Here is a 57671-nt window from a genome sequence, read left to right on the forward strand (position 1 = left end):
ATCCGCGCAATAACCCAAACAACCATTCCGAGGGCGTTATGAACCATCCCAACTTCACCGATCCCCGCCTCGACCCGTCCCGCACGATCCGCGCGCCGCGCGGCAGCGAGAAGGTCTGCAAGACCTGGCTGGCCGAAGCCGCCTACCGCATGATCCAGAATAATCTGGACCCCGAAGTAGCCGAGCATCCGCACGCGCTCGTCGTGTACGGCGGCATTGGCCGCGCTGCGCGCAACTGGGAATGCTATGACCAGATCCTCGCGTCGCTGAAGGATCTGAACGAAGACGAAACGCTGCTGATCCAGTCGGGCAAGCCGGTGGGCGTGTTCCGCACCCACGCCGACGCCCCGCGCGTGCTGCTCGCGAACTCGAACCTCGTGCCGCACTGGGCCACGTGGGAGCACTTCCACGAACTCGACCGCAAGGGCCTCATGATGTACGGCCAGATGACGGCGGGCAGCTGGATCTACATCGGCTCGCAGGGCATTGTTCAGGGCACCTACGAAACGTTCTTCTCGGTCGCGAACCAGCACTTCAAGGGCGACCCGAAGGGCCGCTGGATTCTCACGGGCGGTCTCGGCGGCATGGGCGGCGCGCAGCCGCTCGCGGCGACGATGGCGGGCTTCTCGATGATCGCGGTGGAATGCGACGAGACGCGCATCGACTTCCGCCTGAAGACGCGCTACGTGGACCGCAAGGCGAAGACGCTCGACGAGGCGCTGGCCATCGTCGAGGAAGCGAAGCAGACGGGCAAGCCGGTTTCGGTGGGCCTGCTCGGCAACGCGGCCGACGTGTTCGCCGAATGCGTCGCGCGCGGCATCACGCCGGACTGCGTGACGGACCAGACGAGCGCGCACGATCCGATCAACGGTTACCTGCCGCAGGGCTGGACCGTGGAGCAGTGGCGCGAGGCGCAGAAGGTGGCGCCGGAAAGCATCGTGAAGGTGGCCAAGCAGTCGATGGCGCACCAGGTGAAGGCGATGCTCACGCTGCAGGAACGCGGCGCGGCCACGCTCGACTATGGCAACAATATCCGCCAGATGGCGCTGGAAATGGGCGTGGAAAACGCGTTCGATTTCCCGGGCTTCGTGCCGGCGTACATCCGTCCGCTGTTCTGCGAGGGCAAGGGTCCGTTCCGCTGGGTGGCGCTCTCGGGCGATCCTGAGGACATCTACAAGACCGACGCGAAGGTCAAGGAGCTGATCCCCGACGATGCGCACCTGCACAACTGGCTCGACATGGCGCGCGAGCGCATCGCGTTCCAGGGCCTGCCGGCGCGGATCTGCTGGGTGGGCGTGAAGGATCGCTACCGTCTGGGCCAGGCGTTCAACGAAATGGTCAAGAACGGCGAGCTGAAGGCACCGGTCGTGATCGGCCGCGACCACCTGGACACGGGTTCGGTGGCGAGCCCGAACCGCGAGACCGAATCGATGAAGGACGGCTCGGATGCGGTGAGCGACTGGCCGCTGCTCAACGCGCTGCTGAACACGGCAGGCGGGGCGTCGTGGGTGTCGCTGCACCACGGCGGCGGTGTGGGCATGGGCTTCAGCCAGCACTCGGGCGTGGTGATCGTGGCGGACGGCACGCAGGCCGCGCACGAGCGCCTGGGCCGGGTGCTGCTCAACGATCCGGCGACGGGCGTGATGCGTCACGCGGATGCCGGCTACGAGCTCGCGCAGCAGACGGCGCGCGAAGCCGGGCTCAAGCTGCCGATGCTGGGCAAGTAAGCGGTTTGCACGCACCGCTGGCGGGGCGGTGCGTGTGATGGACAAGAAGGGCGTCGCGTGGCTGGAATGGCTGCGCGGCGCCCTTCTTGTTTACGGCGACACCTGTCGTCTTCTGCAAACTCCATGTGCACAAAATGCACTGCCTCCCTGCCTGCTTGCTGCCGCATATTGCGATACAGGGCGTTCAGCCGCGCGACCTGTGACGCGGCATCTTCGATCGACCCGATTCGCGATCGGGTTCATCGAGGCTAATTCAAGGAGGAGACGGCAGTATGGCGAAGTCGAAAAAATGGCATTGCATGATTCCCCTGATGTTGCTGGCCTGTCACGAGGCGCGTGCGCAGTCCAGCGTCACGCTATACGGCGTGGTCGACGAGAGCATTCGCTACATGACGCACACCACGGCGGCAGGCGACTCGAAGGTGCAGATGGGCAACGGGGGCGTGTCGGAAAGCCGGTGGGGCCTGCAGGGCGTGGAGCCGCTTGGTGACGGCTGGACCACGTTCTTCAAGCTCGAGAACCGTTTCTATAGTAATAGCGGGCAGAGCGACGCATCGCTGCCGTTCTTCAACGAGGCACAGGTTGGCGTGCGCTCGACATCGTTCGGACAACTTATTCTGGGGCGGCAGTACAACGTGATGATCGAAGGCATCACGGTAGGCGGATATGGCAGCAACCCCTGGATACCCTACGATTTCAGCTTCCAGCCGGAAGTGACGCTGACCGGCGGGATCTGGACGAGCAACCAGGCGCAGTATCAGATCCGGCTGCACGATGTGATGTTTTCCGCCGGCTACGCGTTCGGCGGCGACGCGGGCCATCTGTCTTATGGCAGCCAGCTCGGCGCGGCGGCCGCGTGGTCGCCAAAGAATGGTCCGTTCAGGTTCGGTGGCGCGTATCAGGTGTCGAAAGACTCGCTCGACGGCGCCACGGCGAAGGCGTGGACCTTCGGCGGCTCGTACACCTGGGACCATACGCGCTTCGCGCTTGGCTATATCGTCGATCAGAGGGACCGGGGCTTCACCGACTTCGCCAACGGTCCTTTCACGACAGCGGGGCTCGTCGCGACGAAATACACCGATTTTTCGCGGCGCCGGATGATCATGGGCGGCATCACGCAGGAACTCGGTTACGCATGGCATCTTGCCGCGAACGTCTGGAGGACCCTGCAAGATGGCGTGACGCCAGCGAAGGACGGTTCGGCGTGGCAATACCAGCTCGTGGCCGACTATAACCTCTCCGTGCGGACCGACCTGTATGTCGAAGCCGATTACGCCCAATACAAGGGCGATCTGATTGGCGCGCAATTGCAGGGCATTCAGAGCATCGGCACCGCGCAAAAGGGCACGCAGATCGGGATGTCGGTGGGGCTACGCCATCTGTTCTAGTCCGGCGGCGCCATGGCCTGGAGCTCTCAGGCAACTGGCGCGGCATGAACGCCGCGCCTTTTTCACTGGCTTCACTCGCCGCCGTTTGCCGGCATCGCGCTTACCGTTTGGGCGACGGCGTTCTTCAGCCTGCGCGCCGAGCGCTGCGGATCGAGCAGCGCGTAGCCCGCCGCGCCGCTCGCGAGCAGCAGCAGGCCGGTGACGGCGAAGCCCAGTTCGTAGCCTTGCGCACCGCGCCCGGCGCCAATCAGCTTGCCCATTGCGAATGGCCCCAGCAGACCGGCCAGCGTGACCGCCGAATTGGTGATCGCGAGCATTGCGCCCCGGCGCTCGGCCGGCACGACTTCGGCCACGAACATTGGCCCGAACGAGAAGGTCTGGATTGCGAGCGAACTGGCGATCGCCATCAGCGTGACCTTGGCGAGCGGTGCGATGCCGTTGAGCGAGAGCAGGAAGTAGGCGAGCCCCCCTGTCACGCACACGCTGCTGATCAGTGCGCCGCGCGCGAGCCGCGAGGGCAGGCCCCGCGCGAGCATGCGTTGCGAGAGCAGCGCGAGCGCGATGCCGACCGGAATCTGCGCGGCGACTTGCAGTGCGAAGATCCAGCCGGCTTCGGTAGCCGGGAAGCCGAACACGAGACGCAATAGGCCGGCGTCCACGTAAAGCCGATCGAGATGACGGCGTAACCGACGAAGCATTGCAGCATCACGCCGATGATCGTGCGGTCGGTCAGAACCGCCAGGTAGCGCGCGCGGGCCATCGCGGGCCGGACGCTGGTTCCGTCCGCTATGGGACGCGCGGCGCCCGCGCGCTGGTGCGGTCCAGTCCCGCCCACGCAGAGCCAGAGCACCATCCACGCAAGACCGGCAATGCCCAGTGCGAGAAAGGGCGCGTGCCAGTTCCAGTGCTGCGCGAAGTAGGTCAGTAGCGGCCCCGAGGCGATGACGCCGGCCGTTGCGCCTTGCTGGACGAGGGTCGTGGGCAGGTTGCGCTCGTGATCGTCGAACCAGCTATAGACCACATGCAGAGCGAGCGGAGAGGCGGGCCCTTCGCCCGCGCCCAGCAGGATGCGGCAAAAGAGCAGGACTGCGAATGTTATTGGCCAGCCGAGCGGCAATTGCGCGAGCGCCCATGTCAGCGCGAGCGCGGCCATGAGCCATTTCAGGTTGCAGCGGTCGGCCACGAGCCCCGTTGCGACGCCCGAGAGCGAGAACAAGAGAAAGAAGGCGCTGCCGACGAGGCCGAAGCTCGCCGGGCTCAACTGCATGTCGTGCATGAGCGGAACGGCGACGAGCCCGAGCACGGCCTTGTCGGCGAAGTTGATCGCCATGAACAGGAACAGTGCGCCGACGACGATCCATCTGCGGCCGCGCCGGCTGCGAGTCTCGACCAGGGGCGTTGCAGCGGCAAGCGTGGAGTGGTCTGTCTCAAGCATTCGATACTCCTGATTGAACCCCGCGGGAACGTCAGCGCTGCGGGATTGCGATACGATCACGGGCGATCCCGACGTTTTCTCACCTGTTCCGTGCGGGAAATAGCAGAAATGCCGGCTATTTGACGCGGTCCCAACGACACATTCAAGTGCAAACGCTGCAAGGAGAGCTTGCAAAACATGCATGACATCAATTCTCGCCGGCTTGCTCACCTGGTCGCGCTCGCCGAGGAAGGGAGCTTCGCCCGCGCCGCCGCAAAGGCTCATTTGAGCCAGTCGGCATTCAGCCGCAGCATTCAGGCGCTCGAGGACGAACTCGACATCAAGCTCTTCGACCGGGCCGCACGCGGTGTCGTCATGACCACCGCGGGCAATCTGCTGGTGGCGCGCGCGCGGAGGGTGCTGTTCGAAACGCGGTGCCTCTATCGCGACGTGGAGCTGCTCAAGGCGCACGAGTTCGGTGAAGTGCGCGTTGGGCTGGGGCCTTACGTAGCCGTCGTGCTGCTGCCCGCGCTGATCGTCCAGTTTTCGCGGCGCTTTCCGAAGGTCAAGATTGCGGTCGAGGTGGGCGAGGCCGACACGCTGCTCGGCAAGCTGCGCGCCGAGCAGCTCGACCTGCTCGTGGCCGACCGGCGCCTGCAGCCCGTGGCGCCCGATGTGACGCTGCAAACGCTGGAGCGCCACGAGGGCGCGTGGTACGCGCGCGCGGGCCATCCGCTGCTCGCGCGCGAGGCCGTGCCAATTGCGGCACTGCGCGAGTTCCCGCTCGTCTCGGTGCCGATGCCGTCGTTCGTCAAGGATGCGTTGTACCGGCTCTTGCGCATGCGTTCGCACGAGCCGATTTCACTCCAGGCGGAGTGCAACGACATTGCCGTGCTCAAGGCGGTCGTGGCCGGGAGCGACGCGGTGTTCTTTGCCACCGCGTCTTCGGTGCGCGCCGATGTCGAGAGCGGCCGGCTTGCGCGCCTCCCGCTCGCGAATCCGCCGCGGCTCACGCTCGATTTCGCGCTCATTCACCTGGGCGAGCGCACCCCGTCGCCCGCGGCGGTCTCCGCCATGGAGCTGGCGGGGCAGCTCATGAACGCCGCCGCACGCTGAGCGCGCCACCCGATATTACGCATGCCCCGGCATGCAGCCACCGCGGGCACGGTTGACAAATCCGCATGGCTCGCTCACTATCCGGAATCCAGATTCCGATTTTCCGATCGATATGACAACGACAGCAACGCAAGGCCGCAAGCGTGGCCGCAATGCCGCCGCGGCGCCACGTCAGACGCGCAGTCAGGAAGGGCTTGCGCGCATGCTGGAGGCCGGCCGGGAGTTGATCGAGGCGAGCGGCAATCTGGACGACCTGTCGATCAACGAGATCGTCGAGCGCGCCGGCACGTCAATCGGCGCGTTCTACCGCCGCTTCGAGAACAAGGACGTTTTCTTCGAGGTCGTGCAGGAGAGGGTCTTGACCGAGAATCTCGGATTCGTGCGCGAGGAGCTCGCCACCCACGCCGCCTGGCGCTCGACCGACGCGGGCGTGCTGGCCGACGCCGCAATCGGCCTGTACGTGCTCGCGTTTCGCCGCAATCGCGGCCTGTATCACGCGTCGCTGCTGCGCTCCTCGCAGCGCAAGGACAGCTGGGACGCCATCAGGGAAAGCAGTGACGAGGTGCTGCGGCTGATCGTGCCGCGTATCGTCGGTGCGTTGCGTGAAGCGCGAGGCCGCGCGGTCAAGGCCAGCATGCTCGATTTCGAGGTGCGGGCGGCGCTGCAGCTCATGATTGGCCTGCTGGTCAATAGCGTGCTTCATGATCCGGGACCGCTTTCGCTTACGAGCCGGCGGCTTGGTCCCTATCTTCAGATGCAGTTCCGTCGGTGCCTGGGCTTGCCCGACGCCTGACGGTTTTTTTTGAACATAAAACGGAATAGAAATTCCGGTTTCGTTATGGCGATCGGCGATATGTCTGAGACGGAAACGGCGGGAGCGAGACGACAGAGATGAACGCAAACGGCAATGCAATCCAGTTCGACTATGTGATCGTGGGCGCAGGCTCGGCGGGCAGCGTGCTGGCTGCGCGGCTGGCCGCGCAGCGAGGCGTGCAGGTGTGCCTCATCGAAAGCGGGCCCGCTGAAGATAGCGTGCTCGTGAAGTGCCCGGCGGCGCTCGCGGCGGTGGTGCCACGGCGCGGCAAATACAACTGGGCATTCGAGACGGTGCCGCAGGCCGGCTTGCTGGGCCGTCGCGGCTATCAGCCACGCGGGCGAGGCCTCGGCGGCTCGAGCCTGATCAACGGAATGATCTACACGCGTGGGCATCGTTCGGACTACGACGAGTGGGCTGTGCTCGGCAATCGCGGCTGGGGCTACGACGACGTTCTGCCGTATTTCATGCGCGCCGAAAACTACGAGGGCGGTGGCGATGCGTGGCACGGCACGGGCGGCCCATTGAGCGTCGCGTCGTTGCGCGATCCGAATCCGGCCGCACAGGCATTTGTTACGGCGGCCACGCAGGCCGGCTACGCACGCAACGACGACTTCAACGGCGCAACGCAGGAGGGCTTCGGCCTCTACCACGTCACGCAGCGCGGCGGCGTCAGGCACAGCACCGGACAGGCGTATCTGCGGCCCGCGATGTCGCGCTCCAATCTGACGGTGTGGGCCAGGACGCAAGCGCTGAAGCTCGTATTCGATGGCTGCCGCGCGAGCGGCGTCCATTGCCGCGGCGAGTCGGGCGACTTTACGATCGGTGCGCGCCGCGAGGTCATTCTCTGCGCCGGAGCGTTTCAGTCACCCCAGCTTCTCATGCTCTCCGGCATCGGGCCCGTGGAAGAGCTGCGCAGCCACGGGATCGCCCCGCGTGTCGGGCTGGAAGGCGTGGGCCGCAATTTGCAGGACCATATCGACTACATCGCGCTCTATCAAACGCGCGAGAACTCCGTTTTCGGCCTCACGCTGCGCCAGGCGTTGCGCATGCCGCGCATGGCTCGCGAATGGCGGCGCGAAGGGCGCGGCGCGCTCACGACCAACTTCGCCGAAGCAGGGGGCTTCGCCCGCACGCGCAAGGCGCTCGGCCGGCCCGATATCCAGTTCCATTTCCTGATCGGATTCTCGGACGACCACGGCCGGCAACGCTACTTGGGCCGCTATGGCGTGAGTTGCCACGTTTGCGTGCTGCGGCCGAAATCGGTCGGGCGCCTGACGCTGGCAGGGATGGATCCGATGCTGCCGCCGCGCATCGACCCGAACTTCCTCGCCGCACAGGACGACGTGCAAACGCTGATGGACGGTTACCGGATCGTCCAGACCATCATGAATCAGCCCGCCTTCGCGCGCTACGGGTTGCGCGACATGCACCCGCTTGCGCAAGGACCGGACGGCCAGGATGGCGAGGCCGCGCTCGAAAACCTGGTGCGCCGTCGCGCGGATTCGATCTATCACCCGGTGGGCACCTGCCGCATGGGCGCGGACCCGCTCGCGGTCGTCGACGACCGGCTGCGCGTGCATGGCATAGCGGGTCTGCGCGTGGTCGATGCCTCGGTCATGCCCACGCTGATAGGCGCCAATACCAACGCCCCCACCATCATGATCGCCGAAAAGGCGGCCGATCTCATTCGTCAAGGAGACATTGCATGAACCGCTGTTGCACCGATTTTTCCCGCAAGCCCGCGTTCGACGCCCCTCACGTGGGCGAGCCGCTCGACGTTGCTTTCGACGCGGGCGTGAACCTCGCGTTCGCCGTCGCCGCGCCCACCGTGCCCCCGAAGCTCACCGGGCACTCGCGCCGCATGGCGCAGCGCATCTACCGCGTGGCCGGGCGCGTGTATTGCGCGGTCGGCTATGCGCTCGCCAACATCATCTTCGTGGTGGGCGACGACGGCATCGTCGTGATCGACGTGACGGAGGCCGTGTCGTCCGCCCGCCAGATTTATGAGGACTTCTGTGCAATCGACCCGCGCCATCGCGAGCTGCCGGTGAAGGCCATCGTCTATACGCACAATCATACGGACCATACCGGCGGCGTGCGTGCCTTCGCCGATGAGGCGGCGCTGGAGTCGGGCCGCGTCGAGATCATCGCGCACCGCTCGCTAATGGAAGTGGTCGCGAACAACGCGAATCTCGTCGCGCCGATTCTTGGCACGCGCTCGGCGTACAGCTTCGGTGCGCTGTTGCCGCCTGGCGCCACGGGCAAGGTGAACGCGGGCATCGGGCCGGTGCTCGTCGCGGAGCCGGCGAGCTTCCTCGCGCCGACCCGCGTCTTCGACGATAGGCTCGACATCGTGCTGGCAGGCATGAATTTCGAGTTTCACCATGCCCCCTCGGAAGCCGATGACGAAATCGTGATGTGGCTGCCCGATCTCGGCGTGCTGCTCTCGGCGGAAGTGATTCAGGGCGAGTGTCTCGCGAACGTGCATACCTTGCGCGGCACGCGCTACCGCGACCCGGTGCGCTGGTATCGCTCGATCGACATGATGCGAGAATTCGGGGCCGCGCACATGGTGCCCGCACATGGCCGGCCGGTGTCGGGCGCGCATGCGGTGGACGACGTGCTCTCGGTTTATCGCGATGCGATCCAGTTCATTCACGACCAGGCGATCCGCCATATGAATCGGGGCCTCGGGCCCGAGGAGCTGGCTGAGGCGATTCCCGCGCTGCCGCCGCATCTGGCCGGGCATCCGTGGCTGGGCGAGTATTACGGCACGGTCAAGCATTCGGTTCGCCAGGTCTACTCGGGGCAACTCGGATGGTTCGACGGCGATCCGGCCACGCTCGATCCACTGCCGCGCCGCGAGCGCGCTCGCCGTACGATCGGGTTGATGGGCGGCACGCGCGCGGTGCTCGACGCCGCGCAGGCAGCGCTGGACGCAGGCGACTGGCGCTGGGCGACCGAACTGGCGGCGCTGCTCGTCTGCCTCGATACCGCTGACGAAGCGGCGCGGCACATCAAGGCGCGCGCGCTGCGCGAACTGGGCTATCTCACCGAGAACACCAACTGGCGCAACTGGTACCTGAGCGCCGCGAACGAACTCGAGCACGCGTATGACGATCTTCCGTTCAGGGGCGCGGCGGCGCTCGCTTCGACGGATGTGTTGCGCGCGCAACCATTGTGCAACCTGTTCCAGGCTTTCAGCGTGCGCATCGATCCGGCGCGCTGCGCCGATGTGCGCATGACTCTGGCGTTCAGGATCGCGGATCGCGCGCAGACGTTCGCGCTCGAGGTGCGGCGCGGCGTATTGCAGATCCACGAAGGGACGCATCGCGAGGTCGACGTGCAACTGGCACTCGATTCGCAGGCGCTCTATACGTTGCTGGGCGATCTGGCGGCGCGGCTGCCGGCCGCGCTGGCCGACGGCAGCGTCGTGTTGGAGCGTGGCACGCCCGCCCAGGTGCGGGCGTTCTTCGACTGCTTCGAGCGGCCGGCCGGCCGCATGCCCGCGCTCGCGGCGCGCTGAAGCGACAGGCACGGAACGCCGGAGGGGAAGATGGAAAGGGTCTGGACCGGGGCGATTCCCGCCGGCGTTCCGGTGGAACACGATGTATCGCACTACGAAGCGAACTGCGAATCGCTTGCGACATTGCTGGAGCAAAGCTTGCGGGCGCATGCCAACGCGTGTGCTTTTGTCTGCATGGGCCGCGAGCTGTCCTATGCGGAACTCGATGCGAGGTCGCGTCATCTCGCGGGCTGGTTCCAGATGCAGGGGCTCGAGCGCGGCGCTCGAATCGCCGTGATGTTGCCCAACTTGCTGCAGTTCCCCATCGCGCTTGTCGCGATCGTCCGCGCGGGCTATGTCGCCGTCAACGTCGATCCGCATTGCGCGGCGCTCGAACTGGAGCATCGGCTGGCCGACAGCGGAGCGCAAGCCATCGTGCTGCTCGACACGTCGCTCGCGACCTTGCGGGCCGTGCGGGCCAGCACGGCGATCCGGCACGCCGTGGTAACGTCGGCGAGCGAGATGGTGGGGGCACGGGGGCCCGCGCTCGCGGGGGAGAATGGGGGCATGGCCTGCATCGGCTTTTTCGCGGCGGCGGCAGAGGGAGCCGAGGCGGGCTTCAGTCCCGTGAGGCTCACCGCCGGCGATACCGCCGTCTTGCAGTACGGCTGTGCCGCCTCTGGGGCCTGGAAGAGCGTGACGCTGCTGCATCGACATCTGATCGCGAATCTGCTGCAGTGGCAGGCGTGCTGCGAGCCGGCCCACCCCTGGCGCACGGAAATCGATCAGCCGGCTACGGTGGTTGCGTTGCCGCATCAGAACCTGTTTGGCTTGACGATGTGCTGCCTGCTGACGATGCGCCGCGGCGGGCTCGGAATCCTGATGCCCGACCCCAGCGACGTGCCGGGCATGATCCGGGCGCTGCGCGGCTACCGGGTCCAGGCGTTCGCCGGTATCGAGACGATCTACGAGGCGCTGTCGAGCGAGCCGGAGTTCGCCGCGCTCGACTTTACGCAGCTCGTGCCGGTACCGGCATCGCGGCTCGCCCTTCACGGGTGTGGCCTCGAAAGCCACGCTGGCGCGCCGGAGCCCATTGACCCGGCGCGTCTTGGCACGTGGCGGGGCGAGGGGCTCGAGCCCGCTCTTCAACCATGCGTTTTCCGCATGCTCCCCTCGACAATTAATCGTTTGTGATGCCTTTATCGCCCAGGGATACTGCCTCCATCCCAGAGCGGCAACGAATCGGCGTCACATCATGCGATCAGATTACAACTTCATTGACGGGCAGTTTCTTGAAGCGGACGGAGAGCGCATCGCCGTCTACAACCCGGCCAACGCCGAGCTGATCGGCCATGTGAGCGCCGCCACAGCCGCCGACGCCATCCACGCGGTCGAGGCCGCGCAAGCGGCCCAGCGCGCCTGGCGCCGTCTGCCCGCCGCCGAACGCGGCGCGATCCTGACCCGCTTTGCCGACGCCATCGATGCGCGTTCCCCCGTCATTGGCGCGGCGCTCGCCGCGGAGTCGGGCAAGAGCGTCGCCGACGCCAGCGCCGAAGCCCATTACGCCGCCGAGATCCTGCGCTACCACGCGCAATGGGCGCGCCGTATCGAGGGCGAGGTGATCCCGAGCGACAGCGCCAACGAAAATCTGATCCTGATGCGCGAGCCCATTGGCGTGGCCGCATGCCTGATCCCGTTTAATTTCCCGATCTACACGCTGCTGCGCAAGATCGCGCCGGCGCTCATCACGGGCAACACCGTGGTGGCGCGCCCGAGTAACAACACGCCGTGCTCGGCGTTCGAAGTGGCGCGCGCCGCCCAGGACGCGGACCTGCCGCCGGGCATTTTCAACGTGCTGGCGATGGACCACGATACGGCTGCCGTGCTGTGCACGCATCCGGGCGTCGGCATGATTACGCTCACGGGCAGCGTGGGGGCGGGCCGCAAGGTGCTCGACTACTGCAAGGAAAACATCGCGAAGCCGTCGCTCGAACTGGGCGGCAAGACGCCGGCGATCGTCGAGGACGACGCCGATCTCGAGGCCGCGGCCACGGCCATCGTGCGCTCGAAAACGACGCATTGCGGCCAGCTCTGCACGGCCATCGAGCGTGTCTATGTGCATCAGTCCGTGCATGCGCGCTTCGTGGCGCTGCTGCGCGAGAAGATGAGCGCCGTGGATTTCGGCGATCGCACCGCCGACGCCTCGCGCATGGGGCCGCTCGTCAATGCGCAGGCGCGCGCCTCGGTCCATGCGATGGTCGAGCGCGCCGTGGCCGAAGGCGCGGTGGTCGAGACGGGCGGCTATCTGCCCGAAGGCGCGGGCCACTTCTATCCGCCCACGCTCCTGAGCCACTGCCGCCAGGACATGGAGATCGTGCAGGAAGAGATCTTCGGTCCGGTGCTGCCGGTGCTCGCTTACGAGACACTCGACGATGCCCTTCGCATGGCTAACGATCACCAGTTCGGCCTTTCCTCGGTGCTCTACACGGAGCGCTATCGCTCGGCGCTGCGCGTCGCGAACGAGATCGAGGCGGGCGAGCTCTACGTGAACCGCACGCCTGCCGATCCGTACCAGGGCTTTCACGCGGGCTGGAAGCGCTCGGGTCTCGGCGGCGACGACGGCAAGCACGGCATGCTCGAATTCACGCAGACACGCCTCGTTGTGATGCCGTTCTGATACTTCGTTTTCCTGATCGAATGTGTTGAAGGGCGTTCTCTGCAAAGAACGCCCGCCCGAAAAGAAGCAGGCCGCCGACCGGCGAGCCTGCGAAATGGAGACAGTCTTGCAGAAGTCCATCGCCAAACCTCAGGCGCCGGCGGGTTCGCCGCGCCCCGATCTCTCATCGTTCGCACAGGCCGCCACCGGCTCGCCGCAGCGCTACGTCCAGTTGCTGCTGCTCGTGCTGGCCGCGGGCGGCATCTATCCGCTGCTCTATTTGCGGCAGGTCTATCAGACCACGATGCTCGATGTCTTGCACATCGACAACACGCAGTTGGGCTACCTGTATTCGGTGCTCGGCATCGTATTCTTTATTTCCTATCTGCCGAGCGGCTGGCTGGCCGACCGCGTCGCGCCGCGCCTGCTGATCTGCTTTTCGCTGATCGGAACCGGCACGCTGGGCCTCTGGTATTCGACGGCGCCTGCGTTTCATGCGCTGCTCGTGATCTTCTGCTGCTGGGGCCTCACGACGGGTCTCACGTTCTGGGCTTCGGTGCTCAAGCGCGTGCGCATGATCGCGGCGCCCAATGAGCAGGGCCGCTTTTTCGGGCTGCTCGACGGCGGGCGCGGGCTGGTCGAGGCGCTGCTCGCGACGGCGGCGCTCGCGCTCTTTGCCGCCGCCACGGGTTCGGGGCGCGGCGAGGCCGCTGGTCTGCGCCACGTGATTTATATGTATTCGTTCACGTGCATCGCGCTGGGCGCGGTGATGACGTTCTTCAAGGACCCGGCGCCAGCCGAAGCCGAAACCGGCAGCAAAACTGCCGATGCATCCGATGTAGCCGATGCAGGCGCGAGCGGCTCGCTCTGGCACGATCTCAGGACGCTTGCGTCGATTCCGCAGCTCTGGCTCATGGCCGCCGTCGTGTTCTGCGGCTATCAGATCTTCTGGGCGACTTACAGCTTCTCCGCGTATCTCCAGCAAGGCGAACTCCATATGAGCGTGGTGGCCGCCGGCATGGTGACCACGGCGAAGCTCTGGATGCGGCCGATTGGCGGCATCGGCGGCGGCTTTCTCGGCGACCGCTTCTCGAACCTGCGCGTGCTGATCTGGGCGCTGTTCCTCGCCGTCGCGGGCCTCGTGGGCCTGATCCTGCTGCCGGCCTTGCGCAACGTCGCGCTGCTGGGCGCCGTCGTGCTGTTCATCGGCCTCATGACCTACGCGATTCGCGGCCTGTACTGGACGCTGCTCGACTACTGCGCCGTGCCGATGCGCATTACGGGCCTCGCGATCGGTCTCGTCTCGCTGATCGGCTATTCGTCGGACATTTTCCTGCCGCTCGTGAACGGCTATTTCACCGAGCACTACGCGGGCCTGCTCGGCTATCAGTTCTATTTCGCCTACGTGGCGAGCATCGGTGCGATCGGCGGTATTGCCGCGCTCGTGCTCAAGCGTCTGTCCCATTCCCACTCTGCCTGAATCAGCCTGAACCATGAAAGTCGTCGCCATGCAAACGCATGTCGTCGCGGTGCCTCCCCCGCACCTCGGCGGCATGTACTGGATCTTCGTCACGCTGCAGACCGATTGCGGCATCGAGGGTGTCGGTGAAATCTATTCCGCCACCTTCCATCCCGACGCGATGGTGCCCGCCATCGAGGACGTGTTCACGCGCTACCTGCTCGATCACGATCCGCACCACGTCGAGCGGCTGTTCCGCGAGGCGTATTCGAGCGGCTTCACGCAGCGTCCCGATCTCACGATGATGGGCATCGTGAGTGGCCTCGAAATGGCTTGCTGGGACATTATCGGCAAGGCGGCCGACAAGCCCGTGTACGAGCTGCTCGGCGGCATGGTCAACGAGCGCTTGCGTTCGTACACCTATCTTTATCCGAAGAACGCGCGGGGCGAATACGATTACGACGATCCTGATCTCGCCGCCGAATGCGCCGCGCAGAACGTGAAGCGCGGCTTCACGGCGGTCAAGTTCGATCCGGCGGGCCCGTACACGGCCTATTCGGGGCATCAGCTTTCGCTCGAAGTGCTCGACCGCTGCGAAACGTTCTGCCGCAAGGTGCGCGAGGCCGTCGGCAACAAGGCCGACCTGCTGTTCGGCACGCACGGGCAGATGGTGCCTTCGTCGGCGATCCGGCTGGCGAAGCGGCTCGAAAAATACGACCCGCTCTGGTTCGAAGAGCCGGTCCCGCCGGGCCAGGAAGAGGCCATCGCCAATGTGGCGAAGCACACGTCGATTCCGATTGCGACCGGCGAGCGCCTCACTACCAAGTACGAGTTCCACAAGCTGCTGCAGGCGGGCGGGGCGTCGATCCTGCAGATGAACGTCGCGCGCGTGGGCGGCCTGCTCGAAGCGAAGAAGATCGCCACGTTGGCCGAAGTGCATTACGCGCAGATCGCGCCGCACCTCTACAACGGGCCCATCGGCGCGGCGGCCAGCATCCAGATCGCGGCTTGCACGCCGAACTTCCTGATTCAGGAAAGCATCGGCACGTGGGACGGTTTCCACGCGCAAATCCTCAAGAAGCCGCTTCAGTGGGAAGACGGCTACCTCATTGCGTCGAAGGCGCCGGGTCTGGGCGTCGAGCTCGACATGGACGTCGTGCGCGCGCACTCGCCGTATACGGGCAAGCGTTTGCATCTGCAGATGGCCAGCCAGCCCGCCGACGTGCGCGACACCTCGCCGGCACGCGGCTGACACGCGGGAGCACGCAGATGAACTACGATTACATCATCGTCGGCGCGGGTTCGGCGGGCTGCATTCTCGCCGAACGGCTCTCGGCTTCGGGACGTCATTCGGTGCTGCTGCTCGAGGCGGGCGGTTCCGACGACTCGTTCTGGTTCAAGATCCCGATCGGCTTCGCCAAGCTCTACTACAACAATCAGTACAACTGGATGTATTACAGCGAGCCGGAGCCGGAGCTGGCCGGGCGCCGGATCTACGCGCCGCGCGGCAAGGTGCAGGGCGGCTCGGGCTCGATCAACGCGATGATCTATGTGCGCGGCGCGCAGCGCGATTACGACGACTGGGCCGCGGCGGGCAATCCGGGCTGGTCGTACGAGGACGTGCTGCCGTATTTCCGCAAGCTCGAATCGCATCCGCTCGGCGACACGAAGTGGCACGGCGCCAATGGCCCGGTGCGCATCACGCCGATGAAGGACGGCGCGCATCCGATCTGCCGGACCTTCGTCGAAGGCTGCGCGCAGCTCGGCTACGAGCGCAACGAGGACTTCAACGGCGCGCGCCTCGAAGGCGTGGGCATCTACGATGTGAATACGCGCGACGGCCAGCGCGCGTCGAGCAGCTTCGCGTATCTGCATCGCGCGGGGCCGCGTCCGAATCTCAAGATCGAGCATCATGCGCGCGCGATGCGCGTGCTGTTCGATACCGATGCGGGCAACGGGCAACCGCGCGCGACAGGCGTGGAGATCGTTCAGCAAGGTGCGAAGCGCACGTTTCATGCGAACCGCGAAATGATCGTCGCAGCGGGAGCGGTCGATTCGCCCAAGCTGCTCCAGCTTTCGGGCGTGGGCCCGCGCGCGCTGCTCGCGAAGCATGGCATCGACGTGGTGCACGAGCTGCCGGCGGTGGGGCAGAACCTGCAGGACCATCTGTGCGTGAGCTTCTACTATCGCTCGCGCGTGAAGACGCTCAACGATTCGTTCAGCAGCTGGGCCAGCAAGCTCAAGTTCGGCCTGCAATATCTCCTCAAGCGCACGGGACCGTTCTCGATGAGCGTGAACCAGTCGGGCGGGTTTTTCCGCACCGGCGCGGACGAGGCGCATCCGAACATGCAGGTGTATTTCAATCCGCTGTCGTATCGGATTCCTGAATCAAATCGCGCGCAGCTCACGCCGGAGCCGTATTCGGGCTTTCTCGTCTGCTTCAATCCGTGCCGGCCCACGAGCCGCGGCTCGATCGAGATCGCCTCGGCGAACGTGGAAGACGCGCCGAAGATCTACGGCAACTATCTCTCGACGCAGAAGGACCGCGACGAGGCCATCGCGGGCAGCCATCTCGTGCGCAAGCTGATGACGGCGCGCGCGCTGCAGGAAGTCACGGTGGAGGAGGTGACGCCCGCGGGCGAAGTGACCGACGACGCAAGCATGCTCCGCTTCTTCCGCGAGCAGAGCGGCTCGATCTACCACCTGTGCGGCACCTGCGCGATGGGCCCCGACCCGCGCACAGCCGTGGTCGACGCCCGCCTGCGCGTGCACGGCATCGCGGCGTTGCGCGTGGTGGATGCGTCCATCTTCCCGAACATTACGTCCGGCAATACGAACGCGCCCACGATGATGGTCGCCGAAAAGGGCGCGCAGATGATACTCGAAGACGCGGAGCACGAGATTGCCGCACGCAGTCTCGCGTCCCATGTTCAGCAGGCGACGGCGATCTCTTCCTGAAGCCATTGCCGGAATAGCTGGAGCGGCCTGGAGGCTTTTTGCTCGGGCCGCACCACGAACCAGTACGACTGGCGTCCGTCCACATGGACGTCGCGCACCGGCGCGAGCCGCCCCTCGGCGAGCTCGCGCGCGATCATGTTGCGGTCGGCCATGGTCACGCCGAGCCCTTCCATGGCGGCGCGGATCGCATGATCGAGCAGATCGAATTCATAGCCGCCCGACGTGTCCACCTCTTCGATGCGCGCGGCGTCGAGCCAGTGCCGCCACGTGAGATAGCGCTGATTTTCACCGGCGAGCACGTGCAATAGCGTTTGCTTCGTGAGGTCGAGCGGGCCGTTCGCGAGCAGCGCGGGCGAGCACACCGCGATATGCGATTCGTGCATCAGCAGCGAGCTTTCGAGTCCTTCCCATTCGCCGTCGCCGAAGCGGATCGCGCAATCGAGCGCGGTCGAGTCGGCGAGGCTGTCCTGCAAGTGCGTTGTGAGGCTCAGTTCGAGCGTCGGGTGGCGCGCGTGCAGCTTCGTCAGGCGCGGCACGAGCCAGCGGCTCGCGAAAGTAGGCGGCGCGTTCACGCGCAGGCGGTTCAGGTCGCTCTTCTGCTGGATCGTGCGCACGGTCAGCTCGATGCGGTCGAACGATTGCTGGAGCGTGCGCAGCAGCGCGCGTCCGGCGTCGGTGAGTTCGAGCCGGTGATGATGGCGTTCGAGCAGGGTTTCGCCAAGCTGTTCCTCGAGCTGGCGCACCTGGCGGCTCACGGCGCTCTGCGTCACGTTCAGTTGCTCGGCGGCGCGGGTGAAGCTGCCGCTCGTGCCTGCCGCCTCGAAGGCCTTCAGGGCGTTCAGCGCCGGCATCTTTCGCTTCAAGGTCGTCTCCTCGCGGGCCGCGCCATCTCCCAACGACGAGGGGCCCAAACGACGGAGTATACCGGCGCGCGCGGCGTCGCGGCGCAGTCGCATCATCGGGTCATGGTGTGGTGGCGCATTGGCGGTTCATTGTTCAGCGGCGCGAGCGCGAGAGCGCCGCGAGCCCGAGCGTGACGGCGAGCGCGAACACGTAGAGGCCCCCCGGACCCAGGAGCCGCATGAAGAGCGACGCGATGGTCGGCCCGGCCGCGCCGCCCAGCGAGAACACGAGCAGCAGCGTGGCGCTCGTCTGCACGCGGCGCGCCTGATCGACGTGATCGTTGACGTCGGAGACGATCACGCCATAGAGCGTGAAGGTGAGCGCGACGTACACGAACAGCAGGGCATCGACCAGCAAGGGCGCGCGCATGACGATCAGCACGGCAGCAGCGAGCGCGGAGACGAGCGAGACCACGCCGAGCGTGGCGCGCCGCCCGAGGTGATCGGACAGCCGCCCCACCGGCCACTGCGAGAGCAGCGCGCCGATCAGCACGACGCCCATCACGCGTGAAATATCGCCCGCGGGAAAGCCGATGCGCGAAAGATAGACCGGCGTGAGCGCATAGAACGCGCTGGAGAGCAGTCCCGCGCCGATGCAGGCGGGAACGCTTCGGGGTGCTACGCGATGGAGTTCGCGCAGGCCGTCGAGCAGCAGCGTGGGGCGCTTGGGCGTGGCGAGCGGCGAAGTGCTCGCGATGGCCGTGACGGCGGCGATGGGCGGTGGCACCACCTGCTGCCAGTCGCCGATCAGCGCCACGGGAATCAGCGCGGCGACAAAGAGGCCATTCACGAGCCCGTGCTCGAGGTTGCTGCCGGGCGCGCTCACGCCGAGCAGGAACTGGCCGATGCTCACGCCCAGATAGGTGAGCACGAGATAGAGCGCGAAGGCGCGGCCGCGCTGCCGGTTCGGCACGGCGCTGTTGACGCCGCTCTCGATCGACGTGAACACGCCGACCATGCTGAAGCCCGTCACGAGCCGCAGCGCGGCCCAGATGTTGGGCGAGTCGAACGAGAGGTAGCCGAGCGCCGCCAATGCCGCGAGCGCGCCGAAGCCGATGAACGCGCGCTGCGGCCCGATGCGCGCCACGAGCGGGCCCATGCCGAGCGCGCCCACGATGAAGCCGACGTAGTAGCACGACTGCACGAGGCCCACGTCGAGCGCCGTATGCTGCGCCTGAAGCATGCGCAGCGAGATCAGCGTGGTGAGCAGGCTGTTGCCGCAAACGAGTATCGTGTAGCCGCTCAGCAGGCCGAGGAGCGCCCGCATGGGTCGCGTGGCGCCGCTTAGTGCGGCACGCCGCTACGGCGCTCCACGAAGCGGCGCACGTAGTCGTCGGCGGGGCGGTGCAGGATGTCGTCGGGCGTGCCGCACTGGATCAGGCGGCCGTCGCGCAGAATGGCGATCTGATTGCCGATGCGCAGCGCCTCGTCGAGGTCGTGCGTGATGAACACGATGGTCTTCTTGAGCGTCTTCTGCAGTTCGAGCAACTGGTCCTGCATTTCCGTGCGGATGAGCGGATCGAGCGCCGAGAACGCCTCGTCCATCAGGATCACGTCGGTGTTCGCGGCGAGCGCGCGCGCGAGCCCCACGCGCTGGCGCATGCCGCCCGAGAGCTCGTCGGGATAGTGGTCGGCGTAACCGTCGAGCCCCACCTTCGCGAGCCATTCGCGCGCGCTCGCGTGCGCGGCGGCCTTCTTCTCGCCGCGCGTGACGAGCGCATAGCCGGTGTTGTTGAGCACCGTCTGGTGCGGCAGCAGGCCGAAGCTTTGGAACACCATGCTCACGCCGTAGCGGCGCAGGTGGCGCAGGCCGCTATCGGAGAGCTTGAGCACGTCGTTGCCGTCGATCAGGATCTCGCCCACGGTGGGCTCGATCAGCCGGTTGAAGTGGCGCACCAGTGTGGATTTTCCCGAGCCCGAGAGCCCCATGATGACGAAGATCTGGCCCGAGCCGATCGACAGGCTCACGTCGTTCAGGCCGACGTTGCAGCGCGTTTTTTCGAGGACTTCGGCCTTGCTCGCGCCGCCGCGCAGCAATTCGAGCGCGCGCTGGCCCGCGTCGCGCGCGCCGAAGATCTTGTACACGTGATTGACTTCGATTCCGCTCATGTTCGTTACCTCATTGCGTGTTCGGAGTGCGCCGTCTCTTGCATGATGCCAGCGCCAATGCTTTCGCGTTCGTTGGGCGTCCTGCGGGCAGGCCCGCGCCGCCCTTCGCGCTGTCCTTATTTGGCCGGCTGGCTGTTCAGCTCGCCGGTGCCGGCGGCGTCCGCGTCCGGCTGGGCGCTTTCCTGATCGCGGGCGCGGCGAAACGGAATCCGCGAGGGCTGCTTCGACTTGCGTGCGAGGCCGCGCGTGCGGCGCCCCTGGCCGTAGCCCTGGCTGATGCGGTCGATCACGATGGCGAGGATCACGATGGCGATGCCGGCCTGCGTGCCCTTGCCGACGTCGAGCGTCTGGATGCCTGCGAGCACGTCTTCGCCGAGGCCGCGCGAACCGATCATCGAGGCGATCACGACCATCGAGAGCGCCATCATCGTGGTCTGGTTGATGCCGGCCATGATGCTCGGACGCGCGAGCGGCAACTGCACGCCGAACAGCAGTTGCATGCGCGTGGTGCCGAACGCGCGCGCGGCCTCGACGATTTCCGGATCCACGTGGCGGATGCCCAGATCGGTCAGACGAATCAGCGGCGGCAGGGCATAGACGACCGTCGCGAGAATCGCCGGCACCTTGCCGAGGCCGAACAGCATCAGCACCGGAATCAGGTAGACGAAGCTCGGCAAGGTTTGCATCACGTCGAGCACGGGCAGCAGCACGCGGCGCAGCGCGCTGCTCGACGCCGCGAGGATGCCGATGGGCACGCCGAGGATCACGGAGATCAGCGTGGCGACCACCATCAGCGCGAAGGTCTGCATGAGCTTGTCCCAGAGCCCGAAGCAGCCGATCAGCCAGAGCAGGGCGACGAACAGGAGCGCCACGCCGACGCGGCGCGACGCGTGCCACGCGAGCACGCCCACGGCGGCGAGGATGACCAGCGGCGGCGTCGCGCGCAACAGACCTTCGAGCGGCACGAGCACGTAGCGCAGCATCAGCACGCTGAAGTTGTGAAACGTGTCGCCGTACTGCTGCACGAACGCGGTGACCTGATTGTTGACCCAATCGGAAATCGACAGGTGAAGGAAGGGAGATCCCATGGTGAGCCTCATTCTGCGTGTGACGGGGTGTTGCGTTGCTGCATGATGCGCGGCGCTGCCGATGTATGGCGTGCGTTATTTAGCTATGCAGACCGGCTTGTACGCGCGCGGCGACGTCCGGCGTGACCCATTGCTTCCAGATTTCGGGGTGCTGCTCGAAGAAGCTGCGCGCGACCGTGGAGGCGTCGAGCTTCTTGTCGTGCATCTGCTGCACCATTTGTTCGTCGAGCGTGAGCGGCAGGCTCACCTTTTCGAAGAAGGCCACGGCGGCGGGAGCGGTGTCGTAGAACGGCGTCGACACGGCAATCTTCAGATGCGAGACCTTGAACGCCGAGGCGCACGGCGTGCCCTTCGGGTCGGCGATGGTGTTCCAGCAGGCGTCGGAGTAGGGCGCGCCTTGCAGTTGCACGAAGTGATACTTCGCCATCAAGCCGGCCGGCTGCCAGTAGTAGAAGAGGATGGGCTTGCCGCGCTCGTAGGCCGAGGCGATGGCCGCGTCGAGCGCGCCGCCGGTGCCGGGGCGGAAGTTCGTGTAGTCGTCGCCGAGCTTGTAGGCCGAAAGCAGCCGGTTGTTGAAGCGCTCGCAATCCCAGCCCGCCGGGCAGTTGTAGAAGCGGCCCTTGCCGGGTTCCTCGTCGTCGGCGAACAGGTCCTTGTATTGCGGCAACTGCGAGATCGAGCGCAGCTGCGGTGCGAGAGGTTTGATGCCGCGCTTCGCGTCGCCGTTGATGACGTAGTCGGGCACGTACCAGCCTTCCTTGTCGCCGCCCGGGATCAGCTCGCCCACGAGCTTCACGCTGCCGTCCTTGAGCGCGCGCGCGACGATCGGGCTGCGGCCCGTCCAGTGCTCGGCCCACACCTGGAGGTCGTTGCTGGCGAGCGCGGTTTCAGTGGCGGCCGTGGCGCCGGGCACGACTTCGGTTTTGCAGCCATAGCCTTTTTCCAGCACCGTGCGGACCATTTCGGTCATCAGCGCGCCGCTTTCCCAGGTGATCTGCGCGAGCTTCACGGTCTTGCCCGATTCGCACCAGCCAGGCGCGGCGAAGCTGCTCGTCGCGGCACAGGTGAACGTGAGCGCGGCGGCCAGCCGGACACCCCAATGTGCGCCGGAGCGCGTGATACGCCTCATGTCGTGTCTCCTCCGTTTGTTTCGGCCTCTGCGCCGGTGCGCGGGCCCTGTTTTCGAAGCGATTCTGCATCGCTGCGAACAGAGTCTAACGGCAGCATTTTGGGTTGCGAAGCAACGAAAAGTCATCGAAGCATTACCTGTTCTCATGCCGATGAATCCGCGTCATGCCCCCATGAGATTTCATAGCTTTCAAGCGCGATTGGCGCGTGCTGCAATTCATTCCCGACGCGCAGTAGCGGAACGCCAGGGACAACAGATACGGCGAGCCGCGCTGCGATGCACAAACGCAACCAGCAAACCAGCAATATGGGAGACGCAGTATGAAAGCCATGGAAGTCTATATCGGTGAGGGTTTTGCAGGCCCCGGCGTCAATGCCGCCCACATCAACATCATGATCGGCCCGCGCAGCGGCCCGGTGGGGCAGGCGTTCACGAACAGCCTTTCGTCGCCGTCGCAGGGCCACGTGCCCTTCATGGTGGTGGCGCAGCCCAACGTGCCGGTCAAGCCGGCCACGCTCTACGTGAACAAGGCCGACATTCGCGGCGATCTGCACGGCAACGCCACCTGGGGCGCCTCCCAGGCCGCGATTGCGAAGGCCGTGACCGAGGCCATGCTCGACGGCACGCTGCCGCCCGAAGCCGAGAACGAATGGTGCATCGTCACGGCGAACTGGGTGAACTGGTCGTGCGACGACCTCGACGCTGTCTACGAGAACAACTACGTGGCCTGCAAGACCGCGATCCGCGCGGCGATGAACGGGCTGCCCAAGCTCGACGACGTGGCGAAGATCAAAGACCAGATCAGCAATCCGTTCTACACGCCCAAGGCCCGCGCGGCCTGAGCCGCCACTACCGTTATCAGGTGACTACGATGCAATACGTGCAACTCGGCCGCTCGGGCCTGAAGGTGTCGCGCCTGTGCCTCGGCACGATGAACATGGGCACGCCCGACTGGAAGCCGTGGATCTACAACGAAGAGCAGAGCGAGCCGATCGTGCGCCGCGCGCTCGAAGCGGGCGTGAATTTCATCGACCTCGCGGATTTTTATTCGACGGGCGTGGGCGAGGAAGTGGTCGGACGCATCGTGCGGCGCATCGCGAAGCGCGACGAGCTCGTGCTCACGACCAAGGTCGGCTATCCGATCGGCAACGGCGTCAATAACCAGGGCCATTCGCGCAAGCACATCATGGATGGCATCGACGGTTCGCTGCGGCGTCTGCAAACCGATTACGTCGATGTCTACATGCTCCACTACTTCGACGTGAACACGCCCGTCGAGGAAACCATGGACGCGCTCAACGACATCGTGCGTGCGGGCAAGGCGCGCTATATCGGCGTCTCGACCATGTTCACGTGGCAGTTCGCGAAGATCCTGCAGGCCTGCGAGCGCTATAACTTCGCACGCCCGATCAATATGCAACTGCAACTGAATTGCGCGTACCGCGAGGAAGAGCGCGAGATGATTCCGTTCTGCCAGGACCAGGGCGTGGGCGTTTCGGTGTTCAGCCCGCTCGCGCGCGGCCTGCTCTCGGGCGATGCGAAGTCGGTGCGCAACCAGACCGACTTCTTCACCGTGCAGATGTACGACGACGAAGCCTCGCGCGAGATCGCGCGCTCGGTGGCCGAGGTCGCCGACGCGCGCGGCGTTTCGTGCGCGCAGATCGCGCAGGCATGGGTGCTGAGCCGCCCGGGTGTGACGTCGATGCTGGTGGGCGCCGACACGGTCGCGCAGTTCGATAGCGCGCTCGCGGCGCTCGACATGCAGCTCGATGCCAGCGAACTCTACGAACTCGATCGCAACTACACGCCGTGCGACGTGATCAACGACTACGTGAGCGCGCGCATTCCGCGCGTGCCGCGCGCGGCGCGCCGCCTGGAGATCGCGGCATGATCGGCGGCCTCACTGAAGCGCGCCTGTGGCGCACGTCGAGTTTCATCGACGGGGAGTGGGTCGCGAGCGACGCGACCTACACAGTGTTCGATCCGGCCAGCGGCGCGGCGCTCGCGCAAGTCGCGCGCGCCGGTGCGCGCGAAACGCTGCAGGCCGTGGCCGCGGCGACCCAGGCGTTTCCCGCATGGCGCGATGCCACGGCCGCCGAGCGCGGCGCGAAGGTGCGCCGCTGGGGCGAACTGATGCTCGCGCATCGCGAAGACCTCGCGCGCATCATGACCGCGGAGCAGGGCAAGCCGTATGCGGAGGCGCTCGGCGAGGTGGCCTATGCGGCGAGCTTCCTCACGTGGTTCGCCGAAGAAGCGCGGCGCGCCTATGGCGATCTGATTCCCGCGCCGAAGCCGGGCGCGCGCATCGTCGTGACGAAGGAGCCGGTGGGCGTGGTCGGCGCGATCACGCCGTGGAATTTTCCGCTCGCGATGGTTACGCGCAAGGCGGGCCCGGCGCTCGCGGCGGGCTGCACGATGGTGCTCAAGCCGTCCGAGGAGACGCCGCTTTCCGCGTACGCGCTGGCCGTGCTGGCCGAGGAAGCGGGCATTCCACGCGGCGTGTTCAACGTGTTGTCCGGCGACGCACCGGCGATCGGCGATACGCTGATGGCCTCGAAGGCCGTGCGCAAGATCTCGTTCACGGGATCGACGCGCGTGGGCAAGCTGCTCATGCGCGCCGCCGCGGACAGCGTGAAGAAGGTCTCGCTCGAACTGGGCGGCAACGCGCCGTTCATCGTGTTCGACGACGCCGATCTCGACGCCGCCGTGGAAGGCGCGATGGCCTCGAAGTTCCGCAACACGGGGCAGACCTGCGTCTGCGTGAACCGCTTCTACGTGCAGTCGGGCGTGCACGATGCGTTCGTCGAGAAACTCGTGGCGGCCGTGCGCAAGCTGCACGTGGCGAACGGCATGGAGCCGGGCGCGACGCAAGGGCCGCTCATCAACGCCGCCGCGCTGCGCAAGGTCGAGGCGCACGTGAGCGATGCGCGCGAGAAGGGCGGCGCCATCGTGTGCGGCGGCGAGCGGCATGCGCTCGGCGGGACGTTCTATGAGCCGACCGTGATTACCGGCGCGCACGGCGGCATGATGCTCGCAAACGAGGAAACCTTCGGGCCGGTGGCCGCGGTGTTTCGCTTCGATACCGAGGAAGAGGCGATCCGCGCCGCGAACGATACCGACTTCGGGCTTTCCGCGTACTTTTATGCGCGCGATATTGGCCGGGTGTGGCGCGTCGCGGGTGCGCTGGAAAGCGGGATGGTTGGTATCAATGAAGGGATTATCTCGACCGAGGTCGCGCCTTTTGGTGGCGTGAAGGAGTCGGGGCTCGGGCGCGAAGGGTCGAAGTACGGACTTGATGAGTACCTCGAAACGAAGTACATGATGATGGGCGGGTTGGGGTGATCCGGCCGGCGGATCTCAGATCGCGGCCGCGTACGGCCTGACAATCGAAACAGTTTGCGTCAGGCCGTGCGCCGCGAGGGTATCGAGGTAGGCGTCGGCTGATTTCGGCGGTTTGCGCAGCGAGCGACGATGGTCCGCCATCGCTTTCAAGACCGGCAATTGATTCAGGCCGAACTGGCCGACGACGAAATCGTCCGGGTGCTGCGCCTCAATCTCGAATTTGCTCAGGATGCCGACAGGAAAGTCCCTGAGATTGAGCGTGACGATGGTCGAAGCGTGGCAGTGAATCGCTGCGGCTACGACGTGGGCGTCGGCGGGATCGGGTAGATCGACCGCCGGTATCAGGTGCTCGTACCGCGACACTTTCGCGTCGCGTACGTGCCTGTCCATCAGGTCGCGGGTGCGATAGATCAGGTCGGGGTCGAGATCGGGGCGGTCCGCAATCAGGTTGCGTGTCCATTCGTCATGGATGGCATCGGTCCACCGGGCACGGTACAGGTCGATGAGCGCCAGATGCATGAACAGGTTGCGCAATGCAGCCGGATAGAGAATGCACGCGTCATAGACCACCGTGAAGCTCGATGCCATTTACTCCAATCCCATTTCCTGATGGAGCGCCGAAAGTTCTTCCAGTGCCGCACGACGGTCGGCATCGACGCGATTCTTGTAAGCGAGTACGTCGTCGTAGCGGATGCGCCGGTGCGTATTCACCTTCCGGTAGGGGATTTCGCCCTTGTCGAGTAGCTGGATCAAATACGGGCGCGAAACATTGAGAACGTCCGCTGCTTCTTGTGACGTTAGTTCGGCATGGATCGGAATCAGCGATACCGCGTTGCCTTGCCCGATCTCCGCGAGCGCCTCGACCATCAGACGGACGAACGACGTCGGCAGCGTGACGGTGCGCGTCTCGCCCCTGTCGTCCTTGAAGTCGAACTGCTGGGTTTCGGCACGGCTCGACAGCACGACTGACAGATCCCGTCCCGACGCGCGGGCGAGTTCGGCCTCCTGCTCTGACGGGAGTGGCGTAGGGTGCATCGTGGTGTTCATAGGGGACTCCTGGCTCAATACCGCGATTCTAAATCGAAATATTCGAAATCGCAATAATCGAAACGTTTTGCCAGGCGGCCCAGGCGAGGTGCGTCAAGCGAGGCGCATTATTGCGTGGGCGCGATGAGCGTAGGGCGGCCGGTCGCGTCAGCGGCACCCCACCGCGTGACACTCAAGCAGCCAGCTACTGAAATTCCTCACGCGCAGCGTCTCCTGCACTTCGGGCCTGACATCGAGCCAATACCCCGCGGGCCCATCCACCTCGATCTCGCTCAGCAGCACGAGCGTCCCGTTCGCCAGTTCCTGCTCGATCATGTGCCGGTCCGCGACGGCAATACCAAGCCCGGCCACCGCCGCATGAATGACCTGATCGAGCGTGCTGAACTCCATCTCGCCGCGCGGCGCCATTTCCACGTCGAGCTTCGCGGCTTCGAGCCACGCTTCCCACACGAGCAGCCGGCGGTCGATGTCGAGAATATAGAGCCACGGATGCTCCGCGAGGAGCGCGCGCAGTGCGTCTTCATCGCTGGGCGGTCCGTCGAATTCGCGCGCCGCGCCCACGAGCACATGACGCTCGCGCATGAGCAGCGTGCTTTGTCCGCCGGGCAGCGGCTCCATGCCGAAGCGGATCTGGCAATCCTCGTTGCGCTCGCTGCCGTGCAGCGGCCCGTATTCGTTGGTGATGGAGATGCGCAGGTCCGGATGACGCGCCTGGAAGTCGCGCAGGCGCGGCGTGAGCCAGCGCGTGGCGAGCGTGGGCGCGGCGTTCAGGGTGAGCAGGCTGTTCGATGGATCGGCGCGGATCGTGTCGAGCGTGTGGGCGATGCTGTCGAACGCGGCCTGCAGCGTGGGCAGCAGGCGCTTGCCCGCCGCGGTGATCTCGAGCCGGTGATGATGCCGCATGAAGAGCGGCGTGCCGAGATAGTCTTCGAGCAGGCGAATCTGCCGGCTGATCGCGCCTTGCGTGACGTGCAGGTTCTGCGCCGCCTTCGTAAAGCTGAGGGTCCGGCTGGCTTCTTCGAATGAGCGCAGTGCCGAAAGAGAAGGAAGGCGGCGCATGCTGCAACCTCTGGATGCAAGAAGACGCCGGCGGATGCCGGCGCCATGCTGAACGACAGCGGGTTAGAACACGTGCGTGATGCCCACGCGGCTGACCACCTGATTTTGCGTGCTGGACGGATTGAAGCCCGTGATTTGCGCGTTTTCCGCCGAGCCCGCCGCGTGCTGGTACGAACCCATCGCGTAGACCGAGGTGCGCCTGGAGAGCGCGTACTGCGCGATCAGGTTGACCTGATGGTACTTCGGCGATTCGTCGGTGGCGTGGTCGAGGCCGTCCGTGAACGTATAGCCCGCGCCCACGGTGAACGCCGGCGTCACGGCATAGGTGCCGGAGAACTCGTAGTTCTGGTAGTGCAGGTCATGGCTGCCGTTGCCCGAGGAGAAGTCCACGTTCGTGTAGTTGGCCATCAGCTTGAGGCTGCCGAGCGCATACGACGCGCCCGCAGAGAGAATGCCCTGATAGCGCGCGTTGGCGAGCGCATCGCCGTACACGGCGTTCACGAAGCTGCCGCCGCTGCCGTAGCCCGCCACCGCCGTGAGCGGATTGTTCACGCGCAGATAGCCCACGCCCGCGCTGAATGAGCCGACCGTGTAGGCCGCCGCCGCGCTGTACGAGGCGTTGTTCGAGAACTGGCCCGCTTCTCCGCCGAACGAGTAGTGGCCTTCGAACTGGAAGCCTGCGATTACGGGGCTGATGTACTTCACGGCGTTGTTGACCGGGAACCCGTTGTCCATGTTGTCCATGTCGTTCGGGTGTGCGAAGTACCAGCCGCCGTAGTTGCCGTTGAGCGAATAAGGCTCGATCAGGTCGACGGTCGCGTCCCACTGCTTGCCGAACGTGAGCTGGCCGTATTGCTCCGATTTCAGGCCCACGTAGGCGTTGCGCGAGAAGGCGAGGCCGCCGCCCGCGGCGCCCGTGGCCGCGTTGAAACCGCTTTCGAGGCGGAAGATGGCCGAGAGGCCGCCGCCCAGGTCCTCGGTGCCGCGCAGGCCCCAGCGGCTGCCCGCGGGCACGCCGCTTTGCATCTGGAACAGGTGGCCGCCGGTGCCCGGCACGAGGTTGCCGTTCGCACCGTTGACCACGTTGTTGGCATAGTCGACGCCGAGATCGACGATACCGTACAGCGTCACGCTGCTTTGCGCATGGGCGAGCGCCGCGGCGAGCGCGAGCGGCAGCGCCGCGAGAAGTTTCTTCTTCACTGAATGTCTCCTTTATCGATGGTTTTTTTGAATCTTTCCGCGCTGGGTCCGGTTAGGCGCCAAGCGACTTCTGCACCTTTGCCGCGACATCGGCGGGCACCCACGTCTTCCACATCTCCGGGTGCTCCTTGAGGAACTTGAGCGCTTCCGTCGGTGCGTCGACTTTATGCTCGGTCATGTCGAGAATCGTCGTGTTCAGGAACTCGATGGGGAAGCTCACCTTCGAGAAGAACGCCATCACGTCGGGCTCCGCCTGGTAGAACGGCGTGGCCACGCCGATCTTCAGATGCGAGACCAGGTAGGACGACGCGCAGGGCTGCGTGCTGTTCGGGTCGCGCAGCGTCTTCCAGCAGGCATCGTTGAACGGCGGCATCTTGAGTTGTACGAACTTGTATTTCGCCATCAGCGCCGCCGGTTCCCAGTAGTAGGTGAGAATCGGCTTGCCGCGCGCATACGCTGACGAAATAGCCGCGTCGAGCGCCGCGCCCGTGCCGGGGCGGAAATTCGTATAGGTGTCGTCGAGCTTGAGCAGCTTTAGCAGACGCGTATTCACGCGTTCGCAGTCCCAGCCCGAGGGGCAGTTCAGGAAGCGGCCGCGGTCCGGTTCCTCGTCGTCGGTGAAGAGCGCCTTGTATTTGGGCAGGTCGCTCACCGATTGCAGGTCGGGCGCGCTCGGCTTGATGCCGCGCTTCGCGTCGCCGTGCACCACGTAGTCGGGCACATACCAGCCTTCCTTCGTGCCGCCCGGCAGCGTGTCGCCCACGAGCTTCACCGTGCCCGCCTTGACCGCGCCCGCGATGATCTCCGAGCGGCCCGTCCATTGCTCGGCCCATACCTGGAGGTCGTCGCGCGAGAGCGCCGTTTCCGTGGCCGCCGTGCTGCCCGGAACGGTATCGGTCTGGCAGCCATAGCCGTTCTTGACGATGTAGCGCAGCACTTCGCTCGTGAAGTTGCCGCTTTCCCAGGTGATGCCGGCGAAGCGCACCGGCTTGCCCGCGCTGCACCAGGTGCCGGCGGCATGCGCGGGAAGCGCGGCCACGGCGAGCGGCGCGGCGATGCAGGCCGCGCGAATCAGGGAGGTAATCCGTTTCATTGCGTGTCTCCTTGTGTACCTGGAATTACTTGGAATACTTCGGAATGCTTGTCAATGTGTCGTCGTGCGTCGTCGAGAACCGACGCTGTTCCGGCGCCTGCGCGTGTAGGGAACGGAGGCGTCCGGGGTGCTTCAGTTTGCCTGGCGCGGGCCTCAGTCGTAGCGGCTGTCGGTGGCGCGCGTGGCGGCGAGTACGGCTTCGTTCAATTCGATGCCGAGCCCAGGCGCCGCGCCGAGCTCGATCCAGCCCTGCGCGTCGGGTTCGATGGCCTGCGTGAGCGCGAAATCGCGCCGCGCGGGCGTCCACTCGGGCGGGTCGTAGGGAAACTCGACGAAGGGCGCGTGCGCGGCGCCCGCCACCACGTGCAGGTTCGCGGCGAGGCCGATGCCGTTGCCCCACGTATGCGGCGTGAACACCTTGCCGCGTGCCTCGATCTGCGCGGCGAGCCGCCGTGCGCCCTCCATGCCGAGCGTGCAGACGACATCGGGCTGATAGACATCGAGGCAATCGTGGGCGAGCAGCGTCGCGAACTCGTGCGCTTCGCGCGTCATCTCGCCGCCCGCGATGAGCACTTCGGTCTGCTTGCGCAGCCATGCGTGGCCCTCGTAGTCGCCGCGATGCAGCGGCTCCTCGACCCAGTACACGCGATGGCGTTCGATCTGACGAATGACGGCGAGGGCTTCGTCGGCGCGCCACGGCGTCTGGGTGTCCCAGGGCATGCGCCAGCCCTGGTTGCAGTCCACCATCAGTTCGATCTTCTCGCCCGCGGCTTCGCGCACGGTGGCGAGCGCGGCGAGATCGTCGGCGAGACTCGCGCGCCCGAAGCGCACCTTGAGCGCCGGAAAGCCGCGCGCCACGGCGTGCTCGGCCCAGCGCGCCATGCCGTCGAGCGAGCGATGCACGCCCGAGGACGCATACGCACGCACCCGGCTCGAACGGCCGCCCGCCATCTGCCAGCACGGCTGGCCGAGAATCTTGCCGGCCAGGTCCCAGAGCGCGACATCGAGCGGCCACAGGCGGCCCGCGTGGAAGCTGAGGTTGTCGAGCACGGCGGAGTGCCGTGCGAGATCGAGCGGATCGGCGCCGATGAAGAGGTCGCGATAATCGTCGAAGCCGTACATGGCGTCGCCCGAGCCGATGCCGACACGTCCTTCGGTGTCCTCCACACGCACGATGGTCGCGGGAAAGGCGCGTCTCGGGCGGCTATCCCACGAGGCCGGAAAGGGCGGGTCGAGCGGCAGACGGTGCTGGCTGACCGTGATGCGGGCGATGCGGTTTGTCATGGCGCGTATGGCGCCGCCCGGCGCGCGAAAAGCGGGGCGCGGGCGGCGATTGTCTCCTTGGCCTGTTCAGGCGTTACGGCATCCTAGAGGGTCAGTTTGTAGCACTCAATGAAGTCAATTGAAGTAAATGACAGCATTCAATTCCGCGAATTGGGCGCGATAATGACGCCGCTGCCGTGCAGGCGCATGGCGCGCGTCGACCCTCGGGAAAACACCATGAATGGCTGGATGCCCACCTTGCCCGCTTTGCCGCGCAACGAACCGAAATATCGCGCGATTGCATACGTGTATGCGCAGGCCATCGACGGCGGGCAGATGCTGCCTGGCGAGAAACTGCCTGCGCACCGGTTGCTGGCGAAGAAGCTCAACGTGACGACGGGCACCGTGAGCCGCGCCTATGCGGAGCTGGAGCGCTGCGGCATGGTGGTGGCGCGCGTGGGCGACGGCACCTACGTGGCCGAGCCGGACGCCGACGGCGCGCGCCTCTCGGTCCGCTTGCCCGCGCGCACGCGTCCGGCGCCGGCACAGACGGAGCCGGCCTTGGCAGGCGCACCGGCGACGCCGGGCGCCCCACCGGCAACCACCGTCGCGGCACGGACGTTCGATCTCGGCCAGAACGTGCCGATCCCGACCGACGAGGCGCAACTGCTCACGCAGACCCTGCGCGAGCTGGCCGCCGACGAGCGCCTCGCCGGCGACCTGCTGCTCTATCAGCCCGAGGGCGGGCGCCGCTCGCATCGCGAGGCCGGGGCGCGCTGGCTCGCGCGCATGGGCTGCGCGGTGCCCGCGGAGCGCGTGCTTGTGACGCAGGGCGCGCAGCATGGGCTTGCGTGCGTGTTGCGCGCGGTGCTGCGCCCCGGCGACACCATTTTTGCCGAGGCATTGAGCTACCCCGGCATCGTCGCGCTCGCGCGGCAATTGCGGCTCAATCTCGTGGGCATCGAAATCGACGAGGAGGGGCTCGTGCCCGCCGCGCTCGAACGCGCGTGCGCACTGCTCGCGCCGCGCGCGCTCTTTTGCGTGCCGACGCTGCACAATCCGACCACGGCGACGCTCTCCGAGGCCCGCCGCGCGGCCATCGCCGAGATTGCCGTGCGCCACAATCTCGTCGTGATCGAAGACCTTGTGCCGGCCGCGCTGCTCGACGCGCCGCCCACGCCGCTGGCCGCGCGGCTGCCCGAGCACGGCATCGTCATCAGCAGTCTGTCGAAGGCGCTCGCGCCAGGCCTGCGCATCGGCTATGTGCAGGCGCCGCAGGATTGGGTCGGGAAGATTCTGGCCGTGATCCGCAGCGATTGCTGGATGACCTCGCCGCTCTGCGCCGAGATTGCGGCGCGCTGGATCGTGAACGGCGACGTCGACCGGCTGGTCGCGCAGCAGCGCGCGCAAGTGGACGTGCGCCACGCGATTGCCGCCGAAGTGCTCGCGGACTGGCCCTGGCGCACGGACCCCGCGAGCCCGCATCTGTGGCTGCCGCTCGCCGAGCCGTGGCGCGCCGCCGAATTTGCCGCGGCGCTGCGCCAGGCGGGCGTGCACCTGAAAACGGCGGACAGCTTCGTGATCGGCCGGGGCTCCGCGCCGCATGCGGTGCGGCTGAGTCTCGGCGGCGCGCGCAGCCCGGAGGCTTTGCGCGACGCGCTGGAGCGGCTTGCGCGGACGTTGCGCAATGGACCGGAGGGGCCTTATTCCGCTTAGGAATCCTTTTCAGGGTGGGCGCATGGCGTGCGTCGTGTGTCCTGGCATCATCTCGATCAACCGGAAAATTGTGAGGGCATCATGAGTGATCCTAAGGATAGGGAAGCGGCGAACCCAACGGGCGGCGCGCCCATGAGCGGCGCCGAAGCGGGCAAGGCGCGGCGCACGCAAGTGATGGGCGAGGCGTTCGTCGAGCGCGCGATGGGTTCGATGGATGGCTTTACGCGTCCGCTGCAAGAATGGCTCAACGAGCACGCATGGGGCAGCACCTGGTTGCGCGATGGTCTCGATCTGAAGACGCGCAGCCTGTGCACCTGCGCGATGCTCGCGGCGCTCGGGCGCAGCACCGAGCTCAAGGGGCACGTGCGCGGGGCGATCAACAACGGCGCGAGCGTCGTCGAAATTCGTGAGGTGCTGCTGCACAGCGCGATCTACGCGGGCGCGCCCGCCGCCAGCGAGGCGTTTCGCAGCGCGCGCGAAGTGCTCGCCGAGATGGGCGTCGAGTTCCCCGAGTGAGGGGTTCTACGGCGTTGGCGTGATGGACGATGGCGCGTTGGCGCAGTGGCGACAGCGCACCAACGCCATTTCAGGCGCAGGCTATAGCGTTCAGGCCCGTTCAGGCCGTCACGCACTCGGCGGTCTCGCGTTGCCGTGCCGCTGCCACGCTATCGACGGCCACTTCCACCGGCACGCGCCGCGCAACGGCGCACATCAGCTCATAGCCGATCGTGCCCGACGCTTCGGCCACCTCATCGACCTTCACGTTCTCGCCCCACAGCTCCACTTGCGAGCCAATGCCCGCATTCGGGCAGGGCGTGAGATCGACGGTCAGCATGTCCATCGAGACGCGTCCGACCACGCGCGTGCGCACGCCATCGACGACGATGGGCGTGCCCGTCGGCGCATGACGCGGATAGCCGTCGGCATAGCCGCACGCCACCACGCCGATGCGCATCGGCCGTTCGACCGCGTAAGTGCGGCCGTAGCCCACCGTCTCCTGCGGCACCAGCGTCTGCACGCCGATAATCCGGCTCGCGAGCGTCATCGCTGCACGCAGCCCGATGCCTTCGATATGCCGCGCCGCGCCCGTGGGCGACGCGCCGTAGAGGATCGTGCCGGGACGCACCCAGTCGCGATGCGCGCGCGGATGCCAGAGCACCGCCGCCGAATTCGAGAGCGAGCGCTCGCCGGGCATGCCTTGCGTGGCGGCGTCGAAACGGTCGAGCTGCCAGTCGATGGCGCCGTCGTCGGCGTTCGCGAAGTGCGTCATGAGGCCGATCGCGCCGATCGTCGGCGTCGCGCGGGCGCGCTCCCAGGCCGCGCGATAAGCGTCGGGCCGGTAGCCGAGGCGGTTCATGCCCGAGTTCATCTTCAACTGGATGTCGATCGGCTGCGGCGTGCGGGCCGCCGCGAGCAGCGCGAGCTGCTCGTCGCCATGCACGGCCACGGTCAGCCGGTGCGCGACGGCGGTGGCGACGTCGGCGGAATCGAACACGCCTTCGAGCAGCAGGATGGGCTTCGTCCAGCCGAGCTCGCGCACGCGTACGGCCTCGTCGAGGTCGAGCAATGCAATGCCGTCGGCGCCGGCCAGCGCCGGATAAATGCGCTCGATGCCGTGACCATAGGCGTTGGCCTTGACGACGGCCCAGACGCGCGCGCCCGAGGCGCTTTGCTGCGCGGTCTGCAGATTGTGGCGGACGGCTTCGGGATGGATGCGGACGGAAATCGGGCGCGGCATGAGCAATCCTGCTGACGGGGGTTAATGGCGCTGACCAGTGGTTTGTGCAATCGTATTGATTTTTATCCAGTTATTTTTAACGTATTTTTCTGGAAATTTGGATTTATCCACTGTCCGGCGGCGCCCGTCGCTCGTTGCTCGCGCCCCGTTGCCTGGGGCGCGATGCCCAGGCTGTCGACCTCAGGCCGCGGCGACGACGTCGATGCGCAGCGCCTCGCCGCCCGCCGCGATCTCGAGCAGGCGGTCGACGTTCGGATGCGCGCCGGGGCGGTTGCGCGCGTCGGCGGTGTGCTCCGCGAACACGGCGAGGCCATGCTCGGCCGCCTTCGCGTCGAGCGCGCCGAAGGCTTGCTTCAGGTAGTGATAGACCGCGAGCGAGCCCTGCTTGCCCGGCTTGTTCTCGATGGTGGCCACCACCGCGCCCTGGCCGTTCACGAGATCGATGCGCTCGATGCCGTCGATGGCGGGCAGTTGCGCGAGATTGTCCTTGAATGCGTTACCTGGCTGGATCACTGAAAACACTCCGTGGGTTTGATTGAATACGTGGGGCCCGTATCTTAGCCGATGGATCGGGCTCATCGATTTCGCCGATCGCCATGGCCTCGTCGCCCGAGGCCATGGGTTTGTCCGCGTGTCAGTGCCCCGCGTTCGCGAGCGCTTCGAGGATCGCGTAGGCGGCGTTCACGCGCGCCTCGGTCGGATAGGCCTTGTTGGCGAGTATCACCACGCCGATCCGCTTCGCCGGGATGAACGCCGCGTAGGTCGAAAAGCCGTTGGTCGAGCCGGTCTTGTTCAGCAGCGCATCGGCTTGAGGCGGCAGCGGCGGCGTGAGCGCCTGCGCGGGCATGCCCTTGAGGATCGCGTCGGGGCTGTTGCCGCGCAGGAGCGTCGGCAGCGCGACCGGCCACGGATATTGCTCCCAGACCAGGTCCTGCGTGAAGGCGCCCGTCGTGTAATAGCCCGTGTGCGCGCAGGCGATCGCGCGTTGCCACGCCGCGTCGAGCGGCGCGAGACCCATGTTGGCGTCGAGATAGCGCACGACGTCGCCCGAGGTCGTGCGCAGACCGTAGGCCTCGTCGGCCAGTTCGCCGGGATGCATACGCGTGGGCGCGTCGTGCTTGTCATAGCCCTGCGCATAGTGCGGCATGCTGGACGCGGGCACGTCGAGCCACGACTGCGTCATGCCGAAAGTGGGCAGCAGGTCCTTCTGCACGGCATCGCGAAACGGCTCGCCCAGGCTTTGGGCGGCGGCGCGCCCCAGCAGGCCGATGCCGAGATTCGAATACACGCGCTGCGTGCCGATCGGGCTCGGCGGTTGCCAGTTGCGGAACCAGGCCATCATCTGCGCGTCGTTGGTGACGCTGTCCGGCACGAAGAGCGGCAGGCCGGACGTATGGGTGCCGAGATTGAGCACGCTCACGTGATCGAACTGGCTGCCGCGCAGCGCGCTCACGTACTGGCTCGCGGGCGCGGAAAACGAGAGCTTGCCGATCGTCTGCGCATGGCAGGCCAGCGTGGCCGTGATCGTCTTGGTGAACGAGCCGACCTCGAACAGCGTTTGACCGTCGACCGGCGCGCCCGTGGCCTTCGATGCCACGCCGTAGTTGTAGAAGGCATGCTTGCCGTCCACGGTGATGCCCACTGCCACGCCCGGAACGCCGTATTTCGCCTGCAACGGGGCGATGGCGGCATCCACGGTGGCTTTCATGTCGGGCTGCGCGGCGCTGGCGGTGGCCGCCGCGCACATGAGTGTCATCAGAAAGAGTTTTATCTTGATTTTCATGTCGCTGACTTCGATCAGGTTCCGAATGAGTTTCGTGGAAGGCGCAGGCACGCCAAAAACGGCGTAGCAATGGGCTCACAGGCCGAAAAGCGTGATGCGTGCCGGGATTGTGGTGCGTTGCCGGACCCACGACAAGCGACGATAATTTGGCTCTGCCAAAAGCTAAACTTATAGGTCGCCTATGCGCCCCCATTTACCCCTGCACGCGCTGAGAGCCTTCGAGGCGTCGGCGCGCCATCTGAGCTTCACGCGCGCGGGCCTCGAACTGAAAGTCACGCAGGCGGCGGTCAGCCAGCAAGTGCGCATGCTCGAAGAATGGCTCGGCGTGCCGCTGTTCCGGCGGCTGCCGCGCGGGCTCGGCATGACCGACGAGGCGCGCGCGCTCTTGCCCGTGCTCAGCGACGCGTTCGGCCGCATCGAGGCTGTGCTCAAGCAGTGCGAGGGCGGCCGCCTGCATGAAGTCTTGACGGTGGGCGTGGTGGGGACCTTCGCGATTGGCTGGCTGATGCCGCGGCTCAAGTCGTTTCGCGAGGCGCATCCGTTCGTGGAGCTGCGCCTGCTCACGAACAACAATCTCGTCGACCTCGCGAGCGAGGGCCTCGATTTCGCGATCCGCTTCGGCGACGGCAAGTGGGCCGCCACCGAGAACACGCGGCTGCTCGATGCGCCGCTCGCCGTGCTCTGCGCGCCCGAGATCGCGCGGCGGCTCTCAATGCCCGTCGATCTGGCGAAGGAGACCTTGTTGCGCTCCTATCGCACCGACGAATGGCTGCGCTGGTTCGAGGCGGCCGGGCTCGAACCGTGGACCGTGAGCGGGCCGATCTTCGATTCGTCGCGGCTGATGGCCGAGGCCGCCATGCAGGGCGCGGGCGTGGCGCTCGCGCCCGCGCGCATGTTCGCGCGCGAGTTGCAGGCGGGCTTGCTGGTGCGGCCGTTCGAGGTCGAGGTGCCGACCGGCAGTTATTGGCTCACATGGCTGCAGTCGCGCGCGATGTCGCCGGCCATGCGCTTGTTTCATGACTGGATCGTGGGGGAGGCGAGGGTGGGCGGATGAGTGCCGTCCTTTCTTTGGATTCCTCACAAAACATTCAACATCGCCAGCGCCGTCTCCTGCAAATGCGGAAGCACGCGCTTGACCGCGGCCTCGGCGTCTTCATTGCCGATCGACATATTGGTGCTGAGCGCGGCAACCACTTCGCCGCTGCGATTGCGTAGCGGCACGGCCACCCCACGCACGCCCACCTGCAATTGCTGCTCGATGAGCGCATACCCATCGGCGCGCGCACGTACGATCTTTTCGCGCAGCCGCGTCGCGCTCGTGATCGTATGCGGCGTGAACGGCGCGAGCTCGACCGTATCGAGCCATGCGGAAACCGCCTGCTGATCCTCCTGATACGCGAGCAGCACCACTCCCGGCGAGATCAGCGGCGCGGGCACGCGCGCGCCCAGCACGAAGCCCGTGGTCATCACACGCGAGACGCCATTGCGCGCGATCACCACGAGGTCCCAGCCGTCGAGCACGCTCACATAGGCCGACTCGTTGAGCGTCGCGCTCAATTGCTGCAGATACGGCTGCACGGTACGCGGCAGGCGCGCCGAATCGAAGTACGACCAGCCCACGCGCAGCACGCGCGGAGTCAGCCCGAACAGCCGCCCATCGGTATAGACATAGCCGAGCGATTCGAGCGTCAGCAAATAGCGCCGCGCGGCGGTGCGCGAGAGTCCGGTGCGCTCCGCGGCCTGGGTCGCGGTCATGCGCGCATGCTGATTGTCGAAAGCCTCCAGAATCGCGAGGCCTTTCTCGAGTCCGGCAATCCAGTCGCGCCTGGCAAGGGAGGTGGTTTTCATGCAAGCGGCGTGGGTTTCATGAGTAGCGAGCACAAAGGCCGGGCATGTGCCCGGCCTCGATTACAAAGCGGTGGAACGAGCGCGCCGTGACTACGCTTGCGCGGGCTTCATGCGCGCGGCCACGATCAACGAGATCAGGCAGCCGATGGCAAGATACGCGGCCACCAGATGCCACGAGCCGGCGCCGATGCCCACCAGCGCCACGGCGATGAACGGCGTGAAGCCGCCGCCCACGACGCTCGCGAACTGATAGCCCACGCCCGCGCCGCTATAGCGGTATTCGGCGCCGAACAGCTCGGTGAAGAGCGGCTGCTGCACGCTCACCACCATGTCGTGCGCGAGATTGGCGAGCGCCACCGAGAAGATCACGATCCACACGGTCGAGCGCGCTTCGAGCGCGAGGAAGAACGGCACGGCGCTCGCGAGGCCGATCAGCGCGCCGATCAGATAGATACGGCGCAGGCCGAGGCGGTCGGCGAGCCATGCGAAGCAGGGGATGGTCACGCAGGAGAGCGCGCCGACGAAGAGACCGATGCCGAGAAACAGATCGCGCGAGAGACCGAGGTTGGTGGTCGAATAGCTGAGCGCGAACGCGGTCACGATATACATCGTGAAGAGCTCGGCAAGCCGCAGCGCGACGATATAGAGGAATGCTTGCGGATGACGCGTGAGCGCTTCGAGCACCGGCATCTTGAGCTTGCGATGGCCGTGTTCGACCTTCTCCACGAACTCGCGCGACTCGTCCATGCTCGAACGCACCCACAGGCCTACGAGCACGAGCATCACGCTGAAGACGAAGGGCAGGCGCCAGCCCCAGGAACGAAACGCCGCGTCGCCGAGCAGATGGCTCAGGAGCGTGACGATGCCCGTCGCGAGCACGAGGCCCACGCCGTAGCCCACCTGCACGCCGCTGCTGTAGAACGCTTTCTTGCCGGTGGGCGCGCTCTCCACGGCCATCAGCGCTGCGCCGCCCCATTCGCCGCCCACCGCGAAGCCCTGGATCGCGCGCATCAGCACGAGCAGCACGGGCGCCCACCAGCCGATCGAGGCGAAGGTGGGCAGGAAGCCGATCGCCATGGTGGAGAGGCCCATCATCATGACGGTCAGCACGAGCATGCGCTTGCGTCCGAGCCGGTCGCCGTAGTGGCCGAACACCACGCCGCCGAGCGGCCGGAACAGGAAGCCCACGCCGAAGGTGGCGAACGCCGCGAGCGTGCCCATGTTGCGGCCGATGTCGGGAAAGAATGCCGAGTTGAAAACGAGCGCGGCGACGATGCCGTAGAGCAGAAAGTCGTACCAGTCGACGACGGCGCCAACGAAGCTGCCGAGCGCGGCCTTTCTCGCCTGGCTGCGCGAGCGGCTGGCGTTGGCCGGTTCGGCGGCGCGCGTGGTGTCGAGGGTGGGGGTCATGAGGTGTCTCCTTACGCTGGTCTCATGCAAAGCCGCTTGCCTGGGGTGCCGCGACGGTGAGACGGAGCATAGGACCGCGTGCGCGTCCGGGCAATGCGTTGGGCGCACGCGCTGCGCGTTAATCGCCCGAAACTGTGCGATTATCGATCGTTTCTCGGGTTAGCACCAAGTCCGGCGGAGGGGTATCCCGGACCTCCGCCTTGGGCGTTGTGTACGATCTGGTTAAAATTGGCGTTGCCTTTGTTCGTCCGTTCCAGGAGCCTTCCGCATGTCGTCCAACTCCCGTTCCGCCGCGCCGGATCAAGCCAATCCGCTGGGCATGGCCGGTCTCGAGTTCGTCGAATTCGCCGCGCCCGAGCCCGCGGTGCTCGAGGCGCAGCTCGCCCGACTCGGTTTCAAGGCCATCGCGCGCCATGTGAGCAAGAACGTCACGCTCTATCGTCAGGGCCAGATGAATTTCCTCGTCAACGCCGAGCCCGATTCGTTTGCCGCGCGCTATGCCGAGGAATACGGCATGGGGATCTGCGCGATCGGCGTGCGCGTGGACAACGCGCGGCGCGCGTTCGAGCATGCGCTGCGGCTGGGCGCGTGGGCGTTCGAAGGCGAGCGCCTGGGCGCGGGCGAGCTCCGGATTCCGGCCATTCAGGGCATCGGCGACTCGCACATCTATTTCGTCGACCGCTGGCGCGGCCGTGGCGGCCAGCGCGGCGGCGTGGGCGACATCTCGATTTTCGACATCGACTTTCGGCCCATCGACGTCGCCACCGCGCAGGCCGATCTCGAACACGGCGGCACGGGCCTGAAGCGCGTCGATCACCTCACGCAGACGGTGGGCGCGGGGCGTATCGGCGAATGGCTCGATTTTTATCGCGACCTGCTGCATTTCCGCGAGATCCACGAGATCAATGCGAACTGGCACGTGGCGCAGGAGTCGCGCGTGATGGTGTCGCCCGATGGCGAGATCCGCATTCCCGTCTACGAGGAGGGCACGCGCCGCACCGAGCTTATGCACGACTATCTGCCCGATCATCCGGGCGAGGGCGTGCAGCATATCGCGCTCGCGACCGACGACATCGTGCCCTGCATCGACGCGCTGAAGGCCAACGGCGTGGAGTTCGTCGAGCCGCCCGCCGCTTATTACGAGTCGGTCGATGCGCGCCTGCCGGGCCATGGCGTCGATCTGGACGCGCTGCGCGAGCGCCACGTCCTGATCGACGGCGAAATAGGCGCGGACGGCGTGCCGCGCCTATTTTTCCAGACCTTCGTGAAGCGCCGCCCCGGCGAGATTTTCTTCGAAGTGGTGCAGCGCAACGGCCATCACGGCTTCGGCGAGGGCAACCTCGACGTGCTCGCGAAGGCACGCGCCGCCGTTAAATCTGCCGTTAAACCCGCCGTTAAACCGTAACGACGATCTTGCCGACCTGCTCGCCCGACTCCATGTAGCGGTGCGCGTCGGCGATGCGATCGAACGGGAACGTGCGGTCGATGGCCGGCTTCAGCGCACCCGAGGCGAGCCCTTCGGTAATGAAGCGTTTGGCGCGTTCGAGGCGCGCGGCATCGAGCGTGATTTCGAAGATCTGGTAGCCGCGCACGGTGAGGCGGCGGCCGAGCAGATCCATCGCGGGCACGCTCAAGTCGCGCATGTCGAGCGTGCCGTACTGGAAGTACGTGCCATGCTGCGCGAGCGCGCCCAGTTGATGCGCCGATTCGGGGCCGCCCACGGGATCGAACGCGATGCGCGCGCCCGTGCCGCCCGTCAATTCGAGCACCTGCTTCGTCAACGCGGGGCCGCCGCTCGCGATCACGTGTTTCGCGCCGGCCCGCAACAGGGCGTCGCGCTTCTTGTCGCTGCGCGTGAGCGCGATGGGCACGGCGCCCACCGCATTGGCGATCTCGATCGCGGCGAGTCCCACGCTGCTCGATGCGGCGCCTATCAGCACCGCTTCGCCTTGCTTCAGCCCGCCCAATTCGATCAGCGCGCCCCAGGCGGTGCCGTACATCATCCACGTGGCGGCGGCCTGCTCGAACGAGAGGCCGGCGGGGTTCTTCACCACGGCATGCGCGGGAGCTTTCACGAGCTCGCCATACATGCCGTAGTCGAGCAGCGAGAACGCGGGCACGACGCTCACGGCGTCGCCGACCGCGAAGCCGCTCACGCCGCTGCCCACGGCTTCGACCACGCCCGAGCCTTCGTAGCCGAGCGTGGCCGGGAAACGCGGCGGATGCACGTATTCGCCGCTGCGGTACATCACCTCGGCACGATTGAGGCCGATGGCCCGCATGCGGATCTGCACTTCGCCGGCTTGGGGCGCGCTCACGTCGATGTCGTCGAACTGCAGGACTTCGGGACCGCCGATGCGATGAAAGCGAACGATTCTGGACATATCGGATTCCTTGTGAAGATGATCGACGTGCGCAACGCGGACCCGCCGCGGCGCGCGTTCGATCAAAGCGGGTTCGAACGCGTTCTACTGTAGGCCGCCGCGCGCCGCGAATAAATGCGCAGCGCGATTACTCATTGTTATTCGATCGATAACAATGCGCGAACTTTGTTGCGCAAGCTTGCGTCGCTCGCGGATTCAGGCCGGAAAGCGGCGCCCGACGAGCTCCGAGACCCAGTCGACGAACGCGCGCACCTTGCCCGGCAGATGGTCGCGATTCGGGTACATCACGGAGATCGGCTTGGGCGGCCCGGCGATGCCGGGCAATACCTCCACGAGCTGGCCCGCGTCGAGATGCGGCTGCAGCGCCGGCCGCAGCGCGTACACGAGGCCAAAGCCCGCGAGCGCACAGGCGAGCAGCGCCTCGGAATTGTCGGTGAGCACGCTGCTTTCGAGCCGGACCGTCACGAGTTCGCCGGCGGGGCGGAAGGTCCAGTCGATGACGCGGCGATTGCGGCCGGTGAAGAGGTTCACGGCCTTGTGCGTGCGCAGGTCGTCGAGCGTGCGCGGCACGCCGTGGCGTGCGAGATACGCGGGCGATGCGCATGTCACCATCGGCACGGCGCCGATCTTGCGCGCGACCATGCTGGAGTCCCTCAGTTCGCCGATGCGCACCACGCAGTCGATGCCTTCGCCGATCAGGTCGACTGGCTGATCGCTCGCGCCGACCACGAGCTCGATCTGCGGATAGCGCTGCTGGAATTCGGGCAGCGCGGGGATGATCGCGGCCTTGGCGAACGCCGTGGCGAGGTTCAGGCGCAAACGCCCCTTCGGCTGCGTGCGCTGCGCCGAGAACTGCGCGAACGAGGCGAACGTGTCGTTCACGTTGGCGAGTAGCTGCACGCAGCGCCGGTAGAACGCCTCGCCTTCGGCGGTCGTGCTCACGCGCCGCGTGCTGCGATGGAGCAGGCGAATGCCGAGCTCCTGCTCGAGCTGCTGCACGGCCTTGGTGACGGCGGGACGATGCAGTTGCAGCGCCGCGGCGGCTTGTGTGAAGCTGCCGCGCTCGACGATGTTCACGTAGATCTGCATGGTTTGCAGACGGTCCATAGGCGCTCCCTGGGCCGGTTGATCGATTCCCTGTCTGCGCATGTGCGCTCGCGCACCGATGCGCGGCGCCACGAGGCCTATGCTGCGAGCGGGGCTTCCCCTAAGGCGGGATCGAACAATGATAAGCGCTGACCGCATCTCCGAGACGTTGCGCCGCGCGATGCGTATCGCGAGGCTCCGGCGCATGGCGCTGACGTGTGCCGTCGCGGGGCTGCTCGCGGCGATGGGAGGCGCGAGCGGGGCGACCCCTGTGCCGGCGCCCGAAACGGCTACGCTGGCCGCCGGTCTGCCGGGGCACGCTCAATCGCATGGTCAGGCGCAAGTCGAGGCGCAAGTCCAGGCCTCCACGCCCGCCGCCGAATACCATCCGCCGGTCTGGACCGCGAGCGCGCCGGGACATCCCACCTTGCTGCTGCTGCCGACGCTGCACGGGCTCGCGAGCGACGACCCGCGCGTGAACGCAGCGTTGACGGCGCTGGCGGACCGCGTGCAGGCGATCGTGCTCGAGACGCATACGCAGCCCACGACCGAAGACACGCAGATGATCCGGCGCATCGGCTTTTACCCCGCGAGCGACAATCTCTCGAACCACGTGCCTTCGATGACCGCCGAAGCGCTGGCGCGCTGCGCACGCGAGAGCGGCGCCGATATCCACACGTTCTTTCAGACCAAGCCGTGGCTCGCGGGATTCGCCGTCGAGGCGGTGCGCCTGCATCAATGGCGCTGGCAGCGCAAGAGCGGGGAGAAGCGGCTACATTTCGTGAAGTCGAGCGCGCCGCTCGTGTTTCCCGGCATCGACCAGCGGCTGGAAACGATCGCGCGGCAGGCGATGATTCCGTTGATCTATCTGGAGACGATGGAGCAGGCCATCGAGCTCTTCGACGACATGCCCGCCGCCGATCAGGACGCCTTTCTCGCAGGCGTATGCACCGGTCTGCATGGTCCGTCGCCGGGCCAGATTTCTTATGAGGCGCTGCAGGCCGCGTGGGCCGCCGGCGATGCGGCCGCGCTCGAACGGCTCGCCATGACGCGCCTTCCCGGCGAGAGCGATGCCCACTACGACTTCAGCCAGTATCTGTTCGTGCGCGGCACCGGGATTTTTGCGTCGACCATCGAGAAGGACGGCTATTTCCACGGGAAGGGGCCGATTCTCGTGGCGGTGGGCGCGGGGCATTTCTTCGGCCCGCAATCGCTGTTGCAGCGGCTGCGCGACGCGGGCTATACGATCACGCCACCGTTGCCGCCTCAGTCGTCTCAGCCGCACGATATGGCGGCTGCTCGCTGACAAAAGATGAGGATGGCTAATAATCCATAAGGCGAGACGGGCTGCACGCACGGAAGAGCGCCGCGTGGCACACGGAGCGCCTGCCCCCGTGCCACGCCGGCGCTCGCAGCGCTTAGAAGCGCTGGCGGAAGCCCACGCTCACGATCGCCTGCGACTGTGCCGCCGACGAGTGGCCATTGCCCTTGTCCCCGAACGAAGCCGTGGCGGCCACCGGGTTGCCGAGCGCATCGAGCGTCATACCCGAAGCGTGCTGGTAGCCCGCGAGCAGATACACCGTCGAGCGCGTCGAGAGATCGTACAGCGCGCCCAGCGAGACGTTGTGGTACTGCGCTTCGTCGTCGAGACCGTCGACGTGGCTGCCGCGCGTATAGCTATAGCCCGCGAACAGATGCGTTTTCGGCTGCACGTTCCACATGCCGAAGATGCCCGCGATATTGAACGTCGCGGTGCCCGAGTAGAGCGAGTTCGCGCCGGCCTTGTACTGCACGTTGCTGTAGTTCACGCCCACGAGCGCGGGGCCGAAGTCCCAGGTCGCACCGGCGGCCACGACCTGCTGCGACTGCGCGCTCGCATAGCCTTCGTTGATCGACGAATTGAAGGTGCCGTCGTAGGTGCCTTGCCATTTGCCGTCGGTGGGGTCGTTGGGGCCGGTCTTGCTGTTGTCCGAGCGCTCGTAGCCCACGCCGAGATGCAGCGGGCCGTTCGCGTAGCCGCCGCCCACGCTCCAGGTGTTCTGGTTCTTGAGGCTGCCCGGCTGGCCGCCGAAGCCGTACAGCGCGCCGAACGTGAAGCCCGCGTAGTTCGCGCTCGTGTACTTGATCGAGTTGTTGACGCGCGTGGTCTGGTCGAGATCGTCGATGTCGCCCGGATGCGCGCCGAAGCCGCCGATCACGCTGACCGGCGCAACGGGACCGACGAAGTCGTCGAGCGAGGTGTACTGGCGGCCCATCGTGAGCGAGCCGTAGCGCTGGTCGGCGAGGCCCGCGAACGCCTGGCGTCCGAACAGGCGGCCGCTCTGGCCCGCGGTGCCGTTGCTGATGTCGAAGCCGTCTTCGAGCAGGAAGATCGCGGCGAGCCCGTTGCCGAGCTCTTCCTTGCCCTTGAGCCCCCAGCGGCTGCCCGAGAGGTTGCCGCTCGTCACGCCCACGTTGGAGTGGCCCTGGTACGCGCCGACGTTGCCGGTGCGCTCGTTGCTGCGGTAGGTGAGGCCCGCGTCGACGATGCCATAGAGCGTGACGGAGCCCTGCGCCGCTGCTGCGCCCGCGATCGAGAGCAGAATCGGTGCAGAGATCAGGTGTTTTTTCATCATGTGTCGTCTCGATGAGTCTTGAGAGTGATGGACCGCCGCGTGGAGCGGTCTCTTGTTATGCGCGCGCACGCCGGCGCGCCTCGCGAGCGAGGCGGCCAGCGGCAGGCGCGGGGAAAACGCGTGAGTGGAACTGCGGATGCGCTACGGCATCAGCGCTTGAGCGATGCGCCCGGCGGCAGCTCGGGCGCGGTGACGGTCACCGTCTTGCGCAGCCTGGCCACGTCGGCGGCGCTCACGGGCGCGCCGGTGTTGCCCCAGCTCGTGCGCACGAACGTGGCCACGTCGGCGACTTGCTGGTCGGAGAGGCGCCAGCCGAACGGCGGCATCGTGAACGTCGAGGGCGCGCTCTGCGTGCCTTCGAGCGCGGCGCCCGTGAGCAGCACGTGGATGAGCGACGTGGCGTCCTTGCCCTGCACGACCGGGTTGCCGCCTAGCGCCGGGAATACGCGCGTGTAGCCGCGGCCGTCGCTGCGGTGGCAGGCCATGCAGTTGTCGACGTAGACCGCGGCGCCGCGCGCGCTCGCGTCGCCGCTCTGCAGCTTGCTCGCGCTGGCGGAATCGTAGGCGTACGAAGTTTCCTTGGGGTCGTTGGGCGGCAGCGTCTTCAGGTAGCGCGCCATCGCGAGCAGGTCCGCATCGGTCATGTACTGCGTGCTGTGCTGGACCACGTCGGTCATGCCGCCGAAAGCCGCCGTGTGCAGATTGCGGCCCGACTTGAGGAACTGGACGATGTCGTCCTCGCTCCACGCGCCGATGCCCGTGCGCGGGTTGCCGCGCAGGCTCGACGGCACCCAGCCGTCGATGGCGCCGCCGCCCGCGAGGAAGTCGTCGCCTTCGAGGTCGGTGAGCGCGAGCTCCTGCATCGTGCGCGCGCGCGGCGTATGGCACGCGCCGCAATGGCCGAGGCCCTGCACGAGATACGCGCCGCGCGCGATGATCGCGTCGTTGTAGTGCGTGCCGTCGAACGCCTGGACCCTGGGCGCGAACAGCGTGCGCCAGATGCCGAGCGGCCAGCGCATCGAGAGCGGCCAGGGAATGTCCACGGCGCGGTTCGGTTGCGCAACGGGCGCGACGCCTTGCGTGAAGTACGCGTAGAGCGCCTTCATGTCGTTGTCGGAGAGGCGTGCGTACGAAGGGTAGGGCATCGCGGGATAGAGCGTCTCGCCGTTCGGACGCACGCCCTGGCGTACCGCCTTCGCGAAGTCGTCGTAGCTCCACTTGCCGATGCCGCTGTTCGCGTCGGGCGTGATGTTGGTCGAGTAGATCGCGCCGATGGGCGTGTCGAACTTCAGCCCGCCCGCGAAGGGCTTGCCGCCCTGCGCGGTATGGCAGGCGATGCAGTCGCCGGCGCGCGCGAGGTATTCGCCGTGCGCGACGAGCGCGGGGGCGGCGCTGTTAACCGCATCGGCGGCGCGGGCCGCGAGCGGCGCGAACGCTGCGGCGAGCGCCGCGCAGGCAGCCAGTGCCGCCGCCGTCTTCGGCACGCTCTTGAGGCGCCGCAGCGCACCGCGTGCGCCGCCATGTTCGACGCGCGCGGGGTCCAGGTTCTTCTTCATCATGGGATTCGTCACGCGCTCACCAGGGGGCCGGGGTTCTTCAGATACTGATTGCGGATCGCCTTCGCGGACCAGTACGCCAGCGCGGCGACCAGCCCCGTGGGGTTGTAGCCGATCCCCTGCGGGAACGCCGAGGCGCCGATCACGAACACGTTGTGCACGTCCCAGCTCTGCAGATAGCGGTTGAGCGCGCTCGTCTTCGGGTCCGTGCCCATGATCGCGCCGCCCACGAGGTGAGTCGTCTGATAGCGGCGCGAGTCGAAGTGCGCGCCGAACTCGCGCGTATAGATGTTGATGGCCTTCGGCCCCATTGCCTCGGCAATCTTCTTCATCTGGCCCGTCACGTACTGGGCCATCTTGATGTCGTTGTCCTTCCAGTCGAAGGTCATGCGCAACAGCGGCTGGCCATACGAATCGCGGTAGGTCGGATCGAGGTCGAGAAAGACGTCGCGATACGACATGTTGCTGCCGTGCGCGTCCATCGAAATGGTGTGCGCGTAGTGGTCCTTGACGGCCTTCTTCCACGCGCTGCCCCAGTTGGGCGTGCCCGGCGGCGTGGCGATGCCGCTGATCGGCTTCACGCCCGCCTGGTTCACCCACAGCGGCGAGCCGCCCACGAAGCCGAGCGGTCCGTGGTCGAAGTTGTCGGCGTTGAAGTCGTCGACGGCCACGCCGTTGCCGCCCGCGCCGACGAACGGGTTCGTCCACGTGTCGGTGTCGAAGAACGCGGTGATGGTCGAGAGGTTCTGGTACGCGAAGTTGCGGCCCACCACGCCTTCGCCCGAGACCGGGTCGTAGGGTTTGCCGATGCCCGAGAGCAGCATCAGGTGGACGTTGTGGTACTGGAACGCCGAGACGATCACGAGATCGGCGCTCTGGAACACCTCCTGGCCCGATGGATCGACATAGGTGACGCCGGTGGCGCGCGTCTTCGTGTCGTCGAGCTCGACGCGCAGCACGTGGCACTTCGCGCGCAGCTCGAAATGCTTTTCCTGCTTGAGCGCGGGCAGCACGTTCAGGTTCGGCGAGGCCTTCGAGTACATGTAGCACGCATAGCCGCTGCAATAGCCGCAGAAGTTGCACGGGCCCATCTGCACGCCATACGGATTTGTGTAGGGCCCCGAAGTATTGGCCGAAGGCAGTCGATATGGATGCAGGCCGATCGACTGCGCCGCGTCGAAGAAGCGCTGCGCCGAATAGGTATTCAGTTGCGCGGGCAACGGAAAGTTGTCGCTGCGCGGCGCCTCGAACACGTTGCCGTCGCCGACCACGTTGCCCTTTACCTTGTAGGCCTGGCCCGAGGTGCCGAACACCTTTTCCGCGAAGTCGAAGTGCGGCTCGAGCTCGTCGTAGCTCACGCCGTAGTCCTGGATGGTCATGCCATCGGGGATGAACTTCTTGCCGTAGCGCTCTTCGTAGTGACTCTTCAGGCGCAGCTCCTCGGGCGTGATGCGAAAGTGCACGCCCGACCAGTGCAGGCCCGCGCCGCCCACGCCTTCGCCGGGCAGGAAAGCCGCGAGCTGGCGATAGGGCAGCGCCGTGTCGTTCACGCCATGACGGATCGACACGGTGGTCTTCGAGAGATCGAGAAAGAGCTTCTTGCGGATGTTGTAGGTGAGCTCGTCGATGGTGTTGGGATACGCGCCATCGGGATAGGTGTCGCGATACTCGCCGCGCTCCAGCGCCACGACGGAGAGGCCCGCCTCGGTCAGCTCCTTCGAGAGGATCGCGCCGGTCCAGCCGAAGCCGACGACTACGGCATCGACGTGAGGTTTCTTGATCGCCATTACGTGCGCTCCCCGTTGATCGAAACCGGACCGTACGGGTAGGCCTTGCCGTTCTGGTTCACGAAGTCCATGAAATCGGCGCGCGCGCCGGGAAAGCCGATCATCTTCCAGGCGGCCAGGTGCTTGTTGCCGCCGTGGATGGGATCGCAGAAGTAGCCTTCGCGCGTGTTCTGCAGCATCTGGCCGAAGAACGTCGAGGCCGGCACGCCGTCGAGCTCGATCTTGCCGGCTTCGAGCGCGCCGAGCACGGTGTCGCGCGTGCCGGCGTCGAGCGCGTCGAAACTCTTGCCGTAGGCCTTGTTGCAGTACGCGTTCACCGCCGCGATGCCGAGGCGGTAGATGTCGCGCGGCACCAGCTTCAACTGATAGCCGAGCTCGGGCGCGCCTTGCTGGAACGGGCCCTGCATGTACCAGAGCGCGCCGAGCGCGTAGGGCGTATCCATCTGGCGGTCGATGAATTCGGGCACGCCCGCTTCGAGCGCGCCCGGACCCTCGGAGTCGGCGGGAATCAGACGGTCGACGGCCGCGTGGAGGAAGGCCCATTCGCGCGCGTCGAAGAAGCGGGGCTTGTATTCGGCCTGCTGCGCCTGAGGCGCCGCGCCCGAGGACGGTTGGCCGCCTTGCTGCTGCCCGGCGCTGGACGAAGGCTGCGAGCCGCCTTCGCATCCAGCCAGCGCACCGGCGGGGACGAGCACCACCGCCGTGCGCAGAAAGCCCCGGCGTGACGTGAGAGGAGTGTCGGACATTGTTGGTTTCTATCTCAATTCGGCGCGGTCCGATTCGGCCGCGGCCGTCTGCGGGAACTGGCTCCCATATAGCCTAGGTCGCATTGGGCCCCTATGGTAAATGGAACCGGTTCCATGATTTAAGCCCAATTTTACAATAATCCGTTGCGTTGGCTATAGGGCCAGGGTGGGGAGATTCGTTGCGTCGGGCATTGTGTGGATTGGCCGACCGCTCGCGCGTTGGGCGCGCGCCGCTCTTTGCGTCTTGTGTATCGGCGGGCTGGGGAATCTGCGGGGAATCGCGCGCACTTCGGATGGCGCTGCGCCTGGCGAACGTGCGACAGGACAAAAATGCGCGGCGTTCGCGGGGGCGGGGATGTGAGTTGGCTGTAACAAAGAAAAAGGGCGTCACCGCGGTGACGCCCTGACAGCAGTAAGTCGGGGGTCCGCTTACCCGAAGGCAGCTAGCCGACACTGATCCCGACTTTTCACCCACCATCGTACTGGACAACAAGGTCGACCGTCAATGGAGCTCCCCGAAGAGGATCTCGCAGCCATCACCCTTTTGCTTTCGAGCGAACGCCTTGGCACGTTCTGCTCCCTGGCGGGTTCCGCTCGCTCGGCGGTCGCGTTGCACCAGCAGACGCTTCAAGTTGCCGGAACGCTCATGAGCGTGACCGCCGTGGTGGAAATAGCGCTGCGCAATACGATCTGCGACCGCCTGGCGTCGCATTTCGAGACCGACGGCTGGCTGCGCAAACCGCCGCGTCCGTTTGTCTGGCGGGAGCAGGAAAAAACGCGGATCGGTGAAGCGGTCGCGAGTGCGCAACGCGCGACCTACGCAAAAATGGATGCAGCACAGCGGCGCGCCCTCGATGAACGGATGTTTCGCAATGGAGTGCCGCCGCATTTCAGCTACGAGCAACACGTGAAAGCGAGGCAGCGTGCGATTGCTGTGCCCAATGGCCAGGTCATTGCCCAACTGACGCTCTTCTTCTGGAAGCGCCTGTTCTCGGCCGAATACGAGCAATCGCTGTGGCGCCCGGCGCTCAAGCGGGTGTTCCCGGACAAGGCGCTGCGCCGCGCCGATGTCGCTGTGCAGCTCGAACGCATTTATCAGACGCGCAACCGGATTGCCCATCACGAGCCCGTGTATGGACACCGGTTGCGCGATGCCATGGCGGCAATCGATTTCGTGATATCGAAACTGGGAAGCGCGCGCCCGGGCGAGATGACGCCTCTTGGGCAATTGCTGAAAGGCGAGCGCCGGCTATTGTCCGAGCAGGCCACGGCATTGCAGATGCGGCTCGATGCGCTTTCGGCGCGCAATTTCGGTTAGCGACTTGTCAGCCCCTCCAAACAAACCCTAACAAATAACCAAAGTTGTTTGACAACTAGACAAAGCGAATGCTACTGTGCGGGTATCGACAACCCACCATCCCAGCACGAGGCCTCATGAACGTGTCCCCGATCGTCGAGAGCGAATTCGCCTCGACCGTGATGGCGGTGCCCCCTCTGGCACGCCGCTCCGACTTCTCGCTCGACGTCGAACAAAACCGCAAGCTCGTCCGTCACATGGAAGCGGGCGGCCTGCGCACGCTGCTCTACGGCGGCAACGCGAACCTTTATCACGTCGCGCCGAGCGAGTTCCGCGAGTTGCTCGACATGCTGGCGGACGCGACCTCGCCCGAAACGCGCGTGATCCCGGCCATCGGCCCCGACTACGGCAAGATGCTCGACCAGGCGCGCATCCTCGCGCAGACGCAGTACCGCACGGCCATGGTGCTGCCGCTCGCCGGCTTCACCACGTTTGAGGGCGTGGAGGCGGGCCTCACGCGCATCGCCGACACGGCCGGCATTCCGCTCACGCTCTATATCAAGAGCGAGCATTACGTCGACGTGGACACCCTCGCGCGCCTGCTCGATCGCGGCACGCTGATTGCGGTGAAATACGCCATCGTGCGCGAGGACCCCTCGAACGATCCGTATCTGCGCCGCCTCTTGCAGAGCGTGCGCGCCTCGCAGGTGGTCTCGGGCATGGGCGAGCGTCCGGCGCTCGTGCACGTGCGCGATTTCGGCCTCGCCGCGTGGACCACGGGTTCGGGCTGCATCGCCGCGCACGCCGTGATGGCGCTGCTCAAGGCCGCCAAGGAAGGCCGCGCCGACGAAGCGCAACGGCTCTACGATGCCTTCATGCCGCTCGAAACCCTGCGCGACGACATCTCGCTGATTCGCGTGCTGCACGACGCCGTCACGCTCTCGGGCATCGCCGATATGGGGCCGATCCTGCCGTTGCTTTCGCAGTCGCCGGTCGAGGCGCTGCCCGCGATCGGCACGGCCGCGAAGGCGCTGCTGGCGTTCGAGCAGTCGCTGGCGGGTTCGGCGCAGGCGGCGCATGCTTGAGCCTCCCCGCGCTCGACTCTCGATGGGTACTCAAATGAGCGGAGCGAACATGCAGATCACTGGAGCAATGCTGCTGGGCGCGCAGGCGGTGCGCGGCCAGGCGCGCGAGATGCGCGCGTTTGCGCCCGCGCTCGGCAAGGATATCGAGCCGCCGTTCGGTCTCGGCGACAAGGCCGACGTCGCGCGCGCCTGCGAACTCGCGGCGCAGGCTTTCGACGCCTTCCGCGCCGCGCCGCACGAAACGCGCGCCCAACTGCTGGAGGCGATCGCCGAGCGCATTCTCGGCATCGGCGACGCGCTGATCGAGCGCGCGCATCTGGAATCGGCGCTGCCCAAGGCGCGTCTCGATGGCGAGCGCGGCCGCACGGTCGGCCAGTTGCGCCTGTTCGCGTCGCTGGTGCGCGATGGCCGCTGGTGCGGCGCCGTGCTCGATTCGGCGCTGCCCGAGCGCAAGCCGCTGCCGCGCTCCGACCTGCGCGCGCGGCGCATCGGCGTGGGCCCCGTGGCCGTGTTCGGCGCGAGCAACTTTCCGCTGGCGTTCTCGGTGGCGGGCGGCGACACGGCTTCGGCGCTCGCCGCGGGCTGCCCGGTCGTCGTGAAGGCGCACCTCGCTCACCCGGGCACTTCCGAGCTCGTGGGCCGCGCGATCCAGCAGGCCGTCGCCGATGTGGGCCTGCCCGAGGGCGTGTTCTCGCTGATCTTCGGCGCCGGCAACGAGCCCGGTGAAGCGCTCGTCGCGCATCCGGCCATCAAGGCGGTGGGTTTCACGGGCTCGCGCCGCGGTGGCCTCGCGCTCGCGCACATCGCGGCGCAGCGCGCGGAGCCCATCCCCGTCTACGCCGAAATGAGCAGCATCAACCCGATGTTCGTGCTGCCGGCGGCGCTGGCCGCGCGCGGCGAGTCGATCGCGCAGGGCTTCGTCGATTCGCTCACGCTGGGCGTGGGCCAGTTCTGCACGAACCCCGGTCTCGTGCTCGCCATCGACGGTCCCGAGCTCGACCGCTTCGTGAAGGCCGTGAGCGCCGCGCTCGGCCAGAAGCCGGCGCAGACCATGCTGACGGCGGGCATCGCGAGCGCATACGGCGATGCCGTGGCGGCGCGCAAGAGGGCGCAGGGCGTCGAGCAACTGGCCGAGGGCGTGCAGGGCGATGCCCAATGCGCCGCGCTGCCGTCGCTGTTCAAGACGAGCGCCGCGGAATTCCTCGCGCAGCGCGCGTTGTCGGACGAGATTTTCGGGCCGGCCTCGCTCGTCGTGGCCTGCCGCGACGAAGCCGAGCTCGCGCGCGTGGCGGAGCACCTCGAGGGCCAGCTCACGGCCACGCTGCACATCGACCGCAACGACTACGCGATGGCCGCGCGCCTCATGCCGGTGCTCGAGCGCAAGGCGGGCCGCATCCTCGCGAACGGCTTCCCGACGGGCGTCGAAGTCTCGTACGCGATGGTCCATGGCGGTCCGTTCCCGGCCACCTCGGACACGCGCACGACCTCGGTGGGCGCCATGGCGATCGAGCGTTTTCTGCGCCCGGTCTGCTATCAGGATCTGCCGGCGGAATTGCTGCCGTCCGCGCTTCAGGACGACAACCCGCTGGGCTTGTGGCGCCTGCGTGACGGCGAACTGGTGCGCAAGTAAGCGCTGTTCTAAAGGCGCAATAGCGGCGAGAGGGCGCTGGCAACAGCGCTGCGGGCGAGCGCCTTTCTCGCCACCTGCTATCCAGAAAGCGTCCAGCAAACGCCGAACAAAAGGCTCGCAAGGCGCCCGATGTTGCTTGACAACTTGATGCGTGGTTCGGCATCCTTTGACCGCGGCCCAGTTGTCAGGCCAGCAATCCCGGCAGCAGAACGAAAACAGCCGCGCAGAACAAATTCCATAAACGGATGTGAGGAGAGAGACGCGATGTTCGATGGACGCTTGAAGGCCAGGGTGCTGGCCATCTGTATGGCGGCTGCGTCGGGGTTCGGCGCGGGCGCGGCGAAGGCCGATCCGGTTTCCCTGAACATAGTCGACGTGGCCGGCAATCTGCAGCTCACGCAAAAGGCCTTCGAGGCCTTCAAGGCGCAGAATCCGGCGCTCGTCTCCAACATCACGTACACCAACGCGCCGGCGCCGCAACTGCCCGGCAAGATCAAGGCGATGCAGGCGGCCGGCCGCGCCGATATCGATCTCGTGCTCACGGGCACGGACGCGCTCGCCGCCGGCATCGAGCAGAACCTCTGGATGAAGCTGCTGCCCGATCAATCGGCGGCGCTGCCGGGCGTGCTCGACAAGTACGCGCCCGGTCCGCGCAAGATGCAGGATCTCGCGCAGGGCTATGGCCTCGAAGTGTCGTATATGCCGGCGGGTCCGTTGATCGAGTACAACCCCGCGAAGGTGGCCAAACCCCCGCACACGCCGCAGGAACTGCTCGCCTGGTGCAAGGCGAACCCCGGGAAGCTGATCTATGCGCGTCCGGCCAATTCGGGCCCGGGCCGCACCTTCCTGATGGGCTTACCCTACCTGCTCGGCGACAAGAATCCGCAAGACCCCATCAACGGCTGGGACAAGACCTGGGCGTACCTGAAGGAGCTCAATGCGTGCGTGCCGTACTACCCGGGCGGCACCTCGGCGGTCATGAAGGAGCTGGGCGAGGGCTCGCGCGACATGACGGTGACCGTGACGGGCTGGGACATCAACCCGCGCGCGCTCGGCATCGTGCCGGCCGACTTCAGGGTGCAGGCCTTCGACAACATGACGTGGGTGAACGACGCGCACTATATGGTCATCCCCAAGGGCGTCCCGAAGGAGAAGCTCGCCGTGCTGCTCAAGCTCATGAACTTCATGCTGGAGCCGCAGCAGCAGGCCATGACCTACGACGACGGTTACTTCTATCCGGGGCCGGCCGTGAAGGGCGTGACGCTTTCGATGGCGCCGAAGTCAAGCCAGGACGTGATCGCCAAATATGGCCGCCCCGAGTACGCGAAGTGGCTCACGCAGTATCCGCACGTCCAGCCGCTTTCGGCGCAGGCGATGGTCGCGGCGTTCCAGAAATGGGACCGCGAAATCGGCTCGCAGAAGTCGCAGTAATGCGGTGACGAGTCAACGACGTTCAGGCGGCGCCTTTCGTGCGATCTCGCACGCGTGTGCCGCCCGTTGCCTGGGCTTTGGCAAGTGGACCTCGCGTTTCAGGAACGTGTCATGAAGCATTCATTCGATCGTCTGCGTCTGGACTCGGTGTGCCGCAGTTTCACCAGCGCGGAGGGCGCGCCGCTCGCGGCGCTGCGCAATCTCGACCTCGACATCGGGCGCGGCGAATTCATCGCGCTGCTCGGCCCCTCGGGCTGCGGGAAATCGACGGCGCTCAACTGCATTGCGGGCCTGCAGCCGCTCACGAGCGGCAGTATCTGGCTCGACGATTTGCGCATCGACGTGCTGCCGCCCGAGAAGCGCGGCTTCGGCATGGTGTTCCAGAACTACGCGCTGTTTCCGCACATGAGCGTGCTCGAAAACGTGGGTTTCGGCCTGAAAATGCAGGGCGTGCCGCGCGACGAAGCGAAACGCCGCGCGCGCGAGGCGCTGCAACTCGTGCAGCTCGTCGGCCATGAAGGCAAGCTGCCGGGTCAGCTCTCGGGCGGCCAGCAGCAGCGTGTGGCGATCGCGCGCGCCATCGTGATCGAGCCGCCGCTCGTGCTGATGGACGAGCCGCTTTCGAACCTCGACACCAAGCTGCGCATCGAGATGCGCGCGGAAATCCGCCGCATTCATGGCCAGCTCGAACGCGCGACGATCTACGTGACGCACGATCAGGACGAGGCGCTTTCGATGGCCGACCGCATCGTCGTGATGAAAGAGGGCGTCGTCCAACAGATTGCCAGTCCTAAGGAAATCTACCGCCGCCCCGCGAACCTGCACGTCGCGCGCTTCATGGGCTATCGCAACGTGCTGCCGTTCGCCGTGACCGGTGAGCGGGGCGAGCATGTTGCGCTGTCCGCGTCTGGCATCACGCTCACGGGCGTGCCGATGGACGATGCCCTCGCGCAGGCGGGCGGCAACGCGATCTCCGTGGCGATGCGCCCCGAAGACTTCGAGCGCGCCGACGCGGGCGACGCCAACGCCTTCGACGTCGAAGTCGAGATGGTCGAATACGGCGGCCGCGATTCGCTGCTGCTCGCGAACGCGCCGTTCGGCAAGCTGTGGGCGCGCGTGGCGGGCGAGTTCGAAGCGGGCGAGCGCGCCACGCTGCGCGTCGCGCCTTCGCGTGTGCTGGTCTACGCGGAGCGCACATCATGAGCACGCTCGCTTCGCCGTCGAGCAAGCCGCCGCGCGACGCACGCGGCTGGCTGATCGCGCCCGCGCTGGGCTTTATCATTGCGATGTTTCTTTATCCGTTCGCCTACGGACTCATGCTCTCGTTCAAGCCGATGAACGGCGGCGGCATGCTCGCGAACTATCTGCAGTTCATCCACGACCTCTCGCTGTGGCCGACGGTGTTCGTCACGCTCAAGCTCGCGGTGCCCGCGACCGTCATCAACGTGGGGCTTTCGCTGCCGGTGGCGTTCGCGCTGCGCCACAAGTCGCCGTATCAGAAGCTCGTGACCACGCTGCTCGTGATTCCCGTCACGCTCGGCACCGTGCTGATCGCCGACGGCATGCTGAGCTACTTCGGCCCGAACGGCTGGTTCCCGCAGGCGCTGCACGCGCTGCACCTCTACACGAATGAAGAAATTCGTCTCACGCACAACTACTGGGGCGTGCTGATCTCGCTGATCGTCTCCGGTTTTCCGTTCGCCTTCCTGCTGACGCTCTCGTATGTCACCGGCATCGACCCCACGCTCGCGCGCGCGGCGGCCACGCTCGGCGCGGGGCCGTGGCAGCAGTTCCGGCAGATTTATCTGCCGCTGCTCGCGCCCGGCCTCACGATGGCCGCATGCCTCTCGTTCGTGCAGGCGTATTCGGTGTTTCCATCGGCAGTGCTGCTCGGAGCGCCCGCGGGCCCCACGCGCGTGATTTCCATCGCGGCTTCGGAAGCGGCGTTCGAGAGCTACGACTACTCGCTCGCTTCGACGATTGCCATCGTGATGGGCTTCGTGCAGTTGATCGTGGTGGCCGCGATGCTCGGCGCGAAGCGCTACTTCTACTCCGGACCGGTGAGCGGAGGGAAAGGCTGATGAGCGCACATCAACACAACGCGGCGGGGCTTCCCGCAGGCGCGCCGGTGCGCGAAGAGCGTCCGGTGCCCGCGCCCGCGCCCGCTCCCGCCGCCAAGGCGCCGCAGACGAAGCTGGCTTCGCGGCTGCCCGACGTGCTCTGGAAAGTGCTGGTGTGGGGCGGCGTGCTGTTCTTCCTGCTCAACGTGCTGCTGCTGATCGCGACT

The 57671-nt window shown here is 66.3% G+C and carries 50 protein-coding genes (1 of these 50 running past the window's edge); 26 read left to right on the forward strand and 24 right to left on the reverse strand.

All coding sequences use genetic code 11. From position 1 onward, the window contains the following. The first annotated feature begins 38 nt into the window (after positions 1-38). Both hutU and U5775_RS08640 read left to right on the forward strand, forming a co-directional pair. Positions 39-1727 carry a urocanate hydratase gene (gene hutU, locus U5775_RS08635; RefSeq protein ID WP_322057715.1) on the forward strand — a complete coding sequence of 563 codons (1689 nt, stop codon included), beginning with the start codon at positions 39-41 and terminating at the stop codon, positions 1725-1727. Positions 1728-1999: 272 nt separating this feature from the next. Then, positions 2000-3115, forward strand: coding sequence for a porin (locus U5775_RS08640; RefSeq protein WP_322057716.1), 1116 nt, complete (start codon positions 2000-2002; stop codon positions 3113-3115). 71 nt (positions 3116-3186) lie between these two features. On the opposite strand, the gene U5775_RS08645 is transcribed toward U5775_RS08640, so the two are convergent. Together U5775_RS08645 and U5775_RS08650 are read right to left on the reverse strand one after the other, a co-directional pair. Beyond that, positions 3187-3651, reverse strand: a complete 465-nt coding sequence (locus U5775_RS08645) for a hypothetical protein (protein ID WP_322057717.1) — start codon at positions 3649-3651, stop codon at positions 3187-3189. Continuing rightward, positions 3606-4550 (reverse strand): MFS transporter, encoded by a 945-nt coding sequence (locus U5775_RS08650; protein WP_322057718.1) that lies wholly within the window; start codon positions 4548-4550, stop codon positions 3606-3608. The genes U5775_RS08645 and U5775_RS08650 overlap by 46 nt, the downstream gene beginning before the upstream one ends. Before the next feature lie 177 nt (positions 4551-4727). On the opposite strand from U5775_RS08650, the gene U5775_RS08655 reads away from it, so the two are divergent. The 9 genes from U5775_RS08655 (at position 4728) to U5775_RS08695 (ending at position 17040) form a co-directional block, all read left to right on the forward strand. Then, on the forward strand, positions 4728-5645 hold the full coding sequence (locus U5775_RS08655; protein WP_322057719.1) for a LysR family transcriptional regulator: 918 nt from the start codon (positions 4728-4730) through the stop codon (positions 5643-5645). Positions 5646-5847: 202 nt separating this feature from the next. Next, a complete protein-coding gene (locus U5775_RS08660; protein ID WP_322057720.1) occupies positions 5848-6438 on the forward strand; it encodes a helix-turn-helix domain-containing protein in 591 nt (196 codons plus the stop codon). A gap of 98 nt (positions 6439-6536) precedes the next feature. Then, a complete protein-coding gene (locus U5775_RS08665; protein ID WP_322057721.1) occupies positions 6537-8171 on the forward strand; it encodes a GMC family oxidoreductase in 1635 nt (544 codons plus the stop codon). Continuing rightward, positions 8168-9988 (forward strand): alkyl sulfatase dimerization domain-containing protein, encoded by a 1821-nt coding sequence (locus U5775_RS08670; protein ID WP_322057722.1) that lies wholly within the window; start codon positions 8168-8170, stop codon positions 9986-9988. Before U5775_RS08665 ends, U5775_RS08670 begins: the two co-directional genes overlap by 4 nt. A gap of 30 nt (positions 9989-10018) precedes the next feature. Continuing rightward, a complete protein-coding gene (locus U5775_RS08675) occupies positions 10019-11161 on the forward strand; it encodes an AMP-binding protein (protein ID WP_322057723.1) in 1143 nt (380 codons plus the stop codon). A 61-nt stretch (positions 11162-11222) separates the two neighbouring features. Then, a complete protein-coding gene (aldA, locus tag U5775_RS08680) occupies positions 11223-12644 on the forward strand; it encodes an aldehyde dehydrogenase (protein WP_322057724.1) in 1422 nt (473 codons plus the stop codon). Between the two features lie 106 nt (positions 12645-12750). Continuing rightward, positions 12751-14103: an MFS transporter gene (locus U5775_RS08685; protein WP_322057725.1), complete on the forward strand. Its 1353-nt coding sequence runs from the start codon at positions 12751-12753 to the stop codon at positions 14101-14103. A gap of 13 nt (positions 14104-14116) precedes the next feature. Then, positions 14117-15334: a mandelate racemase/muconate lactonizing enzyme family protein gene (locus U5775_RS08690; protein WP_322057726.1), complete on the forward strand. Its 1218-nt coding sequence runs from the start codon at positions 14117-14119 to the stop codon at positions 15332-15334. 17 nt (positions 15335-15351) lie between these two features. Continuing rightward, the gene (locus tag U5775_RS08695; protein WP_322057727.1) at positions 15352-17040 is read left to right on the forward strand and encodes a GMC family oxidoreductase; all 1689 of its coding nucleotides are present in this window, start codon (positions 15352-15354) and stop codon (positions 17038-17040) included. On the opposite strand, the gene U5775_RS08700 is transcribed toward U5775_RS08695, so the two are convergent. The 5 genes from U5775_RS08700 to U5775_RS08720 form a co-directional block, all read right to left on the reverse strand. After that, positions 17013-17891, reverse strand: a complete 879-nt coding sequence (locus U5775_RS08700; protein ID WP_322057935.1) for a LysR substrate-binding domain-containing protein — start codon at positions 17889-17891, stop codon at positions 17013-17015. The genes U5775_RS08695 and U5775_RS08700 overlap by 28 nt on opposite strands. Before the next feature lie 145 nt (positions 17892-18036). Next, the gene (locus U5775_RS08705; protein ID WP_322057728.1) at positions 18037-19209 is read right to left on the reverse strand and encodes an MFS transporter; all 1173 of its coding nucleotides are present in this window, start codon (positions 19207-19209) and stop codon (positions 18037-18039) included. Between the two features lie 17 nt (positions 19210-19226). Then, complete coding sequence (locus U5775_RS08710; RefSeq protein ID WP_322057729.1) at positions 19227-20051, reverse strand: betaine/proline/choline family ABC transporter ATP-binding protein; 825 nt, start codon at positions 20049-20051, stop codon at positions 19227-19229. A 116-nt stretch (positions 20052-20167) separates the two neighbouring features. After that, positions 20168-21139: a proline/glycine betaine ABC transporter permease gene (locus U5775_RS08715; protein WP_322057730.1), complete on the reverse strand. Its 972-nt coding sequence runs from the start codon at positions 21137-21139 to the stop codon at positions 20168-20170. A gap of 79 nt (positions 21140-21218) precedes the next feature. Beyond that, positions 21219-22268 carry an ABC transporter substrate-binding protein gene (locus U5775_RS08720; RefSeq protein ID WP_322057731.1) on the reverse strand — a complete coding sequence of 350 codons (1050 nt, stop codon included), beginning with the start codon at positions 22266-22268 and terminating at the stop codon, positions 21219-21221. 320 nt (positions 22269-22588) lie between these two features. Here U5775_RS08720 and fae point away from each other — a divergent pair, with 320 nt between their 5' ends. The 3 genes from fae to U5775_RS08735 are packed head-to-tail and all read left to right on the forward strand — an operon-like array spanning position 22589 to position 25610. Next, entirely contained in the window at positions 22589-23110 is a 522-nt protein-coding gene (gene fae / locus U5775_RS08725; protein WP_322057732.1) for a formaldehyde-activating enzyme, read from the forward strand. Positions 23111-23139: 29 nt separating this feature from the next. After that, the gene (locus U5775_RS08730; protein ID WP_322057733.1) at positions 23140-24159 is read left to right on the forward strand and encodes an aldo/keto reductase; all 1020 of its coding nucleotides are present in this window, start codon (positions 23140-23142) and stop codon (positions 24157-24159) included. After that, a complete protein-coding gene (locus U5775_RS08735; protein WP_322057734.1) occupies positions 24156-25610 on the forward strand; it encodes an NAD-dependent succinate-semialdehyde dehydrogenase in 1455 nt (484 codons plus the stop codon). Before U5775_RS08730 ends, U5775_RS08735 begins: the two co-directional genes overlap by 4 nt. 15 nt (positions 25611-25625) lie before the next feature. Here the strand turns inward: U5775_RS08735 and U5775_RS08740 are convergent, their stop codons facing one another. The 6 genes from U5775_RS08740 to U5775_RS08765 form a co-directional block, all read right to left on the reverse strand. Then, a complete protein-coding gene (locus U5775_RS08740; RefSeq protein ID WP_322057735.1) occupies positions 25626-26198 on the reverse strand; it encodes a PIN domain-containing protein in 573 nt (190 codons plus the stop codon). After that, positions 26199-26657, reverse strand: a complete 459-nt coding sequence (locus tag U5775_RS08745; RefSeq protein WP_322057736.1) for a helix-turn-helix domain-containing protein — start codon at positions 26655-26657, stop codon at positions 26199-26201. A gap of 147 nt (positions 26658-26804) precedes the next feature. Then, positions 26805-27716: a LysR substrate-binding domain-containing protein gene (locus U5775_RS08750; RefSeq protein ID WP_322057737.1), complete on the reverse strand. Its 912-nt coding sequence runs from the start codon at positions 27714-27716 to the stop codon at positions 26805-26807. Positions 27717-27779: 63 nt separating this feature from the next. Beyond that, positions 27780-28916, reverse strand: a complete 1137-nt coding sequence (locus U5775_RS08755) for a porin (protein ID WP_322057738.1) — start codon at positions 28914-28916, stop codon at positions 27780-27782. Between the two features lie 52 nt (positions 28917-28968). Continuing rightward, positions 28969-30009 (reverse strand): ABC transporter substrate-binding protein, encoded by a 1041-nt coding sequence (locus U5775_RS08760; protein WP_322057739.1) that lies wholly within the window; start codon positions 30007-30009, stop codon positions 28969-28971. A 153-nt stretch (positions 30010-30162) separates the two neighbouring features. Continuing rightward, on the reverse strand, positions 30163-31293 hold the full coding sequence (locus U5775_RS08765) for a mandelate racemase/muconate lactonizing enzyme family protein (RefSeq protein ID WP_322057740.1): 1131 nt from the start codon (positions 31291-31293) through the stop codon (positions 30163-30165). A gap of 216 nt (positions 31294-31509) precedes the next feature. On the opposite strand from U5775_RS08765, the gene U5775_RS08770 reads away from it, so the two are divergent. Together U5775_RS08770 and U5775_RS08775 are read left to right on the forward strand one after the other, a co-directional pair. Then, positions 31510-32988 carry a PLP-dependent aminotransferase family protein gene (locus U5775_RS08770; RefSeq protein WP_322057741.1) on the forward strand — a complete coding sequence of 493 codons (1479 nt, stop codon included), beginning with the start codon at positions 31510-31512 and terminating at the stop codon, positions 32986-32988. Between the two features lie 132 nt (positions 32989-33120). Beyond that, positions 33121-33504 (forward strand): carboxymuconolactone decarboxylase family protein, encoded by a 384-nt coding sequence (locus U5775_RS08775; protein ID WP_322057936.1) that lies wholly within the window; start codon positions 33121-33123, stop codon positions 33502-33504. A 100-nt stretch (positions 33505-33604) separates the two neighbouring features. On the opposite strand, the gene alr is transcribed toward U5775_RS08775, so the two are convergent. The 3 genes from alr to ampC form a co-directional block, all read right to left on the reverse strand. After that, positions 33605-34726 carry an alanine racemase gene (gene alr / locus U5775_RS08780; RefSeq protein ID WP_322057742.1) on the reverse strand — a complete coding sequence of 374 codons (1122 nt, stop codon included), beginning with the start codon at positions 34724-34726 and terminating at the stop codon, positions 33605-33607. Between the two features lie 180 nt (positions 34727-34906). Continuing rightward, positions 34907-35239 carry a DUF2322 family protein gene (locus tag U5775_RS08785; RefSeq protein ID WP_322057743.1) on the reverse strand — a complete coding sequence of 111 codons (333 nt, stop codon included), beginning with the start codon at positions 35237-35239 and terminating at the stop codon, positions 34907-34909. 121 nt (positions 35240-35360) lie between these two features. Then, positions 35361-36509: a class C beta-lactamase gene (gene ampC, locus U5775_RS08790; RefSeq protein ID WP_322057744.1), complete on the reverse strand. Its 1149-nt coding sequence runs from the start codon at positions 36507-36509 to the stop codon at positions 35361-35363. A gap of 181 nt (positions 36510-36690) precedes the next feature. Here ampC and U5775_RS08795 point away from each other — a divergent pair, with 181 nt between their 5' ends. Beyond that, entirely contained in the window at positions 36691-37563 is an 873-nt protein-coding gene (locus tag U5775_RS08795; RefSeq protein ID WP_322057745.1) for a LysR family transcriptional regulator, read from the forward strand. A 23-nt stretch (positions 37564-37586) separates the two neighbouring features. Here the strand turns inward: U5775_RS08795 and U5775_RS08800 are convergent, their stop codons facing one another. Together U5775_RS08800 and shiA are read right to left on the reverse strand one after the other, a co-directional pair. Next, complete coding sequence (locus tag U5775_RS08800; RefSeq protein WP_322057746.1) at positions 37587-38357, reverse strand: IclR family transcriptional regulator domain-containing protein; 771 nt, start codon at positions 38355-38357, stop codon at positions 37587-37589. Between the two features lie 90 nt (positions 38358-38447). Next, positions 38448-39767, reverse strand: a complete 1320-nt coding sequence (shiA, locus tag U5775_RS08805; protein ID WP_322057747.1) for a shikimate transporter — start codon at positions 39765-39767, stop codon at positions 38448-38450. 268 nt (positions 39768-40035) lie between these two features. On the opposite strand from shiA, the gene U5775_RS08810 reads away from it, so the two are divergent. Beyond that, positions 40036-41172 carry a 4-hydroxyphenylpyruvate dioxygenase family protein gene (locus U5775_RS08810; RefSeq protein WP_322057748.1) on the forward strand — a complete coding sequence of 379 codons (1137 nt, stop codon included), beginning with the start codon at positions 40036-40038 and terminating at the stop codon, positions 41170-41172. On the opposite strand, the gene U5775_RS08815 is transcribed toward U5775_RS08810, so the two are convergent. Next, positions 41162-42151, reverse strand: a complete 990-nt coding sequence (locus U5775_RS08815; protein WP_322057749.1) for a zinc-dependent alcohol dehydrogenase family protein — start codon at positions 42149-42151, stop codon at positions 41162-41164. The genes U5775_RS08810 and U5775_RS08815 overlap by 11 nt on opposite strands. A 195-nt stretch (positions 42152-42346) precedes the next feature. Continuing rightward, positions 42347-43258 carry a LysR family transcriptional regulator gene (locus U5775_RS08820; RefSeq protein ID WP_322057750.1) on the reverse strand — a complete coding sequence of 304 codons (912 nt, stop codon included), beginning with the start codon at positions 43256-43258 and terminating at the stop codon, positions 42347-42349. Positions 43259-43442: 184 nt separating this feature from the next. On the opposite strand from U5775_RS08820, the gene U5775_RS08825 reads away from it, so the two are divergent. Then, positions 43443-44543: a TraB/GumN family protein gene (locus U5775_RS08825; RefSeq protein WP_322057751.1), complete on the forward strand. Its 1101-nt coding sequence runs from the start codon at positions 43443-43445 to the stop codon at positions 44541-44543. A 112-nt stretch (positions 44544-44655) separates the two neighbouring features. Here the strand turns inward: U5775_RS08825 and U5775_RS08830 are convergent, their stop codons facing one another. From U5775_RS08830 to U5775_RS08845, 4 genes are all read right to left on the reverse strand, one after another. Beyond that, on the reverse strand, positions 44656-45849 hold the full coding sequence (locus U5775_RS08830; protein WP_322057937.1) for a porin: 1194 nt from the start codon (positions 45847-45849) through the stop codon (positions 44656-44658). Between the two features lie 152 nt (positions 45850-46001). Beyond that, positions 46002-47408 carry a cytochrome c gene (locus U5775_RS08835; RefSeq protein WP_322057938.1) on the reverse strand — a complete coding sequence of 469 codons (1407 nt, stop codon included), beginning with the start codon at positions 47406-47408 and terminating at the stop codon, positions 46002-46004. Between the two features lie 11 nt (positions 47409-47419). Then, positions 47420-49195: a GMC family oxidoreductase gene (locus U5775_RS08840; RefSeq protein ID WP_322057752.1), complete on the reverse strand. Its 1776-nt coding sequence runs from the start codon at positions 49193-49195 to the stop codon at positions 47420-47422. Beyond that, on the reverse strand, positions 49195-49941 hold the full coding sequence (locus U5775_RS08845) for a gluconate 2-dehydrogenase subunit 3 family protein (RefSeq protein ID WP_322057753.1): 747 nt from the start codon (positions 49939-49941) through the stop codon (positions 49195-49197). Before U5775_RS08845 ends, U5775_RS08840 begins: the two co-directional genes overlap by 1 nt. Before the next feature lie 505 nt (positions 49942-50446). Between U5775_RS08845 and U5775_RS08850 the strand changes: the two genes are divergently transcribed. The 7 genes from U5775_RS08850 to U5775_RS08880 form a co-directional block, all read left to right on the forward strand. Beyond that, entirely contained in the window at positions 50447-51259 is an 813-nt protein-coding gene (locus U5775_RS08850) for a hypothetical protein (RefSeq protein ID WP_322057754.1), read from the forward strand. 116 nt (positions 51260-51375) lie between these two features. Further along, entirely contained in the window at positions 51376-52323 is a 948-nt protein-coding gene (locus tag U5775_RS08855) for a dihydrodipicolinate synthase family protein (RefSeq protein ID WP_322057755.1), read from the forward strand. Positions 52324-52372: 49 nt separating this feature from the next. Beyond that, positions 52373-53953 carry an aldehyde dehydrogenase (NADP(+)) gene (locus U5775_RS08860; RefSeq protein WP_322057756.1) on the forward strand — a complete coding sequence of 527 codons (1581 nt, stop codon included), beginning with the start codon at positions 52373-52375 and terminating at the stop codon, positions 53951-53953. Positions 53954-54259: 306 nt separating this feature from the next. Then, positions 54260-55384, forward strand: a complete 1125-nt coding sequence (locus U5775_RS08865) for an ABC transporter substrate-binding protein (protein WP_322057939.1) — start codon at positions 54260-54262, stop codon at positions 55382-55384. Positions 55385-55495: 111 nt separating this feature from the next. Continuing rightward, a complete protein-coding gene (locus U5775_RS08870) occupies positions 55496-56587 on the forward strand; it encodes an ABC transporter ATP-binding protein (protein WP_322057757.1) in 1092 nt (363 codons plus the stop codon). Then, positions 56584-57465: a sugar ABC transporter permease gene (locus U5775_RS08875; RefSeq protein ID WP_322057758.1), complete on the forward strand. Its 882-nt coding sequence runs from the start codon at positions 56584-56586 to the stop codon at positions 57463-57465. Before U5775_RS08870 ends, U5775_RS08875 begins: the two co-directional genes overlap by 4 nt. Further along, a protein-coding gene (locus tag U5775_RS08880; protein WP_322057759.1) for an ABC transporter permease crosses the window boundary here: on the forward strand, positions 57465-57671 show its 5' end (the start). The gene runs 738 nt beyond the window's last position; only the first 207 of its 945 coding nucleotides appear in the window; its start codon is at positions 57465-57467; the stop codon falls past the right edge of the window. Before U5775_RS08875 ends, U5775_RS08880 begins: the two co-directional genes overlap by 1 nt.

Source organism: Paraburkholderia sp. J63 (genome assembly GCF_905220245.1).
GTDB lineage: Bacteria > Pseudomonadota > Gammaproteobacteria > Burkholderiales > Burkholderiaceae > Paraburkholderia.

Coding starts and splice junctions, on each gene's coding strand:
- U5775_RS08870 (WP_322057757.1), top strand. CDS start 55,496: ATGAAGCATTCATTCGATCGTCTGCGTCTGGACTCGGTGTGCCGCAGT.
- U5775_RS08775 (WP_322057936.1), top strand. CDS start 33,121: ATGAGCGGCGCCGAAGCGGGCAAGGCGCGGCGCACGCAAGTGATGGGC.
- U5775_RS08675 (WP_322057723.1), top strand. CDS start 10,019: ATGGAAAGGGTCTGGACCGGGGCGATTCCCGCCGGCGTTCCGGTGGAA.
- U5775_RS08650 (WP_322057718.1), bottom strand. CDS start 4,550: ATGCTTGAGACAGACCACTCCACGCTTGCCGCTGCAACGCCCCTGGTC.
- U5775_RS08720 (WP_322057731.1), bottom strand. CDS start 22,268: ATGAGGCGTATCACGCGCTCCGGCGCACATTGGGGTGTCCGGCTGGCC.
- U5775_RS08670 (WP_322057722.1), top strand. CDS start 8,168: ATGAACCGCTGTTGCACCGATTTTTCCCGCAAGCCCGCGTTCGACGCC.
- U5775_RS08840 (WP_322057752.1), bottom strand. CDS start 49,195: ATGGCGATCAAGAAACCTCACGTCGATGCCGTAGTCGTCGGCTTCGGC.
- U5775_RS08665 (WP_322057721.1), top strand. CDS start 6,537: ATGAACGCAAACGGCAATGCAATCCAGTTCGACTATGTGATCGTGGGC.
- U5775_RS08740 (WP_322057735.1), bottom strand. CDS start 26,198: ATGGCATCGAGCTTCACGGTGGTCTATGACGCGTGCATTCTCTATCCG.
- U5775_RS08825 (WP_322057751.1), top strand. CDS start 43,443: ATGGCGCTGACGTGTGCCGTCGCGGGGCTGCTCGCGGCGATGGGAGGC.
- U5775_RS08735 (WP_322057734.1), top strand. CDS start 24,156: ATGATCGGCGGCCTCACTGAAGCGCGCCTGTGGCGCACGTCGAGTTTC.
- U5775_RS08730 (WP_322057733.1), top strand. CDS start 23,140: ATGCAATACGTGCAACTCGGCCGCTCGGGCCTGAAGGTGTCGCGCCTG.
- U5775_RS08640 (WP_322057716.1), top strand. CDS start 2,000: ATGGCGAAGTCGAAAAAATGGCATTGCATGATTCCCCTGATGTTGCTG.
- fae (WP_322057732.1), top strand. CDS start 22,589: ATGAAAGCCATGGAAGTCTATATCGGTGAGGGTTTTGCAGGCCCCGGC.
- U5775_RS08845 (WP_322057753.1), bottom strand. CDS start 49,941: ATGTCCGACACTCCTCTCACGTCACGCCGGGGCTTTCTGCGCACGGCG.
- U5775_RS08810 (WP_322057748.1), top strand. CDS start 40,036: ATGTCGTCCAACTCCCGTTCCGCCGCGCCGGATCAAGCCAATCCGCTG.
- U5775_RS08835 (WP_322057938.1), bottom strand. CDS start 47,408: ATGAAGAAGAACCTGGACCCCGCGCGCGTCGAACATGGCGGCGCACGC.
- U5775_RS08690 (WP_322057726.1), top strand. CDS start 14,117: ATGAAAGTCGTCGCCATGCAAACGCATGTCGTCGCGGTGCCTCCCCCG.
- U5775_RS08710 (WP_322057729.1), bottom strand. CDS start 20,051: ATGAGCGGAATCGAAGTCAATCACGTGTACAAGATCTTCGGCGCGCGC.
- U5775_RS08795 (WP_322057745.1), top strand. CDS start 36,691: ATGCGCCCCCATTTACCCCTGCACGCGCTGAGAGCCTTCGAGGCGTCG.
- U5775_RS08745 (WP_322057736.1), bottom strand. CDS start 26,657: ATGAACACCACGATGCACCCTACGCCACTCCCGTCAGAGCAGGAGGCC.
- U5775_RS08865 (WP_322057939.1), top strand. CDS start 54,260: ATGGCGGCTGCGTCGGGGTTCGGCGCGGGCGCGGCGAAGGCCGATCCG.
- U5775_RS08660 (WP_322057720.1), top strand. CDS start 5,848: ATGCTGGAGGCCGGCCGGGAGTTGATCGAGGCGAGCGGCAATCTGGAC.
- alr (WP_322057742.1), bottom strand. CDS start 34,726: ATGCCGCGCCCGATTTCCGTCCGCATCCATCCCGAAGCCGTCCGCCAC.
- U5775_RS08750 (WP_322057737.1), bottom strand. CDS start 27,716: ATGCGCCGCCTTCCTTCTCTTTCGGCACTGCGCTCATTCGAAGAAGCC.
- U5775_RS08860 (WP_322057756.1), top strand. CDS start 52,373: ATGCAGATCACTGGAGCAATGCTGCTGGGCGCGCAGGCGGTGCGCGGC.
- U5775_RS08715 (WP_322057730.1), bottom strand. CDS start 21,139: ATGGGATCTCCCTTCCTTCACCTGTCGATTTCCGATTGGGTCAACAAT.
- U5775_RS08765 (WP_322057740.1), bottom strand. CDS start 31,293: ATGACAAACCGCATCGCCCGCATCACGGTCAGCCAGCACCGTCTGCCG.
- U5775_RS08705 (WP_322057728.1), bottom strand. CDS start 19,209: ATGCGGGCGCTCCTCGGCCTGCTGAGCGGCTACACGATACTCGTTTGC.
- U5775_RS08760 (WP_322057739.1), bottom strand. CDS start 30,009: ATGAAACGGATTACCTCCCTGATTCGCGCGGCCTGCATCGCCGCGCCG.
- ampC (WP_322057744.1), bottom strand. CDS start 36,509: ATGAAAATCAAGATAAAACTCTTTCTGATGACACTCATGTGCGCGGCG.
- U5775_RS08655 (WP_322057719.1), top strand. CDS start 4,728: ATGCATGACATCAATTCTCGCCGGCTTGCTCACCTGGTCGCGCTCGCC.
- U5775_RS08830 (WP_322057937.1), bottom strand. CDS start 45,849: ATGAAAAAACACCTGATCTCTGCACCGATTCTGCTCTCGATCGCGGGC.
- U5775_RS08875 (WP_322057758.1), top strand. CDS start 56,584: ATGAGCACGCTCGCTTCGCCGTCGAGCAAGCCGCCGCGCGACGCACGC.
- shiA (WP_322057747.1), bottom strand. CDS start 39,767: ATGACCCCCACCCTCGACACCACGCGCGCCGCCGAACCGGCCAACGCC.
- U5775_RS08850 (WP_322057754.1), top strand. CDS start 50,447: ATGGAGCTCCCCGAAGAGGATCTCGCAGCCATCACCCTTTTGCTTTCG.
- U5775_RS08855 (WP_322057755.1), top strand. CDS start 51,376: ATGAACGTGTCCCCGATCGTCGAGAGCGAATTCGCCTCGACCGTGATG.
- U5775_RS08800 (WP_322057746.1), bottom strand. CDS start 38,357: ATGAAAACCACCTCCCTTGCCAGGCGCGACTGGATTGCCGGACTCGAG.
- hutU (WP_322057715.1), top strand. CDS start 39: ATGAACCATCCCAACTTCACCGATCCCCGCCTCGACCCGTCCCGCACG.
- U5775_RS08700 (WP_322057935.1), bottom strand. CDS start 17,891: ATGCCGGCGCTGAACGCCCTGAAGGCCTTCGAGGCGGCAGGCACGAGC.
- U5775_RS08645 (WP_322057717.1), bottom strand. CDS start 3,651: ATGCTCGCGCGGGGCCTGCCCTCGCGGCTCGCGCGCGGCGCACTGATC.
- U5775_RS08695 (WP_322057727.1), top strand. CDS start 15,352: ATGAACTACGATTACATCATCGTCGGCGCGGGTTCGGCGGGCTGCATT.
- U5775_RS08770 (WP_322057741.1), top strand. CDS start 31,510: ATGAATGGCTGGATGCCCACCTTGCCCGCTTTGCCGCGCAACGAACCG.
- U5775_RS08815 (WP_322057749.1), bottom strand. CDS start 42,151: ATGTCCAGAATCGTTCGCTTTCATCGCATCGGCGGTCCCGAAGTCCTG.
- U5775_RS08820 (WP_322057750.1), bottom strand. CDS start 43,258: ATGGACCGTCTGCAAACCATGCAGATCTACGTGAACATCGTCGAGCGC.
- aldA (WP_322057724.1), top strand. CDS start 11,223: ATGCGATCAGATTACAACTTCATTGACGGGCAGTTTCTTGAAGCGGAC.